Source organism: Bacillus sp. RCC_6_1, from assembly GCF_041360755.1.
Taxonomy (GTDB): Bacteria; Bacillota; Bacilli; order Bacillales; family Bacillaceae_G; genus Bacillus_A; species Bacillus_A cereus.
In genome coordinates this window covers 1108685-1166355 of the sequence record NZ_JBFUPV010000001.1, presented here as the reverse complement: position 1 = coordinate 1166355, position 57671 = coordinate 1108685, and the positions used below count along the sequence as shown (strand labels likewise).

Sequence of the window (57671 nt, the reverse complement as noted above, 5' to 3'; positions counted from 1 at the left end):
GTTCCTCTAGAATATGTGACTGCCGCTCATACAGTTTATTGTTTAAATGTTGTTGTAGTGCCCGGTAAAATCCTTCTGTCATCGTTTCTCCAGCACCGATACCGATATTGTTATGTTCAGGAATAAGGCGGTGAATGATTTCTGCTACATATGTTTCAATTCCTGTTAAACCAGCTTCTCGGCGTGCTTCATTATGAGTCAATCCACTACGAGTCATAAGAGGCAGAAGGGGAGCTGGGCCATCTGATAGTGGAGTAGCTACTTGAATATAGCATTGTGATAATGGTAATTGATATGAATCTTGTTCATCCCATACATGGAATATACCGGCTTCTTTAGAAGTTAATGAATCGAAAAAGCGGAATACATCAGTTGAAGTATGTTGGCCATACCGATGCTCAAGTTTTTCAGAAATATTTTCTATCGTATCAATTGTAAAACTTTCATCAGTTGCAAGAGGGTGTTTTATAAAAGGATGCCACGTTCCTTCAAGTGTTTCATAGTTTAATAAAAAGAATTGTGATTCTTTTTCACGATATGAATCATCCGCGACATGTTTAAACAATTCAAAAACGATTACATTTGCTAACATGGCAGATGTAATTGGTGAGAAGGAATCCGATGAATTTTCATTTTGTAAAGTCGTTTCATGTAGCCGATGCCATGCGGATTCCCAGCATTCATCACGATTTTCTGTTACGACAGGTCCAGCTATACCGAGTGTTGATAAACAAATAGCTGGTATGAAATTCTTTTTCGTTTCTCTACAAATAGTGTGAACTGTTTTTAAACCGTCAATGTCTCCGTTTTGAGAAACATATAAAATCCAATCAAAAGGTTCGAATACTTCACGCAAGGGACGGTCAATTGTAGTATCGATTTCTTGAAGGAGTACACTGTTATCAACTTCATATGCACGTTCTATTAGCTCATGTATTCTGTCATAGTTTGTTTCATCCCGATCTGTAACGAGGTAATGAAATGTAGGTAAACCAGATTCTAATAAAGAAGAAACTAAGGAAGTGAGCATATCCCCAGAACCAAGTACAAGGACATTTGCTCCGCGGTATGTTTCAAACTTTAAAGCACCTGAATGAGAATCAGCTTCTAAAAATTCAATTTGTGAAGCATATCTGTCGAGTAATGTACTGTTTAATTCATGAGGTGCATCTTGATTTGCATCGCGAACGAAACCATTTTCATATAAAATCTCTCCAATTTCAAATACACGGTTTTGATAGGGGAGAGGGAGGCCATCGGTTATTTCGGCTAAAGAATAATTCCCGTTAAACATTGGCATTAATTTTTCAATCCAATCATAAATTCCATCACCGTCCATACGAAATGAACTGGCGTTATTTCGAAAATAGACACCCCCGTTTGAATCGGGGAGGAAGAAAGTATCCTTATTTACTTTAAGTTTTGCATGAATTGGAAGGTTATTCATTTTAATCCTCCTTACGTTTAGGCATACATTATTACCTTATGTCATGAAATTTGTCCCGTATGAACACAATAAAAAAAGGCTGTAGAATGATTCATTCTACAGCCTTTAATAGATTTTTAATCTATCAACCTTCTAATAATAATGACTTTGGATCTTCAAGCATATCTTTAACAGCAACAAGGAAGCTAACTGCTTCTTTACCATCAACAATACGGTGATCGTAAGATAAAGCAATGTACATCATGGGGCGGTTTTCCATACGCTCGTTATCAATTGCAACTGGGCGTACTTGGATTTTATGCATTCCTAAAATACCAACTTGTGGGCTATTTAGGATCGGTGTTGACATTAGAGAACCGAACACACCACCGTTTGTAATTGTAAATGTACCACCTTGTAGTTCTTTTAATGAAAGTTTGTTGTCACGTGCTTTTTTACCTAATTCACGAATTTCACTTTCAATTTCAGCGAAATTTAATTGGTTGGCATCGCGTACAACTGGAACAACTAATCCATCTGGAGCTGCTACTGCAATACCGATATCATAGAATTTTTTAATGATAAGCTCGTCACCTTGAATTTCAGCATTTAATAATGGGAATTGTTTTAATGCTGCAACAACTGCTTTTGTGAAGAATGACATGAAGCCAAGACGTACATCATGTTTTTTCTCGAAAGCATCTTTGCGTTCTTTACGTAATTCCATGATCGCACTCATATCAACTTCGTTAAATGTTGTTAACATTGCAGATGTTTGTTGAACTTCTACAAGACGTTTTGCAATTGTTTGACGGCGGCGGGACATTTTCACGCGCTCAACTGGTTTTTCGAATTCCGTTTTTGCAACTGGAGCAGGAGCTGGACTCTTTGGAGCAGCTGGTGCTTCTTTTGGTGCTGCAGCATGAGCTTGTACATCATGTGGTCTCACGCGTCCAAGTGGGTCTGTGCTACGTACGTCGTTTAAGTCGATTCCTAATTCACGAGCCATTTTTCTAGCAGCTGGTGATGCGATAGGACGGTTTGTATTTGGTAACCCTTGTAGTGTTGCAGTTTGCTCAGCATTTGGTGCCGCAGCTTTCGGTGCTTCAGTCGTTTCTTGTTTTGGTTGCTCAGCCACTGGTGCAGGTGTACTTACTGCAACTGGTGCTCCATTAGCATCTAAAATTGCGATAGTTGCACCAACTTCAACTGTATCCCCAGGTTCGCCTAGTAACTTCGATACAATACCTGAATCTTCTGCAATGATTTCTACATTGACTTTATCAGTTTCAAGCTCAACAACGCTGCCACCTTTCTCAACTTTGTCGCCTACGTTGATAAGCCATTGTGAAATAGTTCCTTCAGTAATAGATTCTGCAAGCTCAGGTACTTTAATTTCGATCATTTTAAATGTCCTCCCCTTATTTGCCTAACGGTGTGTTTTTTCTTCTTTTGTCTTCGGTAATCTCCATTTGTTAGCCTGGCCTTGGGCAGAATATCTGCCCAAGGAACAAGCTAGAAAGCTTCATTGTTACTTTTTAGTTGCTGTAAACTTCAATTTCTTGTTTATCTTGACGGAAGTTATACTTCACATCTAAAGCATGTGCAACAATTAGTTCTTGCTCAGCTTTGTGAGCGAATGGATCGCCGCCAGATGGACTAGAGCGATCAGGACGTCCAATGTAGCCTGTTTTCACTTTATCTCCAGCAAGCTCGAACAGAATTGGAGCCATGTAATGCCATGCGCCCATATTACGAGGTTCTTCTTGAACCCAAATGATTTCTTCTAAGTTTTTAAAGCGTTTAATAATAGATTGAACTTTCTCAGCAGGGAATGGGTACAATTGCTCAATACGAACGACATGAACTTCGTCTAAGTTGTACTCATGTTTACCAGACTCGATTTCTGCTGCTAAGTCAATCGCCATTTTACCTGTGCTTAAAACAAGACGTTTTACTTTATTTGGTTTCATGCCAAGGTTTTCTTGTTCTAAAGCAGGTTGGAAACGTCCTTCGCTTAACTGACTAGCAGTTGAAAGCGTAAGTGGGTGACGTAATAAACTCTTCGGCGTCATCAATACTAATGGTCGAACAGCTTCTGTTCCTAAGATAGATGCTTGACGACGCAGGATATGGAAGTATTGAGCCGCGCTCGTTAAGTTTGCAACTGTCCAGTTATTCTCAGCAGCTAACTGTAAGAAACGCTCTGGACGTGCACTAGAGTGCTCTGGTCCTTGACCTTCATAACCGTGTGGTAATAGAAGAACTAAGCCAGATTTTTGACCCCATTTTGCTCTTCCAGCTGAAACATATTGATCAAATAATGCTTGCGCAGTATTTGAGAAGTCACCATATTGCGCTTCCCACATAACAAGAGTTTCTGGAGCGAATACGTTATAACCATATTCGTAACCAACAACAGCAGCCTCTGATAACGGACTGTTATGAACAGAGAATGAAGCATTAATGTTTGGTAAGCGATGTAATGGTGAATATGTTTCATTTGTATCAGTATCGTGTAATACGATATGACGGTGTGCGAATGTACCACGCTGTGAATCTTGACCAGTTAAACGAATTGGCGTACCTTCTTGTAAAATAGAAGCGAATGCTAATGATTCAGCAAGTGCCCATTCAATTTTGCCGTTCTCTTCAAGAGCATCTTTACGGCGCTCAAGAATTTTCTTCACTTTCGGATATACGTTAAAGCCTTCTGGCCAAGATAGTAGACCTTCATTAATTGCACGAAGTGAGTCAATCTCAACGCCAGTATCAATTGACTGAATACCTTTTGCAACAACATCTGGTACTTTAACGTGAATTGTTGCATCACTCGTATCAGCTGGTGGTACTTGTGCATAGTCGGATTTTAATTGCTCTTGTATAAACTGTGTAATTGTTTCAACCTCATCTGCATTTAGAACACCAGCAGCTTGTAATTGATCTGCATAAATTGCTCTTACAGTTGGATGGTTTTTAATTTTTTTGTACACTTGTGGTTGCGTAACTGCCGGGTCATCCATTTCGTTATGACCGTAGCGGCGGTAACCAATTAAATCGATTAAGAAGTCTTTTTTGAACAACATGCGATATTGAATCGCAAGGTTAGCAGCTGCAAGACAAGCTTCCGGATCATCAGCATTCACGTGAACAATCGGAATATCGAAACCTTTTGCAAGGTCACTTGAATATTTCGTAGAACGAGAATCATAGCTATCAGTCGTAAAACCAACTGCATTGTTTGCGATAACATGAATCGTTCCGCCTGTTTGGTACGCGTTCAATCTGCTTAAGTTGAGTGTCTCAGATACAATACCTTGACCAGGGAATGCAGCATCACCATGAACTAAAATTACGAATGATTTTGAAGTATCTTGATCTGGAAGACCAGATTTTTTACGATTCTCTTGAGCCGCACGTGCGAAACCTTCTACTACAGGATTCACGAACTCAAGATGACTCGGGTTATTTGCTAATGTAACGCGAGTACTAACTTCTTCGTTACTAACGACTTGTTCTCTACCTAAATGGTATTTCACGTCGCCAGTCCAGCCAGAATTAGCCACTGCGCCTTCTATTTTTGCATGTTTGAACTCAGCAAACATGTGGCTATATGGTTTTTCTAATACGTGAGCAAGTACGCTTAGGCGACCGCGGTGAGCCATACCAATCATGACATCCTCTACGCCGTTCTTAGCACCTTCTAGAACAATTTCATCTAAAACAGGTACAAGCATATCAACGCCCTCGATAGAGAAACGTTTTTGCCCAACGAATGTTTTATGCAAGAATTGCTCGAAACCTTCAACAGCTGTTAAACGTTTTAAAAGAGCAGTTCGTTTTTTATTTGATAGTGGTTGACGCAATGAATTTGATTCCACCATTTGATGCAACCACGCGCGTTCTTCACTATCTTGTATATGAGAAAATTCATAAGCTAAAGATTTTGTATAAACGTCTTTTAATCTATGAATTACATCAAGTGCAGTGTGAATACCTTCTGGTGCATCTGGCCATACTGTTTTCGCTGGAATCGCTTTCAAGTCAGCATCGCTCAGTTCGCTCATTGCTTTCTCAAGAAGAGATTGTCCATTTGCAGCATCTTCCATCGGGTTGATGTGAGCCAACGTGTGCCCGAAAGAACGAATCTGCTCAACAAGTTGAACGACTTTAAGAATTTTTTCAATATTACCTGTGTTTTGAGGAGAAAAATGTGTTGCTGTGTTGTCCCCTGTTACGACATCATCTTGAAACGAAGGAGCTCCAAAAATTTCAAAAAGCTCTTGTAATTCCGGATCAACAGAACCTGCTCCAGTTACGTAAAGATCATACTGCTCAATAACATAACCAAGGTTCGGACCGTGGAACTTGGCCCAAGGGTTTGTCGTTGTATTCTTCCTCGTCATTTGTTTAAACCTCCCAATGCATATAATCCTTTTCCATACAAAGGTGCATTTTGCTCTTTTTCAATAAGTAATGAATCAATAATCAATGTAAATGTTTTTCTTTACTCTTATGTTATTACAATAATTTACATAATACCAAACACTATTACTTATCTGTTTTGTAAAAAAACATTCACAATAACTTATCACCCAAGTTAATCTTTCATGTTATAAAGTAATTTTACAGAAAAATGGGGTGGATATATTTGGTATGCCTATACTAATAGCTATAATTGTTGCATTTAAATATAGGTATAATAGTTAGAATGTTTCGATAAAAACAGTTTGAATTATGTATATTGAAATAATAAGCGCTTTCATAGATATTATACAACAATATAACGGAATATAGTATAAAAAATAAAAAATTATGAATTTATCGTAAACTTTATTTAGATAGTGTTAAATATTAAAAGGAAAGTGAAGGATTTCTACAAAAAAAGTTGCTAAACATAAAAAATGCTCCATAAACAGTTAGTTTCTATAAATATGACGAAAAACACCGTAAAACAAATAACGCATTTCGTGAAATAAAGAAATAAATGAAATATTTTAAAAGGATAAAACAAATATGGAGATATTAAATTTTAAAAAAAGAAGTGAGGAGATATAGTAACATTTATTTACAGTGTTCCGTGTTTCGCTTCAAAATAGACGTGCTGAAATTTAAAAAAGTTTCTTCTATATTATTGAATATACTTATGGCACTTACAATGAGTACCGTCTTTATCTCATTTGTTGTTTTAGCAAAAAGATATTAAGATGGAGGAGAGAAAGGAAGATTAACATATGCAAATGATGTATGCTTTTGGCATTGGGCTTGTATTATTTTTAGCCGTATTCTTATTTATTCGTAAAGACGTTCAAGGTGGGACATTAACGAAGCGAGGATTTTATAAATTAATCGGCTGTTTAGTTGTTATGCTTATAGCAATTATTGTAATGATCGTATTAATTAATCAGTCACTATAGAATGTAAAAACGGAACCTTACTTTGGTAAGGTTTTTCTTTATTGTTAAACCTAAAAATTACCACTAAAGCCATTTACTATAAATAACTTGTATTATATAATCCAATGAAATGATAGATAAGGAGTGTAGTATATGAATAAAAAAACTATCTTCTATTTATTAACTTGTATACTACTTGTAGCTAGTACTACTTATATAATATGTAACAAAAGAGAACAAGTGCCACCTATATTAGTATGGAACGAACAAGAATACTATGTTACGAATGAACCTGCCAAAGTAGAAGAAGTTGGGCAAAAACTTGGCGAAGTAACAAAGAAAATTAAAACAAGTAAAAAACCTACTAAAAATAGAGAATCTAATACATTACAAGAGAAAACAGAAGTATTCACAATGATTGAGGAAGAAAAAAGTGATTACCCGCCTTTAATCATAAAGGAAGCTTATAGTGATGAATATAGGGTAGTGAGGCCGATGTTGAAGCAAGTATTATGATGAAAAGGGGATTCATATGCAGACAGTAACTTTGTATCCGTGGTCGTTAAGAAAAATATTTGTCTTTTTCCTCCTATCGGTGCCGCTTACATTTTGATGAATAGAGGAGCAATACAAAAGAGAGATTACATTTTATATTTATTATTTGCTACTATGAATATATCACTTTGGTTATCGCTTATGATTTTTGATCGGAGTATGTGGATGGTAGCAGGGCATTATATAATTGGAGCAATTGTTATTGTTTTTTCAAATATAAATAAGAGATAATCCAGCAATCTTAAAGTTGCTGGGTTTTATTTTGATATTTATAATTAAGAAACAAATTTTGAATAGAGAGTAGTGGGCGTTATGAGATGGAAAGCAGGAACGTTTGAAAAAATAGAAACGAATGACTCATCTATTGAGAAACTCATACATACATTTAAGGAACAAAACGTAAATGGCGGAGTGGTTATAAGCTGTTTTAAAGTACATAACGAAAATTTTTTTAAAGAAATACCATATTGGAAAGATGGACACGAGCACTTCTTTAGAAGAATCTTTAACTCTTTAGATATAATCAATAGCTTAGAAGAGTTAAAAATACATACGTCAGAAAAATATAAGTTGCATTTTAAAGAGCAATGGGCAGTCATGCTTGATGGTAGCATTGCCGCTCAAATTTTGTCGGGCGGAGCATATGAAGGATTTAAGGAACGACCAGTTATCGCAAAACAATTAGCCGTGAATGTATGTCAATATATGTTCCAAGATCGCTATGAAGATATTAAAGTGTTCAAAAGCTATTGCCCTTGGACAGATTGGTTTTACGATGTTGCATGGGATGCTACTTGGATGGTGTTAGATAGTAGGGAGCGTAAAATGTGGTTTATTTGTGCTACGGATACAGATTGATAGAAGAGGGACCTTGTAGGAATGCTGCGAGGTCCTTTATCTTTTGGGAATTAATAGAAAACGAATCATATAAATGCTATACTAAAAAATGTTTGTAATGTCAGTTTCATAATATTGTATGATGCTGACTTACTAGAAAAGATAAGAGGAGAATGAGCGTGCAAAAGATAAAGAGATTATTGCTATTAATGATGGTAGTAGGATTAACAGCAGGTGTTTTAGCAGGGTGTGCAAATCCGAAAGATACTACAGAAGAATTTTTAACAGCGATACAAAAAGGTGATGTAGAAAAAGCTCGTACATTTGTTGAGAGTGACAAGGAATTTAATAAACTAAATGAAAAAACAGATGATGCTGAGGCAAAAGCAATGCTGAGTGCAATTACGAAAAACTTTAAGTTTGAAAAGCTAGAAGAAGTATCGAAAAAGGATGACAAAGCAGAAGTGAAAGTGAAAATTACATCTGCTGATCTATCCGTTGCTGTAACAAAAGCAGTGGGAGAAGTTATGCCAATGGCCTTCGCTAGCGCATTTAGTGAAGACAAAGAACAATCTGAAAAAGCAATCGAAAAAACAATGACATCAACTATCGTCAAAAACTTAGCAGATAAAGATGCAGCAATGGCAACTCGCGAAGTTACATTGAACTTAAAGAAAGACAAAGATGGCGACTATAAAATCGTTGCTGACGATAACTTGAAAGAAGTATTGTTTGCCAATGCGAAGTCTTTGGAGAAGATGTTTGGTGGGAAGTAATTGAATTAGATAAAAAGAGACACCATATCACGTAGAAGGTTGATATGGTGTCTCTTTTTTATGAACCTGGAGAGGTTTGAACTCAAGAAATTAATTCTATAAATTTCATATTATGATTTTTTGGTTTATGACATACAGCTAGTTGTAACAGAGGAGGTACTGTATTCTATGTTTTCTTATGCGGATCCTGTAACGTAGAAAGGTAAAATTTCTGGACCAGATTTTAATTAGTGTTCCTTCAGCTTTAATGAGGAGGTGTACGAAGATGTTGTGACTATACCTGCTGGGTATTATTAATTGTGAAGTCAAATAAGAAAACAATTTATTAGAGGAAGATTAGTTAGTTTAAGTATCAGATTTAGGTGTTTAACAGGGGGTACTAATTAATTTCAGTTCTTTCATGAAAAATTATAGAAAAAGTATGGATAAACAAATTCTTGTTTTAAGTGAATTTTGTGAATGTGGGGGCTGCTTTAAATAAAGATGGTCAAACACTATGTAAATAATTAGGAATGTTAAAATATGCAAAATTGCATATTAAATATTTTAAATCTTATGCTAACCTTATAATGCGAAATATAACATTTGTTGGTAATTATTCATTTTTGAAAGATAAAAAATGAATAATTACAGTGAATTGTATACCACTGTCCTATAGTATAAACGATAATAACGAAAGCTATTTGAAGTCCTTTGAAGGAAATAAGTTATTTAAAAAAATTCCATATAGAAAATTTGTTAAAATTTCAGATGTAACAAATGTCATTTTATTTTTAATGTCTGATAAAAGCGATGCCATTAGAGGGCAAAATATTGTGGTTGACTATGGATATACAATTGTATAAATAAATCATCTTGGGAATTAAGGGTGTGGATAATGAGTTTACTAATTAAAGATTTAACAAAGAAATTTGACGAGCATGTTGCAGTGAATAATTTGAATATCGAGATACCAAAAGGTGAAATATTTGGATTCTTGGGCGGGAATGGAGCAGGTAAAACGACTACATTTCGAATGATACTTGGACTTTTATCGAAATCAAGTGGGACCATTTCATGGAATGGTAAACCTATAAATTATGGTGTTACAGATAAAATTGGGTATTTACCAGAAGAACGTGGTCTTTATGCGAAAATGACTGTCAAAGAACAAGTTAACTTTTTTGCAAAACTAAAGAACATGAAAAGTAAAGATGCAGAAAAAGAACTTCACTATTGGCTGGAGCGTTTTAATATTACTGAGCATCTGAACAAAAAGGTAGGAGAACTTTCTAAAGGCAATCAGCAAAAAATCCAGCTGATAACAGCGATTATACATAAGCCTGAACTCTTAATTTTAGATGAACCATTTAGTGGTTTAGACCCAGTAAATGTTGAAATGTTAAAAGACGCTGTTCTTGATATGCAAAAACAAGGGTCGTCAATTCTTTTTAGTTCACATCGTATGGAACATGTGGAAGAGTTATGCCAACACATTTGTATTATGCACAAAGGTGTACCTGTTGTTCAGGGTGACATTACCAAAATTAAAAGTGATTTTGGTAAAAAGAACGTTGTAATCGTTGGCGATCATAACTTTGACCATTTGAAAGAAATAAAAGGTGTAGAAAGTATGAAGAAACGTAAAAATGCAGTTACTCTTAAAATTTCATATGAAGAAGTTTCACATGTTTTATTTAAAGAGATAACAAAATTAGGGTATGTTAAAAAGTTTGCAGTAGAAGAGCCTACATTAAATGATATCTTTATTGCGAAAGTAGGTACACAAAATGAATAGTTTCTGGACAATTTTTTTACAAAACTATAAATCTAAAGTGAAATCAAAATCATATTTTGCTATTACAATAATAGTTTCTATGTTAATTATAGGATTGATGAATTTTGACAAGATTTATAACTTGTTTGCAGGTAACGAGGACGATCAAGTTGTTGTTGTTACAGAAAAAGAAGAATTATATTCAACCATTCATCAAGTGTTTAAAAATGTCGATAGTAAGATACAAGTTAAACGTAGCACGGATAAACAAAAAGCAGAATCAGGTGTTAAAAATGGTGATTATACATATGCAATCGTTGTAGAGGAATTGAATAATAAACAATTAAAGGCTACGTATATAACTGAGACGGATGTAAATCAGCAAGATGTTAGCAAGGTTCAAACGATTTTATCTCAAATACAATCTTCTAATTTCGCCCAGCAATTGAATCTATCTCAAGATGAATTAAAGGTGTTAACAACGCCAGTAGAAATTCATACCAAAACGGTTTCAGATAAGGTTAAAGATGGAGAACATACTGAGGGTGTAGGGATTTTAATTAATGTCTTTATCATGCTAAATTATCTAATGATATTAATGTATGCTGCACAATTAGCAACAGATGTTGCAACAGAGAAATCTTCTCGTGTTATGGAGTTAGTTGTTTCAAGTATTTCGCCTACCAAACATTTATATGCGAAGCTATTCTCAACATTATTGGCTGGTATTACGCAAATCATAATTTGGGGCTTGGTCGCAACTGTTGGATATAAAACAGCAATTAATGATTCGAAAAATGATATTTTAAATAGTATTGATTTAAATTCTGTTGCTCCAACTCTAGTGTTTTATGGGATTCTATTCTTCACATTAGGATTCTTATTATATGGCTCATTATCTTGTCTATTTGGCTCTATCATTACGCGTATAGAGGAATCTTCTCAAGCTGTTATGCCGCTGATGTTTATGTTACTTGCTGCTTTGTATATAGCAATTTATGGAATGTCAAACCCAAGCAGCATGGTTGTTACCATTACTAGTTATGTACCTTTTTTCACTCCTATTGTTATGCTTGTACGAATTGGATTCCTCAATATCCCAGTATGGGAGATTGCGCTTGCATTAGCAATTCTAATTGCAACAATATGTATGATGATTGGTTTAACGAGTCGTGTTTACCGCGGTGGCGTATTAATATATGGTAAAGGTGCATTTAGTAATATCAAAAAGGCAATCAAATTAGGGCAAAAATAGGATTCGTCTATTCATTTCTAAACTTAAATTTACAAAGATCTGCATAGTTAAACTGTGTAGATCTTTTTTGTTGAGAAATTTATATAAATAAATATAAAAATTGCTGTATTAGGCTATTTTTCAAAGAGAATTTTAAAAAGCTCCCAAAAGAGAGTAAAGAATCGAGTTCTAGCGAACAACGTAGAGCGATAATTAATATAATTTATGTCTTTCTCCAAAATGGAGAAAAGAAGTAGGGGAAAATTTAGTTTTAATAATAATCATTTATTTGCTACATAAAGAAAACCCCTTGACTATCAAGGGGTTTTTCATATGACCCCGGAGAGGCTCGAACTCACGACCTCCACCCTGTCAAGGTGGCGCTCTCCCTGCTGAGCTACGGGATCCCAACTATAAATGTTACCATCAGCAATGTATTTTCATTTCATTCGTGTAATCGGAGAATTTGTACAATTTGTTGAGTATTGTAACATTTGATGTATTCCTATAATAGCAACAAACTTTAATGGTGTAAAGGTTTAATTTTCTGAATATTCATATTCTAATTTTTGTATAAAAAAATAAGCCCCGAAGAGCTTATTTTAATAATAATATCAACGCAATTATCAATGATATTTTCAAAAATACAATCATAAATAATGGAGCTTGTTCATAAGCTATCGTCCTGTAACTGTCATTCCTGCTGTGTAAATTGTATCAATAGAACCGTCAGCGCCTTTTATTTCGACTTTATAACGATATGTTCCATCCTCATAAATATCATCGCCATATCCTGTGAAAGTTGCAATTTCATCATTGCTTCCAGCTGGGACCCATTGATTTTGCCAACGGAAGTTGGTTTCAAATTCTCCCCATCTATCGCCATATTTCTTTTCAAGGCTGACATTGTAATGAATTTCTTCAGCTCGGTCATTTGTAATTCTTGCAATTACGCTGTTACCAAAAGTAACTTGTGTAGAGTGTACCTGAACTGTAACACCGTTCACCGTTTCACCAGGACCACAAATGTAATGACAACCATCCCATTCGTCAGCATGTGCTTTTGGTGTTTCAATGTTCATAACCGTTAAACCGCCTAAAGCTAATGCGCCAGTTAATAATACTTTACCAAATGTTTTCACTTGAAATTCCCCCTAAGTATATTCTCAATTCGTTCGATAGATATCACATTAATCTAATGGAACGTTTTTTCCTTAAGTGTATTCGCTATGAATCTTTCATCTTGTAGTAATCTAATCACTACATAAAATTTCATAGTTTTGATTCCATATATGTATCATGATTTACATAGAACAAATCTGTTAATACGCTTTGGTTATTTACTTATTCCACTACTTCTTATTACCTTTTATTGGTAAAACATTGGTTTTATTATATAACATTATTATCTATTTACAAGAGAAAATAATACTGTATGCAAAAATGCATAATAAAAAACACTGCTTGTATTCTAGATTACAGATTAAATGGAGTGTTGGGTTTCAATTAATATTTGAGTGGAACTTAATGCTAATTTTTTATGCTTAACAGTATGCATATATCATCGTTTATTAAAGTTATAATTGATAAACCTTGTTCAGGGGACGCTCTTCCTGCTGAGCTACAGAATCTTCAAAAGGGAAAGTATAAGCGATTATGCTAGTAATGTATGAAGGAATAATGATGAGAAGCAAATTCAGTAGAAAGTAGTCTTTGGATGTAGTGGTTATATTATTTACGATACCAATCCAAAGGACCTTCAGCACTCAAATCAACAAGAAAAGGGAGTAAGAAATGTAAAGGTAAGCTTATAAGTTCTGGCATAGCGTTCACCGTTTTCTTTGATAGATATTGTCTCATAAAACAATACGGACAATCCTTTTCAAATGTCACGAGTATTGCCCATACATCTTTTATTGTCCACTTCGTTTTACAATACGTACAACGCGTCATGAGGTTCCTCCTCATTTTAAGTTTTCTTCTAGTATACTCCATTCCATTGTAAGAAAGTCATTTGTATTTGGTGTGGTAAAATGTAAGTTGTTTTATTTTTATGTGAATCTATTTAGTCATTTATGAACAATTACATATCATTTGATATTTTTGCAGAATGATAGATTTTCAGTTTCAATATGCCAATTGGCCAATATATCCTTTTTACAATTTACTGAAAATCATGTATAACAGAGATACATGATTATTTTATCTCGCTATTTGCGGGCAGTAAGATCCCTTACCTCGAAATTCAGCAAAAGTAAAGAAGTTAGGTTCGGGTCGGAATGCCCGTAAAAGTCCGATTCGTGAGGGTTGATGAAAGTTTCACTTTATAAATATTCAGAAGTAGAGGGAGAAAAGTTGTAATGGTAAGAAAAACGTTCAAGATGCGCGTGTCTAAAAATAGAACGATTTCGATTAATGGATCGATTCTTGATGTGGATGTTACACATGATGAATTTTTACAAGAGTTTGTTGAGTGGGTTGATTCTAAAGGTTGGTCGTTTATGGGAATAACAGATGAGATTACGCCCGAGGAAGCTAGTCAAAAGTTAATAGATTCGTTGATTGATGAGAAGGATAAGAAAGAGTAATTCCTTCTTATTTTTATTGTATATTTATGTTCTTTATCGTAAAAGTATGATATAGTAAAAAATAGTGAAAATTCTTCCAATATAATACAAATTACATATGATTGGTAGATTTATTATTTTGTTAAGGAGTAAATGGAAAAGGGAGAGTCATATGGTAAATTTTAAGAAAATTTTGGTTTTTATTACAGTTATTTGTTCGTTTTTTTTGACGCCCATAACATTGCGGGCTGAGACGAATATTGGAGTAAATCCAGAACAAGTTGCACCACCACCTGCGGAAGGACCGAATGTTTTTAGTCAGTTTGCAACGACAATTGATGCAAAAACAGGAGATGTTTTGTATGACAAAAACGCATATCACCGAGCATATCCTGCTAGTACGACGAAAGTGTTAACAGCGATTTTACTCATGGAGCATACAAAGCCAGAGGACCAATTTACATTTTCACAATTAGCATTAGATCAAGAGAAGAGTAATTATCAAATTGAGTTTCAACCTGGAGAGACAATTAATAGAAATACTGCGCTTATGATTTTAATGGTGCTGAGTGCGAATGATGTGTCGTATGCGATTGCGGAGCGGATTGGCGGGAGTGTTGAGAATTTCGCTAATATGATGAATGAGAAAGCGAAGCAATTAGGGGCGAAAGATAGCCACTTTGTAACACCGAATGGATTGCATGATCCGAACCATTATACGACGCCGTATGATATGGCTATGATTACGAAGGGTGTGCAAAAGTATCCTGAAATTTTACAAGCGATGAATACGAAAAGAACGACAGTTACGACGTCTAGGCAGACGGTGTCTATTTTTAATAAATCTAATTTTTTTGAAAATCCATATAGCATTGGCGGTAAGACAGGGTTTACGAATGAAGCACGTAATACACTTGTTTTATTAAATGAGAAAGATGGAAATCGTATTATAAGCGTAGTAATGGCTTCTCAAAGACCTGAAATTTATGAAGATTTGAAGCAGATGGCGGAATATTCTTTCGGTCAATTTACGAAGCAAATGGTGCTTGATAAACATAATTGGCATCAAAAAACAACATATTTAAATAAAGATGTTAATTCTGAGTTGGAACAAAGTGCGGAGCTTATGCTTAAGAAAGATGAAGGGAAAAATGTGAAAACTATTTTCCGGGCGGCTTCATTAGATAAAGAATCTTTATATCATAAAGGAATACATCGTGGTGAGGTAGTTGGTGCAGTTGATATTACGAAAAATAATCAAACAATTGCGACGGTAAATGTTCTTTCAACAGAAGATGTCACTTTTACGATGCCTAAAAAAGATACAACTATGCCTGAAGTAAAAGACTCAAATGTGAAAGTAATAAGTGTTGGGATAGGTGCGATTATATTATTTGGAGCAATTTTATATGTAGTGTTGCGCCGAAATACAAAAGGAATGAAATCAGAAGGTAAATAAATTACTAATAAAAAGACTGTGTAAAATTTTGGCACAGTCTTTTTTCTATATTTTAAATAACTAATAATTGTAAATTTTCTTATTGCAATAACTTAAAGTTCGTTATATCATTTACTTGTGTTCTTGTTAAAGAACAAAGTGGATATTGCATACTTGAAATAATATAAAACAACGGAGAGGGAGAGAGACGATGAAATTAATATGGAAGATAATTAGCAACGCGATCTCATTTGTTTTATTTGCATTGATGGTTTTTTTAGCTTTTGTAGTTATTTCTTCAAAAGCAAGCGGTGGTGATCCGACAGTGATGGGATATCAATTTAAGAGCGTTCTTTCAGGATCAATGGAGCCGACGTTTTTAACAGGATCAATCATTGCAATAGAACCAAACAAAGATGGTTCTAAATATCAAAAAGGTGATGTTATTACCTTTAAAGAGAAAGATCAAAAAATTATCACTCACCGTATTATCGGTGTGAAAGATACAAATGGAAAAGTAATGTATGAAACAAAAGGGGATAACAACAACGGACCAGATTTAGAGCCAGTACTTGCAGAAAATGTAGTTGGAAAGTATGCAGATATTACAGTTCCGTATGTTGGTTATTTACTGAATTATGCGAATTCAAAAGCGGGAGCAGCATTACTTCTTATTATTCCAGGAGTCTTTTTACTTGGGTATTCCGCGATTTCTATTTTTGGTGCTATTCGTAGCATTGACGGAGAAAAGAAAGATAAAAAAGTAGAACAATCCGTCTAGTTCGTTTGGTTATACTTTCCGTTTAGGAAGTTAACAAATATATATTAAGGGGATATGGACATGACTTTAAAGAAAAAATTAGGAATGGGTATTACATCAGCAGTATTAGGAGCAGCTTTAGTTGGTGGAGGAACATTTGCATTTTTCAGTGATAAAGAAGTGTCAAATAATACATTTGCGGCTGGAACACTGGATTTAGCATTAAATCCATCAACAGTTGTTAACGTATCGAATTTAAAACCTGGGGATACAATTGAAAAAGAATTTAAACTAGAAAATAAAGGCTCTTTAAATATTAAAAAGGTTCTACTGAAAACAGATTATAATGTAGAAGATGTAAAGAAAGACAATAAAGATGATTTTGGTAAACATATTAAAGTAACATTCTTAAAAAATGTAGATAAGCATGAGACAATTGTGAAACAAACTACTTTAGATAAATTAAAAGGTGACACACTTACAGCTGTAGATAATGATTTATCGGCTTGGTTCTGGGATGAAAAAGGTATTTCAGCAGGTAAATCTGATAAATTCAAAGTGAAATTTGAGTTCGTTGATAATGGAAAAGATCAAAATCAATTCCAAGGCGATAAGTTACAATTAAATTGGACGTTTGATGCACAACAAACAGCAGGTGAAGAAAGATAATAAGAAAAAGGGCTATCACATGGATAGCCCTTTTTCTATTTTTCTAGTATTTGTCTATCAATTTTAATAGTTCTTTACTATAATATAGATAATGTTCTGTATAAAGAACGTAATGTTCGATGGGAGAGATTAAGATGCTGAAAAGACCGCGTAATTTTAAAAAGATGCTTATATTGCCGTGTATGTGTTCTATTACGTTTTATTTAGGATCTCAAATTATGACGCATACAGAAGCGGCGTTCATTCATGAAACGAAAGTAGAAGCGACGCTTTCTACAGCAATTATATTTCCGAAAACAGTTAATACGTTAAAAGAGCAATCTGAGAAACATAAACAGTTTATTGAGCGTGAGTATGGAACGATGAAGGGAAAATCGAAAGCAACTTCTATTGAAGAAATAAAACAGGCGATTTCTGTATGGCAACAAGGGCGTGAGAAAATTGTTGCTGAGAAGGAAGCCCTGCAAAATGTATATACTGAAATAGAAGCTCCTTACAATCAAATACAAGAAGAATTAAAGGTAAATAAAGATGAGTCGATGCAGCAAGTGTCCATATATGTAAATGAAGGCTTCCGCAGTATCAAAGAGAAGCGTGACTATATTGAGAAAGAAATTAGCTTGAAAGCTATTGATGAGCAAATTCAGGCTCTTCAGCAACAATTAAACGTTGCAATTGAAGCGGAAGGACAAAAGAAAGCCGAAGAACAGAAGAAAGTAGAAGAACAGAAGAAAGCCGAAGAACAGAAGAAAGTAGAAGAACAGAAGAAAGCCGAAGAACAGAAGAAAGTAGAAGAACAGAAAAAGCTAGAAGAGCAAAAGAAAGTAGAAGAACAGAAAAAGCTAGAAGAGCAAAAGAAAGCGGAGTAACTGCTTTAGTGAAACAGCCGGAAAACAAGAATGTGGTGTAAGAGAGAGTGAACGAATAAGCAAGACTAGTAATATTTATACGAGTGTGAGGGAACGTTAGCCCTCACCTCTTTGTTTTTCTTTTTTCTTATAGTATTAAATGATTTGAGTGTGAAAAAAGTTATAAATTATCATTGTTTTTTTTCTGAAAAGTCTAAATGATATTGAGAAATAAAAATAACTGAAAATATTAATAAATATGTGTTGTGTTTATATAGGGTTGTTCGTTATAATGAACATAAGGTTTTTAAAAAAGAACACATATTAGCTAAGCTAATATAGTTTTCTTTACATCTCTTATTGAAAAATAAGTGATAAAAATATAAAAAAAAGCTAGGGGGAATTGATTGTGAGTCTGAAAAAGAAATTAGGTATGGGAGTTGCATCAGCAGCATTGGGGTTAGCTTTAATTGGTGGAGGAACATTTGCATTCTTTAGCGATAAAGAAGTATCAAACAATACATTTGCAGCTGGGACGTTAGACCTTACATTAAACCCTAAGACGCTTGTAGATATTAAAGATTTAAAACCAGGGGATTCTGTTAAGAAAGAGTTCTTATTACAAAACAGCGGTTCGTTAACTATTAAAGACGTTAAATTAGCAACAAAGTATACTGTTAAAGATGCAAAAGGTGATAATGCTGGTGAAGACTTTGGTAAGCACGTTAAAGTAAAATTCCTTTGGAACTGGGATAAACAAAGTGAGCCTGTATACGAAACAACTTTAGCAGACTTACAAAAAGTTGATCCAGATCTTTTAGCTAAAGATATCTTTGCTCCTGAGTGGGGAGAAAAGGGTGGATTAGCAGCTGGTACAGAGGATTATCTATGGGTACAATTTGAATTTGTAGATGATGGAAAAGACCAAAATATCTTCCAAGGTGATACATTGAATTTAGAATGGACATTCAATGCTAACCAAGAAGCTGGGGAAGAAAAATAATAAAAAAAGCGGGTATTCCCGCTTTTTTTTATAAAGAAAAAGAAGTGCTGGTTGTAAGCACTTCTTTCTATTATTATTTTTGATTTTGCTTCCACTTTGTAAATTCAAGAAATTCACGAAATTGTTCTTTGGAGACACCAGAGTTCATTGCATCTTTAACGAGTTGTGTCCATTCGGAGTCTAGGTTAGTTTCCTTTGTTGTTTCATCATGAAGTAAAGTATCAACTGGAATTTGTAGAACTGCTGCGATCTTTTCAAGAAACTGAATGGAAGGGTTTTTTTGTAAATTTCGTTCTATAGAACTAATGTAAGATTTAGCAACGCCAGCTTTTTCGGCAAGTTCAGTTAATGAAATCCCTTTTTGTAAACGAAGGCGTTTTATACGTTCTCCAATCATATTTGCGCACCTTTCTATCAATATGTAGTTGTCTTATGATGTCATTATTATAACATAAACTTCGTTAAAAAGAACAAACCTATTGAGCCTGACTGGATGGCTTCATACGTTGGAAAAATTGCTCGATGTCTTGCATGGCGATACCGGCATCTAGAGCTTCAAGTATTAAATCAATCCATTCTTGATCCAGTGCGTCTGTCTTATCTTTGTACAAATGTAATTCCTCCCTAATTATCGGTCATAATTGCTGCTACAGAATACATGATAATGAAATCCGATTTTGTGTTTTATATAGTGAATTATCAAATATTGTGTAGATGAAACAAAGATAAAATCCCCATTAAACTCCCTCTATGGAAATTATAAATTGTTCGATAAAAACTTTCAATATTTTCAGAAAACATTGTTGAATTGTGATATATTCGTATGCTAACTATGAAATTTTTACAAATATATTAAAAACATTACATAATATGACTAAATATTGAAAAAATATTGAATTTTTAATAAAATTCAATTTGTAATACATATTATTTATTAGGGGAGGAAATAAGGGATGAACAAGAAACCGTTCAAAGTTTTGTCATCAATCGCATTGACAGCTGTATTAGGCCTTTCATTCGGAGCTGGCACTCAATCTGCATATGCTGAAACGCCTGTGAATAAAACAGCTACGAGCCCAGTTGATGATCATTTAATTCCGGAAGAACGTTTAGCAGATGCATTAAAAAAACGTGGGGTAATTGATTCGAAGGCTTCAGAGACAGAAACAAAGAAAGCAGTCGAAAAGTATGTAGAGAACAAAAAGGGTGAAAATCCTGGGAAAGAAGCAGCGAATGGGGACCAACTTACGAAAGATGCATCCGACTTTTTAAAGAAAGTGAAAGATGCGAAAGCAGACACGAAAGAAAAATTAAATCAACCAGCAACAGGCACACCTGCAGCAACAGGCCCAGTTAAAGGCGGTCTAAATGGTAAAGTACCAACTTCTCCAGCGAAACAAAAAGACTATAACGGTGAAGTTCGTAAAGACAAAGTACTCGTTTTACTTGTAGAGTACGCTGACTTTAAACATAATAATATCGACAAAGAGCCTGGATATATGTATTCTAACGATTTTAATAAAGAACACTATGAAAAAATGTTATTCGGCAACGAGCCATTCACATTAGATGATGGAAGTAAAATTGAAACGTTTAAACAATATTACGAAGAGCAATCTGGTGGTAGTTATACTGTAGACGGAACAGTTACAAAATGGTTAACAGTTCCTGGTAAAGCTGCTGATTACGGTGCAGATGCTGCTAGCGGCGGCCATGATAATAAAGGACCAAAAGGGCCACGTGATTTAGTAAAAGATGCATTAAAAGCAGCTGTAGATAGTGGTATTGATTTATCAGAGTTCGACCAATTTGATCAATACGATGTAAATGGTGATGGGAATAAAAATCAACCAGACGGTTTAATCGATCACTTAATGATTATTCATGCGGGTGTTGGACAAGAAGCAGGCGGTGGTAAATTAGGCGATGATGCAATTTGGTCGCACCGTTGGACAGTTGGACCAAAGCCATTCCCAATTGAAGGTACACAAGCGAAAGTACCATATTGGGGTGGAAAGATGGCAGCATTCGACTACACAATTGAACCAGAAGATGGAGCAGTTGGTGTATTCGCACATGAATATGGTCACGATTTAGGTCTTCCAGATGAGTACGATACACAATATAGTGGTCAAGGTGAGCCGATTGAAGCTTGGTCTATTATGAGTGGCGGAAGCTGGGCTGGTAAAATCGCTGGAACGACGCCAACGAGTTTCTCACCACAAAATAAAGAGTTTTTCCAAAAAACAATCGGTGGTAACTGGGCAAATATCGTAGAAGTAGATTACGAGAAATTAAATAAAGGTATCGGTCTAGCGACATATTTGGATCAAAGTGTTACGAAATCAGCAAGACCAGGTATGATCCGTGTTAACTTACCAGATAAAGATGTTAAAACAATTGAGCCAGCATTTGGAAAACAGTATTACTACAGCACAAAAGGTGACGATCTTCATACGAAGATGGAAACACCGTTGTTCGATTTAACGAATGCAACGAATGCAAAATTTGATTTCAAGTCATTATATGAGATTGAAGCAGGTTATGATTTCCTTGAAGTACACGCTGTAACAGAAGATGGTAAACAAACGTTAATTGAAAGACTTGGTGAGAAAGCAAATAGTGGAAATGCAGATTCGACAAATGGAAAATGGATTGACAAATCATATGATTTAAGTCAATTCAAAGGCAAGAAAGTAAAATTAACATTTGATTACATTACTGATGGTGGTTTAGCATTAAATGGATTCGCTCTTGATAATGCTTCATTAACAGTAGATGGTAAAGTAGTATTCTCTGATGACGCAGAAGGTACACCACAATTAAAATTAGATGGTTTCGTTGTATCTAACGGAACAGAGAAGAAAAAACATAACTACTATGTTGAGTGGAGAAACTATGCTGGGGCAGATAACGCGTTGAAATTTGCTCGCGGTCCAGTATTTAACACTGGTATGGTTGTATGGTATGCAGATTCAGCTTATACAGATAACTGGGTTGGTGTACATCCAGGACACGGTTTCCTTGGTGTAGTTGATTCTCATCCAGAAGCAATTGTTGGTACTTTAAATGGTAAACCAACAGTTAAGAGTAGTACACGATTCCAAATCGCTGATGCAGCGTTTTCATTTGACAAAACGCCAGCTTGGAAAGTCGTATCTCCAACGCGTGGAACATTTACGTATGATGGCTTAGCAGGCGTACCGAAGTTTGATGATTCTAAAACGTATATTAATCAACAGATTCCAGATGCAGGACGTATTTTACCGAAGCTTGGTTTGAAATTTGAAGTAGTAGGACAAGCTGATGATAATTCTGCAGGTGCTGTTCGTTTATATCGTTAATACTGTAAAACTACCGAGAGATTTTCTTTCGGTAGTTTTTTTGTGAGCAATGAATTTTATATAGCTGAAAAAGTCATATATAATGTAACCTTAAGAATAGAAATTTGTTATATATGAAGTTTATATAAATAATGAAAGAATTGGATAAAAATAGTGGGAGAAGGTGAGTGAATGAGTATTTCCTCTATTGTAAGTAGGCAAAAGGAATATTTTTTAAAAGGGCATACGAGAAGCATCGAAATGAGAAAGAATAATTTGAAGAAGCTTTATGAAGGCATTCAGCGTTTTGAAGAAGAAATATTTCAGGCATTGAAATTAGATTTAAATAAGTCAGTTCACGAGTCGTTTACAACGGAAGTTGGATATGTATTAAAAGAAATTTCCTTTCAATTGAAACATATGTCATCGTGGAGTAAACCGAAACGAGTTCGAACAGCACTTACTCATTTTGGATCAAAAGGAAAAGTAGTGCCAGAACCGTATGGTGTGACGCTTATTATTGCACCGTGGAACTATCCTTTTCAATTAGCAATTGCACCACTTGTAGGAGCACTGGCAGCTGGAAATACAATCGTTTTAAAGCCGTCAGAGTTAACGCCAAGCGTTTCAAAAGTGCTTAAGAGAATGTTAGATGAATTATTCCCAGAAGAGCTTGTAGCGGTAGTAGAAGGTGGCGTTGAAGAGAGTACATCTTTGCTGAAGGAACCGTTTGATTATATTTTCTTTACTGGTAGTGTTGGCGTTGGAAAAGTTGTAATGGAAGCAGCAGCGAAACAGTTGACGCCGCTCACTTTAGAACTTGGCGGGAAAAGTCCTTGTATTGTACATAAAGATGCAAAGATAGAGATGACAGCAAGAAGAATTGTTTGGGGTAAGTTTTTAAATGCAGGGCAGACGTGTGTAGCGCCTGATTATATGTACGTGCATTCTTCCGTGAAAGAAAAGCTAATTGAGGCACTGCGACATGAAATTACAGAGCAGTATAGTAAAGAACCTTTACAAAATGAAAATTACGTGCGTATTGTAAGTGAGCGTCATTTTGAACGATTATGTGGATTCTTACAAGATGGTCAAGTCGTAATTGGTGGAAACTATGAGAAAGATACTTTACATATTGAACCGACAGTACTAGCGGATATTACATGGCAAGATGCTGTTATGGAAGATGAAATTTTTGGTCCGATTTTACCAATCATAGAGTACGACAATATAGAAAATGTAATTGGCACAATCCAGCAACATCCGAAGCCGTTAGCGTTATATGTATTTTCTGAAGATAAAGAAGTACAAAAGAAAGTGACGAGTAATATTTCATATGGTGGAGGCTGTATTAATGATGTTGTCTATCACCTTGCTACGCCATATTTACCTTTTGGGGGTGTTGGAAGTAGTGGATTAGGGGGTTATCATGGGAAAGAAAGTTTTCGGACTTTTTCACATTATAAAAGCATTTTAGCCCAATCTACAGCATTCGACATGAAAATTCGTTACTCTTCTACAAAAAGTGCTTTAAAATTCATACGAAAGTTGTTAAAATGATGATGGTGTTTATCAGTAGGCGTAGCCGTATGATAATAGCCCCTTCGCAATGGAAGGGGTTTTTCTGTTCGACGTTATGTATCAGGCGAAAATGAATCAAACATACTACATAAAGAATAGAAACGAACGCTTGCTAAATAACCATTTTTGTTTGGATCGAAACAAAAAATAGTCTATAGAACATAAATATTTATTCATGAATATAAAAATTTAAAATTTAAGGTAGATAGGACGGGAAAATGAAAAAGATTATTAAAGTTGAAGCAGTTGAAAAACATTTTGGAAATCAAGTGATTATCCCACCTCTTTCTTTAGATATTAAAGAGGGAGAGTTTTTAACAATTTTAGGGCCGAGTGGCTGCGGGAAAACGACGTTACTTCGTATGATCGCAGGATTTGAAACTCCAACTAAAGGGAATCTTTTATTAGATGATGAAAGAATTAACGATTTGCCGCCATATAAGCGTCATATGAACCTAGTGTTCCAACATTACGCACTATTCCCACATATGACAGTAGAGAAGAATATTTGTTTTGGTATGAAAATGCAGAAAGTATCAGCAGCAGAGCAGAAAGAGCGTGCTGAAGAGGCAATGCGTTTAACGCAGTTACTTGAGTTCCGTAATCGTAAACCTGCGAAGCTTTCTGGTGGACAACAGCAGCGTGTTGCAATTGCAAGAGCGATTGTAAATAATCCGCGTGTATTACTATTAGATGAGCCACTTGGAGCGCTTGACTTTAAGTTACGAAAAGACTTGCAACGTGAATTGAAAAACTTACAACGTAATTTAGGAATTACGTTCATATACGTAACGCACGATCAAGAAGAAGCAATGAGCATGAGCGATCGTATTGTAGTTATGAATAAAGGACATATCGAACAAATCGGAACACCGAAAGAAATTTACAATAAGCCGAAAACATTGTTCGTTGCGACATTCATCGGTGAAAATAATATTGTGAAAAACGGGGAAGGCTATGTAGCAATTCGCCCTGAAAATGTAAAAGTACGTTCGGTTGAAGAGTCAATTTTAAAAGAATACCATCTTGGACATATTGAAGATATCGAGTTTGTCGGAAATATGGAGAAGCTTTATGTACGTGATGAGAAAACATCAGAATTACTAATGGCATATCAAACTGCTGAAGAGGCAGCACAGTGGAGCATTGGAGATAATGTATATGTAGGCTGGGAGCAAGAGGACGAGGTGACCTTAAATTGAAAAAAGGGAAATTACTCGCACTACCTACAGTCGCGTGGCTGTTAATTTTCTTCCTAATCCCGCTCGTATTCGTATTAGGATTCGCCTTCATGCAGCGCGGAGCTTACGGGACAGTAGAAATGCAATTTACGCTGGAGAATATATCCCGTGTGTTTGATCCATTATACTTAGGAACGTTATGGGAAACTGTTAAAATTGCAGTTATTACAACAGTAATATGTTTATTAATTGGTTATCCGTTTGCGTATACAATTACAATTGTTGACCGCAAATACCGCTCTATTCTTTTATTATTGGCAACGATCCCGTTTTGGATTAACTTTCTTGTTCGTTCATACGCATGGATTGTTATTTTACGTTCACAAGGTCTTGTGAATACGTTGTTATTAAAGCTTGGCATTATTAGTGAACCGTTAAATTTATTATATAATACTCCTTCTGTAATACTCGGAATGGTCTATTCTTTATTACCATTTATGATTTTACCAGTGTATGCAGCAATTGAGCAGTTGGATAAGCGTAAGCTAGAAGCGGCTTATGATTTAGGAGCAACACCAATAAAGGCATTTTGGAATATAACAGTGCCGATGACGATGTCAGGAATTGCGACTGGTTCTATTTTAGTATTCGTTTCTTCTATCGGAATGTTTGTTGTATCAGACGTGATGGGCGGATCGAAAGTAGCATTAATTGGAAACGTTATTCAAAATCAATTCTTAGGTGCACGTGACTGGCCGTTTGGATCTGCGTTATCGATTATCGTTGTTCTATTCTCTGTTCTGTTAATTTACTTATATTATCGTGCAACGAAAGTATATAAATATAATGAGAACGGAGGGGAATAGGCAAAGATGAAGAAGTTTTTAGTTTCTTATTCTTGGTTAATTTTGTTATTCTTGTATTTTCCAATGATGGTTTTAATGGTCTATTCTTTCAACGACTCTCGCATTAATGCGGAGTGGGAAGGTTTTACATTCCATTGGTATACAGATTTATTTCAAAAACAAGATGTTATTGATGCATTTGTAAATAGTATTACGATTGCAGTTATAACAACGATTGTGACAACGGTACTTGGTGTATTCTTTGCAATCGCTTTACATCGTTATAAATATCGTTTTGAAGGGGCTATTAATGGCCTTGTATATTTACCAATTTTAATTCCTGATATTTTAATGGGATTATCTTTACTAATTCTTTTCAGCCAGTTAGGAATGGAACTTGGACAAACAACGATTATTATTGCACATATTACATTTAGTATTTCGTTTGTTGTTGTTATTTTAGCTGCGCGTCTTTCAAGTATGGGACGTGACTTAGAAGAAGCTGCAAATGATTTAGGAGCAACGCCTTGGCAAACGTTTCGTTATGTAACGTTCCCAGCAATTGCACCGGGAGTTATTTCGGCAGCATTATTAACATTCACATTATCAATTGATGATTTTGTAATTAGTTTCTTCGTATCAGGACCAGGATCAACAACATTGCCACTATACATTTACAGTATGGTTAAGCGCGGAGTATCACCAGAAATCAATGCTCTTTCTACAATTTTAATTGTTGCTATCGTAGGATTAATGGTTCTATCTGAAATCTTCCGGAATAAAGGTGCAGATGGTGAAGAAAACTCTGGAGGACACCTTCCTTTATAATACGAACGATATAGAAAGTACAAGGGGGTAATAAACCGATGAAATTAATGAAAAGAATAGCTGGCGCAGCAATTAGTTTTAGCCTTGTTGCTGGTGTGCTTGCTGGTTGTGGTGAAAAGAAAGAAGAATTAAATATTTATAGCTGGGCTGACAATTTTGATGAGCAAGTGCTAAAAGATTTTGAAAAGAAATATAATGTGAAAATTAACTATGACAAGTACGCAAGTAATGAAGAAATGCTTGCGAAATTACAAGCTGGTGGCGCAAAGTATGACTTAATCCAGCCGTCTGATTACATGGTTAAAACAATGGCGAAAATGGACTTATTAGCGCCGTTAGATAAAAAGAATATCCCGAATATCGAAAATATGGTTTCTAATTTCAAAACACCTGCGTTTGATCCAGAGAATAAATATTCTTTAGTGTACACTTGGGGTGTAACAGGGATTGCATACAATAAAAAGTATGTGAAAGAAGCACCTACAAGCTGGGCGGACTTATGGAATGAGAAATATAAAGGACATGTAACGTTACTGAACGATTCTCGTGAAGTATTAGGAGTGGGTCTTAAGAAGCACGGGTTCTCAAACAGTACGAAAGACGATGCACAATTAAAGACAGCAGCAGATGATTTAAAGAAGCTGCTTCCAAACTTATTAGCATTTGATACAGATAACATTAAACAAAAATTCATTACAGAAGATGCTTGGATCGGAACAGTTTGGTCTGGAGATGCAGCATTTATCGCAAAAGATAATAAAGATGTAGAATATGTTGTACCGAAAGAAGGCGGCACAATTTGGGCTGATACGTTAGCAATTCCAAAAGGTGCAAAACATAAAGAGCTTGCTGAGAAATTTATGAACTACTTACTAGATGAAAAAGTAAGTGTGAAAAACTACGAGTCAATTGGTTACAGTAATCCAAATGAAAAAGCTCATCCTCTTCATAGTAAAGAATACCGTGATAATCACATGATTTTCTTAACGAAAGAAGAGTTAGATCGTACAGAATGGCTTGTTGATGTAGACGATAAGTTAAAAGACTATGATCGTTACTGGACAGAGCTAAAAACAAAAGGTAAATAAGTAAGGAAATGCGGTTTCTAAAGTAGAAATCGCATTTTTTCATAGTAGGAGGAAATCGTTTGAAGAAGAAGTTACATCAGTATGAGGTAATGTGTATCGGTTTGTTATTTGCTGTATTTGGTATTGTTGCTTGGCGCGTACATGCAGGTGGCGTTACAGTGATGGATACATATGTCCGTGGATTAGTAAGAGGGCTACAAACGGAAAGTTCTCTTATATTTTTCTCGTACTTTACAAAATTGGGATCAGCAATTGGGATAGTCACTACGCTCGTTATAAGTTTGCTTGTTTTTTGGAAGAAGCGTTATTATGCTGCGATGATTGTATATCCAATGGGGATTTTAATAACACATCTTGTGAATAAAGGGATAAAAGAGATTGTAAAGAGAGAACGTCCGTCATTAAATGAAGCGCTAGATGCACTTGGATATAGTTTTCCTAGTGGACATGCAATGCTATCGATTATGACATTTGGATTTCTTACTTATATCATTGCTGCTAATTTGAAAAGCGTAGCTGGGAAATGTGTCACAACGATTTTGATGGGTATAGTAATTTTATCGATTGGATTAAGTAGAGTCATTTTAAATGTACATTACCCAACTGATATTTTAGCTGGTTACTGCGTAGGTGGTATTTTGTTAATTATCGCGATTTACTACCATCGTTTACTTACTGAGAGATTAGGGCTTAATAAAGAGAGATAGAAAAACGTCTGGAAAAACTATTATTATAGTTTTTCCAGACGTTTTTTGTTTATATCAAGATGTGATACAGTATAAGTGACAATTGAATTATTTAAAGTAGGTGAAAATGTGTGAAGACAAACGTACATAAAGTTGATAAGTGGGGGAAGTTAGGAGCCTTTTTGTATCAGTTTCGTTATACAGTAATTGTAGCGTTACTGTTGCTCGCAATCGCACTTGGGATTTTTGCTCCAAAGTTACCGGGAGTATTAGGTGGTGACGGTTTCCAAACGGAAGGCGACTATCAAAAAACAAAAGAAATTTTAGATCAAGATTTTAAGAAGTCTCAAGATACGCTACTGCTCGTTTTTGAGAAAAATAAAGATGCTTCGCATGAGGAATTTAAAAAGCGAATAGATGAAATTGTAAAGAATGTTCAAGAGAAAGAGAGCTATGAATCTTTCCATCACCCAATCCAAAATAAAGAAATGCTACAAGATGACATCGGTTATGCGACAATTTTATTTTCCGGGAAAACAAATAAAGAAAGAATGGAAAAGACATTACAATTTGCTGATGAGATTGAGAAAGAAAGTAATGTAGCATTAAAAGTAACACCTACAGGATTTCCGAAAATTAATCAAGAGATTAATGAAAGAACGCAAAATGATTTAAAAGTAGCAGAAATGATTGGATTACCAATTGCGTTTCTTGTATTACTATTTTCGTTTGGTAGTCTTTTGGCATCAATTTTACCGATTTTGAATGGGGCGCTTAGTGTTATTAGTACGATGGGGATATTGTATTTCATCGGTGTTGATAAAGAACTATCTATTTTCGTGTTAAACGTTGCGCCGATGATTGGACTTGCATTATCTATTGATTTTGCGCTATTATTTGTGAACCGTTTTCGAGAGGAAGTTGCTAAACGAACGGTAAAAGAAGCGATAGCAATTACATATCAAACGGCAGGACGTGCGATTGTATTTTCAGGATTATGCGTATTTGTTGGGTTATCCGGTTTGTTTTTCTTTAAGATAGATTATATTCAATCTGTCGCGATTAGCGGAATGATTGTTGTCATTATGAGCATTTTATTCTCACTCACACTTCTTCCAGCACTATTATCGTTAATAGGTAAAAGAATATTAAAAAAGAATCAAGTAGCACATACGCCGGCAAAAGCATGGCGTAAATTTGCACAATTTGTGATGAAACATCCAATTGCAATGATTATTGTTGTTACAACATTTATTGTTATTTGCTTATTACCATTACGTACAGCGAATTTGCAGTTCCCTGGTGTTGAAGCTTTACCTGAAAAGAGTGATACAAGGATTGCATATGAAAAGTATGAAGAAGCATTTAATGAAACTTTCAAAACACACGCTGATGTTACGTTAGTTGTAGAGACGAAAAAAGATATGAAAGAAAAAGAAAGTCTACAAAAGATAGAAGAAGTCGTTCAAAAGTTAAAAGATGATAAGAAAGTACATGAAGTAAGAAGTTTATACGACGGGTTAACTGGAATGAAAGCAGATCAAGTTGTTGGAATATTGCAGTCGCCAGAATCAGCGAAACTAACTCCTGTATTTGAAGCATACACGCAAGGGAATAAGACGACGATAGAAATCTTTTTGAAAACAAAACCACGTACAGAGACTGCAAAACAGTGGGTACGTGACTTTAAAAAGAACTATAAAGAAACGGATGTTACGTATTATCTAGGCGGAATGACGACGTTTCAACAAGAATTAGAAGATGAAATTAAAGATAAAGTTGTAATTGGTATGTCTGTTATATTTGGATCGACCTTTGTTATATTATTATTTGCATTCCGATCTATACTCATTCCAATTAAGGCAATTGTTATGAATATACTTAGTTTAAGTGCAACCATTGGAATTGTTGTTTGGTTATTTGAAGGTGGTCATTTCGGTTTAGAAGCGAGTCCGGTTCTGTTTGTCTTACCAATCTTCATTTTTGGCCTCGTATTTGGGCTTAGTATGGATTATGAAGTATTTCTTATTTCACGTATTCATGAGCTCTATGAAGAAACAGGAGATAACGATCAAGCAACGTTAGAAGGGCTCGTTTCAACAAGTAGAATCATTACATCAGCTGCTTTAATAATGATTGTTGTAACTGGTGCATTCGCCTTTACTGATATTTTACCAGTAAAGCAGATGGGTCTTGGCGTTGCATTAGCAATATTTCTTGATGCAACAATTATTCGTCTTATGCTCGTACCAAGCTTAATGAAGTTATTTGGAGACTGGAACTGGTGGTTACCATTTCGAAAAAAACGAGAAAAATCATCATAAAAAATGCTCATCATATTGATGAGCATTTTTTATGAATAGCAAAGCCTACATTTTGCAAATAGTATGTGATAAGAACATTACATAATAAGTAGGTGAAGGCAATGTTTCGTTATTTTAAGTTTAAGTTAAATGATACAGTACAGTTTGCCGAGAACGATGGGCATATGTATCGCATTGTCGGTTATCGGTTAGAAAAAGGATTTTATCCAAAAGATGAATGGACTCATATCATTTATGAACTACTTAGAGAATTTGACGGGTATACGATGGATGCAGAAGAGGAAGAACTTGTAAAGGTCGTTCAAGTAGAGGATGAGTATTACAAAATACAAGAAGTATCAGGTTATCGCTATCCAGTAAAAATGAAACAAAAACAACAAGTGATGAAAATAGAAAAGATGGACGATTTATTAGATGCTTACAATGATTATAAAAGGTTGGCGGATTTCTTTAAAGATTTATCGTATGAACAAAAAGCTGAAGAAGTATTATTAGAAATGAAAAGACTTAGAGCTTGAGGGGCAGTCTATTATAAGACTGTCCTCTATTTTTGACAGTGCATCAAAGTGTGTTTTCCGTTACAATGAGAGAATCAATAGAAATAAGGTGATAAACAGTATGGAAACAAAGAAAAAGGGCGAATGGTGTGAAATTATCGTTCCAGCTAAATGGAATGGTATAAGTATTGAATCGGTATTAAAAGTAGAATGGGAAATACCGAAAAAGCTATTACATCAGCTTCGTATGGAAAAAGGTGTTACGGTTAACGGGGAACAAAGAAGATGGAATGAGCTTTTAAAAGAGAACGATAAGTTACAAGTCCATATGTTTGCGGAGGAAGAGTACGGTGTAGATCCAGAATATGGTGAATTACATGTAGTATACGAAGATGATCACGTACTTATCGTAAATAAACCAGAGCAAATGGACACACACCCTGCTGAAAAAGGTGGAACCGGGACGCTTGCAAATCTTGTTGCTTTTCATTTTCAAATGCAAGGTTTAGAGACGAAGGTGCGTCATATTCATCGTTTAGATAAAGATACGACAGGTGGTGTCGTGTTTGCTAAGCATAGAATTGCTGGTGCAATTATGGATCGTCTATTAATGGAAAGAAAAATTAAAAGAACGTACGCAGCGCTCGTTGAAGGGAAAGTAAAGAAGAAACAAGGAAAGATTGATGCTGCTATCGGAAGGGACCGCCATCATGCTACAAGGCGTCGTATTTCTCCAAAAGGTGACCAAGCTATCACATATTATAAAGTAGAAAAGTATTTTAAGAAGCAAAACACGACTTTCGTAACGTTACAATTAGAAACGGGTAGAACACATCAAATTCGTGTTCATATGAGTCATAATGGTAATCCACTAGTTGGGGATGTATTATATGGTGGACAAACAAAATATATGTCCAGTCAAGCATTGCATGCGATGAAGATAAATTTCTTGCATCCAATTACGAAAGAAGCAATTGAAGTTGATGTGCCGTTTCCTACAAAGTTAAATAAAAAAATAAAAGAATTTCAAAAAGAAAATGCGTAAAGTATAAGTTTTAACTTGAAAAAAGTAGATTTTTGCAGGGATTTCTCTAAAAGAAGCGAAGCCGTTAAGAGAAAAGAGAGGTGAGAATCACTTGATCAAATATAAGTATGTACTTGGAATATTTTTCGCTTGTCTTTTACTTACTCTATTTCTCTATCCCTATTTACCAAATCGTATGGCAGTACATTGGAATGTAAATGGTGAGCCAAACGAGTTTATGAGTAAACAAGTTGTTGTAGCATTTATTCCTTGTTTTATTATTTTTTCATATGGATTTTTGTATATTATTTCACATAATATATTTAAGTTTAATGAAAGAGAGCATGGTATTATAGGCGGCTTTATAAAGAAAATTACGTTATTTATGTTGTTTATTCATATGCTTATCCTCTTTATTAATTTTAGGAAGGTGATATCCTTTCAAACAGGATTAACGATTGGGATTAGTATGTTTCTTTTTATGCTGAGTAAAGAATTTAAGAACATAAAAGGCAAAGAAAAGGAAAAAGAAAAAGACCCAATTAAATTACAAAAAATTCGTTTAGTGAGTAGACGGATTTTTCAAGTGATGGCATGGGGCATATTGTTTTCATTGTTTTTGAACTTAGAGTGGGGATTTTATGTATTGCTTAGTGTAATAAGCTGTGGATCTATGTTGTTTATGTTATATATTTTCTATTCATACATAATAGAAAGCTATGAAACTTAAAAAAGAGTCTTCTCATTATGAGAAGACTCTTTTAATCTATTTACTTCGTAATAAATTGTTGTGTCCAGTAGTTGCCGCTTTCTACATAACCAACACCGATGTGAGTGAAGCCGTTATTTAAGATGTTTGCACGGTGTCCAGCGCTGTTCATCCAAGCTTGTACTACTTCTTCAGGTGTACGTTGACCTTGAGCGATGTTTTCACCTGCAGATGTATAAGAAATACCAAATTTCTTCATCATGTCAAACGGAGACCCGTATGTAGGGCTGTTATGATCAAAGTAGTTGTTTTTTTGCATATCTTCAGATTTAATACGTGCTACTTTGCTTAATTCAGTATCGATTTTTAGTGCTGGTAAGCCTTGTTTTGCACGCTCAGCGTTTGTTAATTCAACAACACGTTGTTCGAACTCGCTTAAAGATTTTGCTTCTTCAGCAGGCTTTTGCTCAGCTGGTTTTTGTTCAGCAGGTTTTTGAGTATTGTTGTTTTCAGCAGGTTTTTGAGCTTCTGGTTTTTGAACTTCTTCAGCAGGCTTTTGCTCGGCAGGTTTTTGTTCAACTGGCTTTTGAGTTTCTGGCTTAGCTGTTGGTTGCTCAGTTACAACATTTTCAGTAGGTTGTTGACCAGGAATGAAGCAGTTTGGTTGGAAGTTTCCTTGTTGCCATTGTGCTAATGATTCAACTCCCATAGATTGTAAGAATGCTTGTAATTCTTGTTGGCTCATTTGTTTCATCATCACTTTTGAATGCTGAATATTTTGAACCTTTACGTTAGATGGTTGTACTGTTGCAGCTTGTGCATCTAGAGAAGATACTCCTAAAGTAAGAGCTGTTGCAGCAGCTACAGATAATAAAACACGTTTTTTCATGATGTGTGTCCCCCTATATAAAGTTTTAATTTGTTTTCACACGATTTGTTTTTGACAGCCTGTCTGACTGACAAATTCATCGTAGCATACAATTTGCGAGAAAAAAGATGGAAAAAAATTCATAGACTTTAAAATTACCTAATTTATCCTAAGAGAAGAAGGGAGCAAAAATAAGAGAAATATAGAGTATAAAAGGAATTTATAGTGTTTTTATACTTGGTTTTAAGAGGGGGTTTCTGGATAAAGTTACCTAAATAGAAAATGAAGAATCCTATTGTATCAATGGTTTGAACGATTTTTTGAGGAATATAATGGATTGATTTTTACAAAACTGTAATGTTTCTGTTGTTCTTTTTTATAGTAAAGTAACATATTTTTAATGTTGTAGCAGACAAAAAAGCGGCTATCTCTTTACATAGACGAAGGAGATAGCCGTTTTCCTATTATTACGTATGTTACGAGTTAGTTTCAATTGCTTCTAATAATAAATCCACAATGTGAATTCCTCTCATTTTATGAGAAAGCCCTTCTCGCTCAATGCCCAATTTCATTTGTAATAAACAACCTGGATTTGCAGTAACAATGGTTGCTGCTTCTGTTTCATGCACACGGTCCATTTTGTAATCTAGAAATTCCATTGATAACTCTGAATGAACAATATTGTAAATACCAGCAGAGCCACAGCAGCGGTCGGCATCTTTCATTTCTCGATATGTTGCACCTTGGATAGCCTCTAGTAACATACGAGGTTCAGAAGATGTGCGCATAACATTGCGTAAATGACAAGAGTCTTGATACGTAATAACTTGCGGCGTGAGTCGTAAGTCAGTTCGCTTATGGAAGTCTAGTTCTACTAGTATAGCAGTAATATCTTTAATTTTAGAAACAAACTGCTTAGCACGTTCAGCCCAATCCGGATCATCCTTTAAAAGATAATCATAGTCTACAAGATAAGCCCCGCAACCACCTGCATTCGTAATAATATAGTCGATGTTTAAATCTTCGAATGCTTTTATATTTCGCTTTGCTAATTCTTTTGCTCCACTCTTTTCACCAGCATGTCCATGCAATGCACCGCAGCAACTTTGTGTTTTCGGAATAACGATATCACAACCAGCTAATTGAAGAAGTTTCATCGTTGCGTTATTTGTTTCTAAAAACATCGTATCCATTAAGCAGCCTGTGAAGAATGCAACTTGTTTTTTCTTTGTACTTTCTGCAGGTAAAAATGAAGGACGATCTTTCATCGCTTTCATTTTAGGGACTTTTGGTAAAACGAGATCCATCGTTGCAAGGGTTTCAGGGAATAACTTCATAATCCCTGTTTTATGTGTTAGCGTTTGTAAACCAGAACGTTGATAAAATCCGATTAGTCCAGTTAATGTTCTCATTCGATTTTGATGGGGGAATAATCCTTCAAAAACGACTTTTCGAACAGCTTTCACTGGCACTGAGAATTTTTTATTTTGATTAATAATATCACGAGCTTCTTCTAATAAATGTCCATAATTTACACCAGATGGACAAACAGGCTCACAAGCACGGCAGCCAAGACAAACGTTTAATGTATTTTCAACATCTTCATCTGGCTCGATTAAACCATCAACGACTGCTTTCATTAATGCGATACGTCCGCGAGGTGAATGTGACTCTTTATATCCAGATTGAATGTAGGTAGGACAAGTAGGTAAACAAAAACCGCATCGCATACAGTTTAGTAATTCATCTTCACTTAATCGTTCTTTAAATTCTTTTTGAATATTTTCTTTATTTAATGTGGTCATCGCTCAACCACCACTCTTTTTCGAGTGTCTTTCGCGAACATTTTTCCAGGATTCATAATGTTATTTGGATCGAAAGCTTGCTTTATTCCTTGCATAGCTGCAATACCTTCTTTACCTAATTTCATTTCTAAATATGGAGCTTTCATTGCACCAACACCATGTTCACCAGTAATTGTGCCACCAAGTTCAATTGCTTTCGCAAATATTTCAGCAAAAGCTTGCTCAGCTCGGTGCATTTCTTCTGCATTACGAGCGTCTGTCATACAAGTTGGATGTAAGTTACCATCACCAGCGTGCCCAAACGTACAAATAGGAATATTATATTTTTTTGCAATGGTATTAATAGCTTCAACCATTGGAGCTATTTGTGAACGTGGTACAGTTGCATCTTCTAATATTGTAGTAGGTTTTAATCTTGCAAGCGCTGATAGGGCACTACGACGAGCGGTACGAAGCGCATCTGCTTCTGTTTCATCTTTTGCAACGCGAACATCAACCGCATTCATAGAGTGACAAACGTTAGCCATTTTTTCAATATCTCGATTGACTACTTCGGGCGGACCGTCTTGTTCGATTAATAAAATTGCTTTTACATCTGTAGGTAAACCGATTTGTGCAAACTCTTCTACTACTTCAATTGTCGGTTGGTCTAAAAACTCCAGTGTTGCTGGAATGATTTTATTTGCAATAATAGAAGAAACAGCACGTGCAGCTTCATTAATATCTTCATATAGTGCAAGCATTGTTTTCTTTGTTTCAGGCATAGGAACAAGTTTTAATATAGCTTCTGTTACCACGCCAAGTGTTCCTTCAGAACCGATAAATAAACGAGTTAAATCGTAACCAGCTACATCTTTTGCTAATTTACCACCAGTGCGAATAATATCGCCATTTGGTAAGACAAGTTCAAGCCCCATTACATAATCACGTGTTACGCCATATTTCAAACCGCGTAATCCACCTGAGTTTTCATTAATATTACCGCCGATTGTAGAAATTTTCATCGAGCTTGGATCTGGTGGATAAAATAAACCTTTTTCTTCTACCGCTTTAATAATATCAAGTGTAATGACACCAGCTTGTACAGTAATTGTTAAGTTTTCTTCATCAATTTCTAAAATATTGTTCATATGGCGGAAAATAAGGACGATACCGCCTTCAAGTGGACATGTTCCTGCGCAAAGGTTTGTTCCAGACCCGCGCACATACACAGGGATTTTGTGAGTGTTACATACTTTTAACACTTCAGCTACTTCATTTGTATTACGAGGAGCAATGACTGCATCAGGCATTGCTTGGAAGTTTGGAGTGGCATCATAACTATAAGTTAAACGCCCCATATTGGATGTATCTACATTATCTTCGCCAACAATAGATACGAATGAATGAATAATTTGTTTTTCTAACATTGGAAATCCCCCTCAAACTGTTAACATGTTTAGTTATAATAAACAACGTGGTAACAGTGCTTTCATTATAATGATAAAAAAGTCGAGGGATTCTTTCTATGTATAATCATCTAAAGATTAATCTGTTTTATCGTTATTTTTTGTATGATTATCTAATAGGAGGAGTGCGAAGTATAAAACGTTTAAGTCTTTGAATTGTTTTGGATCAAGTCCTGTATGTTCTTCAATCTTTTTTAGCCTATAATGTAAGGTGTTAATGTGTATATGTAATTGTTTAGCTGTCTGTTTATAAGATTGGTTATAATCGATAAATAAGCGTAAAGTGTGCATAAGCTCAGGAGATGATAGTAAGCTTTCGATGGTACGCTCTAGAAATTGTTCACGCGTTTCGGCAGAAATATCTTGTAAACACATTTCTAAACGTAAATCTTCATTAAATACAATTTTTTTCGTTTCCAATGATACAGAAAGAGCACGTAATGCTTGTTCGTAACATATGTTCATATTGTTTGGGGTAACTGTTTGCCCAATCCCGATATATAAAGGAATAGAAAATAAAGCTTCGCAGTCTTGTTTTAACCGTTTTAAAAACTGATAAGTTTGTTCTTTGGAGCTCATCGCTGTAAATAAAATAAAACGATCATTTCCCCAGCGAACAAATAGATGCTCTTTTGTTAAAATATTTCGTACATGTTGCCATATTTTACGCTGGAGCATTGTGTCATTTTTGCCAATAGAAAACAAAACAAGTTGTTTTTTCTTATATAAATCAATGCCAAGTGTTTTGGCACGATCAAGAAAACTCGGGGACCACTCTGTATTTTGAAGCCAATCAAAGACAAAAGCTTCATAAGAACGGTGCTCAAGTTCTAATTGCTCTAAAAAGTAGTTTTCATGAATTAATAATTCGGTCATCTTACGCAATATTTCTCCGTAGCGTGAAATATTTTCAGGTTCTCCGGTAATCCCAATGACACCAATTACTTCATCATGAAATAATAGAGGAAGATTCATCCCAGCCTTTACACCTTGCAATCGCCTTTCATCTTCTTTTGTAATGATGACGGTTTTCTTTTGTTTAGCGCAGCGGAGTGCACCTTCATGAAATTGGCCAATTCTTTCTGTATCTGTACTTGCGATAATAACGCCTTCTATATTAATGATAATTATATTTTCTGTAATTAGTCTGCGTACTTCTCGTACAATTTTATTCGCTAAATCAGGAAATAGCATAATTGACACACCTCAAATTCTATTTGTTGTACATTATATATGTAAATTGAGTAAGAAAGGGGAATTTCACACTTTCCACACATTTATTTGTTATTTTACAATTATAACGAAATCATCTGAAGATGGAGGGAATCTTTTGAGAAAGTATGTTTTTCTTCTCTGTTTTTTATTTCTATTAGTAGGGTGTCAAGGAAGTTCATATACACCAATTGCTAAAGATAAAAATGTTATTATAACTACGAATATAAAAGAAGGCAGTATTAGTTTTATTAATAAAAAGGATAAAAAGTTAATTACGACATGGGAACTAAATGAGCCAATGGCCGGAATCACACTGCTTCCAAATGGCGATGAAATACTTGTATACGGTAAGCAATTAGAATATATGTATGTATATTCACTAGCGGAAGGAAGGCAAGTGGAAAAATATAAAACTGGAAAGGGCATTGTAAATGTGGTCGTATCAGCAGATAAAAAACAATTATTTGCTGCTGATCAAAATGTTCAAAAGGTAAGGTTCTTTACGATAAATGGGAAAGAGACAGGAAATGTTTCAACAGGAAAAGGGCCTATAACGATGGTAGAGTATCAGAATCGGTTATCTGTACTAAACTTTTATGATACGAAACTAACGACAATTGATACGAAGAAAAAAGAAGTTGTTCAATCCTTTATGATTCCGCCAGCATCAACAGGAGCGACGATTAGTCCTGATGGGAAAGAAATATGGATTGGCGGGCATGGTGATGGAAATCAAGTGAATGAGAAAGTGTTAGTGTATTCTTTACAGAGTGGAGAAATGGTGCGTTCTTTACACGCTCCATTTATGCCTGTGAACATAACGAAAGATAATAAGTACGTATATGCATTAAGCCACGGTTCGAATATGCTTAGAAAATTTGATACTAGTACGTATAAAGAGGTAGCTTCCGTTGAAATAGGCTCAAATCCATTTGCATTTTTGAAAAGCGGAGCAGAAGGATATGTAGCAAGTTATGATAGTGATGAAGTGTGCGTCATGGATATGAAGAGTATGAAAATAAAACAAACAATTAAAGTCGGAAAAGGACCGTTTCAACTCATAGAGAGGGAAGGGAAGGACAATGAATAAATATAGAGTGCTAGTTGTAGATGATGAAAGTGATATGAGGCAGCTTGTTGGAATGTATTTGGATAACTTTGGATATGAGTGGGGAGAAGCTGAAAACGGAAAAGAGGCTCTTAAAAAACTAGAAACGGATCATTATGATTTCGTTGTATTAGATATAATGATGCCAGAAATGGATGGACTTTCAGTTTGTAAAGAAATTAGAAAAATGTCAGATGTGCCGATTATATTTTTAACCGCAAAAGGTGAAGAGTGGAATAGGGTGAATGGCTTACGTATGGGAGCAGATGATTATATTGTAAAACCGTTTAGTCCTGGTGAATTGGTTGCCCGTATGGAAGCTGTACTAAGAAGATATACAAAGCAAGAACAGCAAGAAGAGATTCAATTTGGACCAATTCTTATCAATGAAAAAAGCAGACGAATTGAGGCGAATGGTGAGTCGATTTCTCTTACTGTAAAAGAGTTTGATTTACTATATTTTCTTTGTCAGCATACAGGACAAGTATTTAGCCGGGAGCAATTACTTGAAAAGGTATGGGGATATGATTATGCCGGAAGTACAAGAACAGTAGATACGCACGTGAAAACGATGCGCTTGAAGCTTGGAGAAAGTGGAAACTACATTCAAACTGTTTGGGGTGTAGGCTATAAATTTGAGGTGTAACATATGTTTACGATGGTACAAAAACTTTGGCTTACAGTAGTATGTGCAGTATGTGTAACAGTGTCCTTTCTTTATTTCGTATCTTTATACTCGTATGAAAAGTTATACGTTGATAATTTAAAAACTTCGTTAGTAATGGAAGGGAAAAGTCTTGCTGCTCAATATGATAAGCGTGAAGGAATATCAACTTTTGAAGAGAAAGTAAGATCGTTTGATCAAATATCTAGTTCAGACGTTATTTTCGTATCTAATCCGCGTGATTTAAGCGCATGTTTGCCTTTTGATGTGCATCATCATTCTCTTATAAGTGAAGGAGATAGGCAAACGCTATTAGATGGGAAAACTGTGACAAAAATAGGATATGAAGAACATTTTGACCGTAATATTATGGGGGTTGTCATTCCTGTATTGGAAAATAAAAAATTAGTCGGAATTGTCTATTCGTATATTCCTTTAAAAAGTATAAAAGATTTAATCTATGATATGGGTCTTATTTTAGCACCGCTAGCAATTGCTATGATTTTAATTACGATATGGGTTGGAAGAAAAATTATAATTGCAATTACGAAGCCACTTTCGCAAATGGAGCGGGTTGCAAATCATTTGGCTACGGGAGATTTTTCGGAGCGGATTACAGTTTCTTCAGAGGATGAAATTGGACGATTAGGAAAAGCATTTAATAAAATGGCAAATTCATTAGAAACAGAAGATGTAAAGCGTAAGGAATTTTTAGCAAATGTTTCGCATGAACTTAGAACACCACTTAGTTATATAAAAGGGTATAGCGAGGCTATTTTAGATGGTGTTGCAAAGGGAGCTCAGCAGGAAAAAGTAACTCAGCTAATTCATAAAGAAGCAGGTCGTATGCAGCGTCTCGTTCATGACTTGTTAGACTTAGCACAATTAGAAGGTGAGCACTTTCCGTTAAAGAAGCAACCTATCGTTTTTTCACAGCTGATTGAAGACGTATTAGATACGTATGAGATTAAGTTTATAGAAAAGGAAATTCATATTTCAACCAATTTAAATCCAGAGGTCATTGTCATGATTGATGAGGATCGTATGCAACAAGTGCTTCATAATGTGTTAGATAATGCGATACGGTATACAAATCAAAAAGGAAATATCGTTATAACTTTAGAGCAAATCGATGATTACTGTGAATTAAAAATAAAAGATACAGGAATTGGCATTGATATAGAGCATTTGGAGAATCTTGGGGAACGCTTTTACCGAGTTGATAAAGCGAGAAGTCGTCAACATGGTGGAACAGGTTTAGGCCTTGCTATTGTGAAACAAATTGTTCATATACATGGTGGACAGTGGAAAATTGAAAGTGAAAAAGATAAGGGAACAACGGTTATTATTAAACTGAATGTACAGGATGAGGGGGGCATGTTCTAATTTTTAGGGCATGTTCTTTATATTGAAGAAAATATTTATCCCGCTATTCTCCGGTCAGTAAGACCCTCACCTCAAAATTCAGCGGAAGCAAAGAAGTTAGGTGGAGGCACTGCTGCCCGTAAAAGCCCGATTGGTGAGGGCTAATAATCAGTGGGGGATGAACAAAACCCTCACTGATTAAAGTTTCACTTTATACGTAAAAATATAAATTAATATGTAATAAATATCGAAAATTTGACTATTTTATGAACAAAACATTTGTACTTCTTATCAATTCGGTCTAAAATAGTTATGATGCAAAGTTCTTATAAATCGTTTCAATTGTTGTTTGGAAGATACTGAGGTGATTTAACTGGAGTACAAATCTATTAAACCGAAAAAAATTTACGAAGAAGTATCTGAAGCTATTTTAACAATGATTAAAAATGGTACGTTAAAACCTGGTGACAAACTACTTCCTGTGCATCAATTAGCTGAGCAGTTTCAAGTTGGCAGATCTGCTGTTCGTGAAGCGCTAAGTGCGCTAAGAGCGATGGGCTTAATTGAGATGAAACAAGGAGAAGGTACATATGTGAAGAACTTCGATTCTTCTTCATTAACGAAATCATTAAACAATAGATTATTAATGAAGAAAGAAGATATTTTGAATTTATTAGAAGTACGAAAGGTGCTTGAAGTGGGGGCAGTTCGAGTAGCGGCGGCAAAACGTACGGAAGATAATTTACAAAATATGAAACATTGGTTAGATGAAATGGCAAAGAGCATTGGAGATGAAAAGGCTGGCGAAAAAGCCGATTTTCAATTTCATATGGGAATTGCAGAGTCTTCGCATAATAGCATTTTGCTTGAACTCATGAATCATGTTTCAGAGATGATTGCTGAAACGATTGGTGAATCAAGACGCATTATTTTATATGGTGAACAAACGACATCAGAACGACTTATAGAAGAGCATCAAGTTATATATGATGCGGTGTTAAAACAAGATGTAGAATTAGCGCAGCAAGCAATGCTAGATCACTTAACAAATGTAGAAAATATTGTCACAGGTAAAAACGATATAAATTCGTAATTTAATCTTTTAAAAATTTAATTTTCTGATAAAATAGAGAAAGATTAAGTAAGCGTTTTCTTTAGAAGAGGGAGAGGATAGGCTATGGTTGAGCCTATTTCTTCTCTGCTAAGTCATCTGATGACCATATGTTTGTTGGTGAAGTTGTAAAAAGGGGGAGTAATAGTTATGAAAGTTACTTTATTTGTTACTTGTTTAGTCGATATGTTTGAAACAAATGTCGGCAAAGCAACGGTTGAAGTGTTGGAGCGCTTAGGTTGTGAAATTGAATTTCCAGAAGCGCAAGTTTGTTGTGGTCAGCCTGCTTATAATAGCGGCCATGTAGAAGCAGCAAAAGAAGCAATGAAACATATGATTGAAACTTTCGAAGATGCAGAATATATTGTTACGCCATCTGGTTCTTGTGCGACAATGTTTCATGAGTATCCACATGTTTTCAAAGATGATCCAAAGTGGGCTAAACGTGCACAAAAAGTTGCTGATAAAACTTATGAATTTACACAGTTTATTGTGGATGTTTTAAAGGTTACTGATGTTGGTGCAAGTTTACCAGGGGTCGCTACTATTCATAAATCATGTCATATGACACGTATGCTTGGAATAAAAGAAGCACCAGGAATTTTATTATCAAATGTAAAAGGATTAACTGTGAGAGATTTGCCAAACGTGCAAAATTGTTGCGGGTTTGGGGGAACGTTTTCAGTTAAGATGACTCCAATTTCTGAGCAAATGGTAGACGAAAAAGTAGATAGTGTAATGGAAACAGGTGCAGATTATTTAATTGGTGCAGATTGTGGGTGTTTGTTAAACATTGGCGGACGTATTGAGCGTTTAGGAAAAGAAGTAAAAGTAATGCATATTGCTGAGGTACTGAATAGTCGCTCATGAAGGGGGAACATAAGCTATGTCTATGAAAATCAGTGAGAAAAAATTTAATGATCGCGTTGGTGATGGAATTCAAGATTCGTTTATGCGCGGAGCAGTATCTTCTGCACAAACGCGTTTATATACGAATCGCTTAAAAGCCGCAGATGAACTAGGAAACTGGGAAGAGTGGCGTGAACTAGGTGAACAAATTCGTCAACATACGTTAGAAAATCTTGATTATTACTTAATGCAGTTAAGTGAAAATGTATCAAAAAGAGGCGGACACGTGTACTTTGCGAAAACGAAAGAGGAAGCAGCAAAGTATATTCAAGACGTTGCAAAAAAGAAGCAGGCAAAAAAGGTAGTAAAATCAAAGTCGATGGTAACAGAAGAAATCAGTATGAACCATGCGCTTGAAGAGATTGGCTGTGAAGTGTTAGAGAGTGACTTAGGAGAGTATATCTTGCAAGTAGATAACGATCCACCTTCACATATTATTGCACCTGCACTTCATAAAAATAGAACGCAAATTCGCGACGTATTTAAAGAAAAGCTAGGCTATGAAAATTCTGATGACCCGTATGAAATGACAAAGTTTGTTCGTAAACAACTTCGTGAGAAATTTATGGATGCAGAAATTGGTGTAACTGGTTGTAACTTTGCTGTTGCAAATACTGGCTCTCTTTGTTTAGTAACGAATGAAGGTAATGCAGATCTTGTTATGTCAATTCCTAAAACACAAATAGCGGTAATGGGTATGGAACGTATGGTTCCGACAATGGAAGAATTAGATGTTTTAGTTGGTTTACTATGTCGTAGTGCAGTAGGTCAAAAATTAACAAGTTATGTAACAGTAGCGGGGCCAATTCAAGAAGAGGAAGTTGATGGACCTGAAGAATTTCATTTAGTTGTTGTTGATAATGGTCGCTCTCAAATTCTTGGATCTGAATTCCGTTCAGTATTACAATGTATTCGTTGCGCTGCTTGTGTTAATGTATGTCCTGTATATCGTCACGTTGGTGGACATTCATATGGATCGATTTACTCAGGACCAATCGGTGCGGTATTAACACCGCTTCTAGGTGGATATGATGATTACAAAGAGCTTCCTTATGCATCTAGTTTATGCGGAGCATGTACAGAAGCTTGTCCAGTAAAAATTCCATTGCATGATTTATTATTAAAACATCGTCAAGTCATCGTTGAGCAAGAAGGTCGTGCACCACTTGCAGAAAAACTGGCTATGAAAATGTTTAGTATGGGTGCTTCTTCAGCTGCTTTATATAAAATGGGTTCAAAAATGGCACCAGCGGCAATGAGTCCATTTACATCTGGTAATCGTGTATCAAAAGGTGTTGGACCACTTAAAAACTGGACGGATATTCGTGAATTTCCAGCTCCAAGTAAAGAACGATTCCGTGATTGGTATAAAGATCATAAGAAAGGCGGGGATAAATAATGACAGGATTAATTCAAAACCGTGATGCCTTTCTAGATAACATTGCAAAAGAACTTGGGCGCGCGCGTAAAACAGAAGGTGTAGAGCGTCCAGTATGGAAAAGTAATGTGAATATAGAAACGTTAAAAGATTATTCACAAGAAGAATTACTAGAAGTGTTTAAAGAGCAATGTACAAACATTCATACAACTGTAGTAGAAACGACAAACGACCGTTTAGGTGAAGACCTTCAAAAAGTAATCATGGAAAACGGCGGGGGACCTATTTTATTATCAGCAGATGCGCGTTTTGATGCATATGGTTTAACATCTTTATTTAAAGAAGAACTTCCAAAACGAGATGTTGAAGTAAATGTATGGGATCCAGAGAGAAAAGACGAAAATATGCGTTTAGCTGAAAAAGCGAATATTGGTATTGCATTTAGTGATTATACATTAGCTGAATCTGGTACAATTGTTGTACAAAGTCATAAAGGTCAAGGGCGTTCTTTACACTTTTTACCGACTGTATATTTTGCTATTATTCCACGTGAAACACTTGTGCCTCGTATTACACAAGCAGTTCAGGATATGAACTCACGCGTAGAAAATGGGGAGACAGCGGCATCTTGTATTAACTTTATTACAGGGCCAAGTAACTCGGCTGACATCGAGATGAATCTTGTTGTCGGAGTACATGGACCATTAAAAGCAGTTTATTTCATCGTATAAAAGAGGGGAAAGCAGGCCTGGAAATGGCCTGCTTTTTAGTAGAATAAAGGATAATATGAAGTAGAAGTTCTCTCCTTTTTTTGCTATGTTTTTTGGGAAAGGAGAGGAAGGGATGTTCACTTATTTATATGCACTGTTAGCAGGGATGGTGTTTGGTTCTTTTTTTATGCTAGTTGCGATGAGGGTTCCATTAGGTGCTTCTATTATTACCCCGCGTTCACATTGTGATTATTGCAAATATGTGCTAAGGACAAAAGAACTAATCCCCATCATTTCATTTTATATACAAAGAGGCTGTTGTACGAATTGTAAGAGGAAAATTCCAATTATGTATGTAGCATTTGAATGTATAACAGGAGGTATATTTCTTCTTACAGTGTATATGATTGGAATAGAACGAGAGCTTATTATTATTTTATCCCTTTTTTCGCTACTTCTTATTATTTCAGTTACAGATTACTTATATATGTTAATTCCTGATTGTATTTTAATTTCGTTTGCCTTTTTACTCATTCTCGAAAGTGTTTTTGTACAATTAGTTACTTGGACAGATAGTATAGCTGGTAGTGGTGTTATATTTATTTTGTTATATTGCATGCAAAAGATATATCCAGAAGGGCTTGGCGGAGGAGATATAAAACTACTTTCGTTACTTGGATTTATAGTAGGAGTGAAAGGAGTTTTTATCGTTTTATTTTTAGCATCTTGTTTTAGTCTTTGTTTTTTCGGGATTGGTATCGGATTAAAACGTATAGAAGTACGAAAGCCAATTCCATTTGGTCCTTTTATTAGTCTCGGGGCAATATGTTATGTATTGGCCGCATATTCAAATTAGAGAGGGAATCGAAAATGAACGTATATATGGATGATCAAAGAAGTTGCCCGTTCGGGTATGTGCCCGCAACTACAGTAGAATGTGCTTTGCAAATGGTTCGGGATTATGATGTGAATATTCTTTCTCTTGATTTTAATATGGGATGGGGAGCGAAAAATGGACTAGATTTTGTAGAAGCTTTTTGTACAGAGGGGTTATATGTAAATGAAATTCACTTTCATACGAATGATGTCATCGGTATGCACAAGATGAAACAGAGAATGGATAAGGGAAAGGAAGAAGGAGAAATTACTCCTCACCTTGTTATTAAATACGTGGGAAGCTAAAAACTCCAAAGTAAAACTTTGGAGTTTTTAATGTTTCATATGGGCTTGTAAAGGAATAATCTCTTCTTGTTGAGCTGTTGCGATTTCAGTTTCTTCCTGTTGAACTTCAGGCGTTTTCTTTGTTAAGTAGTGGTATACCATACCGACAAATAATGATCCGCCAATAATGTTACCAATTGTAACAGGAATTAAGTTATGAATAGCACCTGAAAAAGAAATTGTCTCAGGATGCGGTGAAACTAAAGATAAAGCAAAGAGTGATAAGTTTGCAATACTATGTTCGTAACCAGATAAGAAGAATGTGAAAACAAGTAGCATCATGACCATTATTTTTGCTGTGTCACCTTTAACCTGAGAAGGTAAGAAGCAAGCAAGACATACGAGCCAGTTACATAAAATGGCTTTAAAGAATAACTGCATCGTAGGTGTATTCATCTTTCCTTCAACGACTTTACTCATTAAGTGACCGTGATCAATTGCTTCAAAAATTCCAGTTGCGTAAAATAGTAAGGCAAAGAATAATGCGCCGGCTAAGTTACCTGCATAACAAGCAACCCAGTTACGAAGTGTATCAGAAATCGTTGTTTCTTTTCTTAAAGTTGCGACAGTAAAGTACATTGTGTTCCCAGTAAACAATTCAGCACCGCCATATATAATAAGTACGAGAGCAATCCCGAAAAACATAGAAGCGGCTAAATAAGTTGCTGGTGAATCTGCAATGTGAAAAAAGTTACCTAATTTAAAACATAGTACAATAATAAAACCGATATAAATACCAGCAAGTGCAGCACGAATGAAATATTGCATTGGGTTTGTATCTAGTATTTTCTTTTTGCTTTTAGCCAGTTTGACAACATAATCTAGTCCTTGTTCTAGCATGAGTAATACGCTCCTTTAGTAAATCTTCTATAAATACTCCTTATATGAATAAAGTACATGGAATTGTTCTTACTTTCAATAAGTTTGTGCAATGTTTCACAAAAAGGACATACATACATTAAGAAAACGTTTACAAAAGGTAGTATAATGGAATTTTTTCTGGACATTGCGAGGAAGAAAGGAAAAAGAAAAAGCGCTGTAATTACAGCGCTTTTTCGTCTAAATTCTTTTCCACTTTTACTTCTACTTCTTTTGAGAAGAACCAACCACCAACTGCGATTCCGACTAATACAATCCAGAATGTAAGCTTCCACGGAGTGGATTCTGGGAATGAATGTGGAATTACATTTAATGCAGGATGTGCTAATGTATAAACTGCTAGCTTCACACCAACCCAACCTACAATTAAGAATGCTGCAGTTTCAAGCCCTGGTTTACGTTTTAAGATTTGTACGAAAGCAGTTGCTGCAAATCGCATAATGATTAATCCGATAAGTCCACCTACAAAGATAACAACGAATTGCCCAGTATCAAGACTACCAATTGTACCTAGTCCTGTTTTTGGTAAAGTCATTGCTAGTGCAACAGCAGCTAAAATTGAATCAACTGCGAAGGCGATATCAGCAACCTCAACTTTAAATACAGTCCACCAAAAGTTCTCTTGTTTTTTCTTTGCTTCTTTTTCTTCTGTTTCTTCATCTGTATTCTTTTTAACATATGTTTTAAATAAGTGATTACCAGCGATAAACATAAGGTAGATGGCACCGATTGCTTGCACTTGCCATACATCGACTAAGAACGAAATCATAAATAACGATCCAAATCGGAAAACGAATGCCCCCGCTAATCCGTAAAATAGTGCTTTCTTTCGTTTTTCTTCTGGTAAATGTTTTACCATAATTGCAAGAACAAGAGCGTTATCAGCCGCTAAAATCCCTTCAAGTGCAATTAGGATGAGTAATACCCAACCATACTCCAATAATAATGATACATCCATGTACATTCTCCTCTCATCTCTATAACTTCTAAATAAGTGAAGAATTTCCCCACTATTTAGTTTCCCCATACTCCTGCCTATTAACTTTGGAAGAATCTGGAAATGAATGCAAAAAAGACCTCTGCCGTTAATAGGCAAAGGTCTTGCTAGACATATGTAATAAAAATGCCAACAAAGCCGGAAGAACTAAGTTCTACGTAATGACGACTTTGTTTCCAAGATATATTCTTGGACGCTACTCCCCTTTGGAGATATGTTATTGTATTCTCATTATATGGATAATTTATACGGTTGTCAACCTGTTAAAATATCTTCATTCGGATACTTTATTTTTCGGTTCTTTTTACGAGCAAATGAAAATGCCAATGTTAAAGGACCCATTTTCCCAAAAAACATCATAAAAATAATAATCGCTTTTCCAATTATAGTTAAGTGGGGTGTTAAGTTCATACTGAGGCCAACAGTCCCAAATGCTGAAAATACTTCGAAAGCACTCATCAATAGAGGAACTCGTTCAGTAATACTCAAAATTAAAATAGCAAAAAAGATAAATGAAATAGAAATAATAGTAATGGTTAATGATTTGACAATGAGAGTATCTTTAATGGATTTTTTAAATACGACAATATCTTCTTGTTCTTGTAAAAATTTAAATACACCAAAAAATATGATTAAAAATGTTGTTAACTTAATCCCCCCACCCGTTGAAGCACTACCAGCACCAATAAACATAAGTAGCATCATTAATAGCAGGGAAGGTTTTGACAATGTAGAAATATCAACTGTATTAAACCCGGCAGTTCGCGTTGAAATTGCTTGGAAATAAGAGGCCATTCCTTCTTCAAATGGGGTAAAACCTCTCATAGAAAGAGAGTTATGGAACTCGAATATAAAAATAAAAAGGGTAGCAATAATGTTGATGATTAGAGTAGAAGAGAGCATAAGTTTTGAATGTAGTGTAAGGTTTTTAAAGTTTTTCTTTCTTTTTATGTCTACGATCACTGTAAAACCAATTCCACCTAAAATGATGAGAGAGGAAATGACGAAATTGACAATAATACTATGAGAATGGGACATTAAATTATCGCTCCACACAGAAAAACCAGCATTGTTAAAGGCTGAGATTGAATGGAAAAAACTATAATAGATCCCTTTGGTAACCCCGTATTTTGGTACCCACTCAAAAGAAAGAATTAAAGTAGCGATACATTCGACTGTAAAAGAGAATAAAAATAATGCTTTGGCAAGACGGATAACGCCGCCTATATTTGTTTGATTTAATGCTTGTTGTAATAAAATACGGTTTTGAAGACCGATTTTTCTGCCGAGCATAATCGCAATTAAGACAGCAAAGCTCATAATACCAAGTCCGCCAACTTGTATAAGCGTTAAAATGACACATTGTCCAAACAAAGTAAATACTTTTCCAGTGTCCACAACACCAAGCCCTGTAACCGTACAGGCAGAAACTGTTGTAAATAAAGCATCGAGCCATGAAATAGACGTTGTTGTAGCAATTGGAAGCTTTAATAAGCATGTACCTATAATTGATAACATGATAAAAGACAAAGTAAGAACGCGGGGAGGACTCATACGAATGTTAATCCGTTTCATGTTATATATCGTTCCTTTCTGTTTGCTCTTACTAGTATGTGAAAAAGTCCGATTATGTATGTGAAAAATAGAAAGAGGCAGAGAATATCTGCCTCTAAGCCATATGTTATATTATTATCCGCGTAATTGTTGTTGAGCTAAAGAAACAAGACGTTTTGTTACTTCACCGCCAACTGATCCGTTAGAACGAGATGCTGTATTAGACCCTAAGCTTACGCCGAATTCTTGTGCAATTTCATATTTAAATTGATCAAGTGCTTGTTCAGCACCTGGAACTAGTAATTTGTTTGTTTTTGCCATGATGATACACATCCTTATGAGTAATCCAGTCCAGATAAGTACTTATCTGAATTGGTACTGTTATTTTATGTGGAACCGGCGTGCTCATACGCGGAAGTAATCGGTGTGATTAGAAGTTATTGGATAGAAAAAAGAGTAGCAAATTTGCTACTCTTTTTTTAGTATTGTCGCTGTACCTTCCACGACAATATCATCCGATTGATTATATATATTTGTTTGCAACGTAATGATTTTTTTATCGTCACGCTTCTTAATAACCTCTGCCACAACGCGAAGTGTATCACCGATTTTGACAGGGGCACGGAATGAAACATTTTGGGATAAATAAATTGTATTTTTGCCTGGGAGTTTCGTTCCAAGGATGGTAGAAATAAAACTCGAAACGAGCATACCATGGGCAATACGTTCTTTAAACATTGTCGTTTTCGCAAAAGAATCTAAAATGTGAATAGGATTCACATCTCCAGTCAATTTTGCAAAATTGATAACATCTTCATCTGTAATTGTTTTTGTAAGGGATGCTTGATCACCGACTTGAATCTCATCATAGCGAAGCTCCGGAACAGTTTGTGCTTCTTGAAATGGATTCATTTTGTCCTCCTTCTTTTCCATATCGAAAAATGTTAGCCATCTTGATGTAGTAGGAGGAAGAAAGAGTTTTGTTTGTGCTGCGGTTAGCTCCCACATTTTTCTTACTTGATGGAAGTAAATAGATTTTTTGAGTTTTCCTCGAACTTTTTTGCGAGTTCCAACTGTTTTGACTTGAACTCTTCCAAAAAACCCTCTAACTGTTTTTGAGCCTCTTCACGTTGTAATTGTTGTTGTTCAATAAATTGTTTTGTTGTTTCTTCAAATTGACCGCTTGTTTGTGTAAGAATTGACAAAGATGTTTTTGTAGGAGAAACAGTAAGTTGATGCATATGAGCAGAAAGTTCCTTCCATTTGTCCTGCCACTCGTTAATTTGATCATTTAAGGAGTTTCCAGTTAATTGTTTCACGTAATCTGTATATTGGTTGTTGAACTGAGCAGTGAGTTGTTGTAGTTCTTTTTCTAGTTCATCTACTCCTGATGTTAATTTATGCAAAGCGTCTTGTTGTTGTTTTAATGTTTCTAAAGTAAGCTGCTCTAATTGTTTCCCAGCTGAAGAGAAAAGGGAAAGTGATTGAGACCAGTTTTTCCAAAATGCATCGACTAATTCGTATGGTTTAGTTTCCATTGTTTGACCCCCAAATGTTTTTTTGCATATTGTGAACGCAGATTACTCTGCTGTACCACCAGGTGAAGATGAAGAATCCTTTTCATCCTTTTCTGGAGAAGTAGAAAATGGAAAGAATGCATTGGTGTATAACGTGAAAAACGTTCGCAACATATTTTGATAATGTTCAAAAGAAGTCGCACATGTTGTTAAATATTGCTCTCCATATTCAGTTAAAGAATAAATTCTTTTTGCCGGCCCTCCATCGCTTGTATCCCAAGTAGAAGAAATAAGGTTTTCTTTTTCTAATTTGCGTAGTGTTCTATAAACATTACCTTGGTCAACAGAAGAAAAGCCGATATCCATTAGCATTTGAATAAGTTTGTAACCATGAAGACTCCAGTCTTTTAGACAGAGAAGTAAGAAGGGAACTAAGAAGTTTTTTGGCATGGAGTTTGGTTGCTTCGCTTGGTTGCTCTCCAAACTTTCGCGTTGTTCTGGTTCATTTTGTAGCATGATTGTGCATCACCTCATGAATCAGTTAGATGGAATTTTTTGCTTATAAGTGCAATTTACACCTATCTGTTTTTAAAGTCAACACATTTGTTAGAAAATAGAAAAAAATAAAATATAGACTTGAAGTTTTATTCAGAATATTAGAAAATAGTGAATAGGTTGAATTGTTTCAAAAACGAAAAAGGGAGTGTAGGTAAAGTGATTGATCAAAAATTCGATCCACTACAAGCATGGAAAAATGCTTATGAACAAACCGAAACATTTTGGGGAAAAGCGCTCAATGAAACAATTAAAACAGAAGAATATTCTGCTTGGATGGGCAGCGTTCTAGATTTGAATTTGTTTTATCAAAAAGCATTAAATGATACGACAAAAAACTATTTAGAACAAGTAAATGTGCCGACGAAAGAGGATATCGCAAGAGTAGCTACGCTAGTTATTAACTTAGAAAATAAAGTAGATAACATTGAGGAGTTTCTAGAGGAGAAAGTCGATTCTTTAGGACAAGCTCCTACATTAAAGCGTGATGTGACGAAAGTGAAACAAGATATTCGTACGCTTGAAACAAAAGTAGATCAAATTTTAGAATTGCTAGAAAAGCAAAATGCAGTACTAGCTAAACTACAAGTACCTGTAAAAGAAGAGGTAAAGCCTGCGAATAAGCCAGAAAATAAAAAATGATAAAAGCGCTTGTTTATAACAGATAAAAGAGAGAGGGAGAATCTCTTTTCACGTATAAACAGCGAAACATAATTATATATGGACTCTATAGTATGAGTACCAAAATGATTCATAACAATCGTTCACAAATTCATTTAAGGGGGAAAAGAAATGGTTCAATTAAATGGAAAAGTAGCAATCGTAACAGGTGGAGCAAAAGGAATTGGAAAAGCAATTACAGTAGCATTAGCACAAGAGGGAGCAAAAGTAGTTATTAACTATAATAGCAGTAAAGAAGCAGCTGAAAATTTAGTGAATGAATTAGGAAAAGACGGACATGATGTTTATGCAGTGCAAGCGGATGTTTCTAAAGTAGAAGATGCAAACCGACTTGTAGAAGAAGCTGTGAATCATTTTGGTAAAGTTGATATTCTTGTTAATAATGCTGGTATTACAAGAGATCGTACATTCAAAAAGTTAAATCGTGAAGATTGGGAGCGCGTAATTGACGTGAATTTAAGTAGCGTATTTAATACGACAAGCGCTGTTCTTCCATACATAACAGAAGCGGAAGAAGGAAGAATTATTAGCATTTCTTCTATTATTGGTCAAGCAGGTGGATTTGGCCAAACAAACTACTCAGCAGCAAAAGCAGGTATGTTAGGATTTACAAAATCATTAGCGTTAGAACTTGCAAAAACAAATGTCACTGTAAACGCTATTTGCCCAGGATTTATTGATACTGAAATGGTAGCAGAAGTACCAGAAGAAGTACGTCAAAAAATCGTTGCAAAAATCCCGAAAAAACGTTTTGGTCAAGCCGATGAAATTGCAAAAGGTGTAGTATACCTATGCCGTGACGGTGCGTATATCACAGGTCAACAATTAAACATTAACGGCGGATTATATATGTAATGAAGTAAGAAAAAAGTGCATATCCATAGCAGGAATGCACTTCTTTTTTTAAGAAGGAAATCGACCAAAAAGGAGATAAAAAAATGACTACATTCGCAACAGAATGGGAAAAGCAATTAGAGCTATACCCAGAAGAGTACCGAAAAGCATACCGCCGAGTGAAAAGGGCGAGTGAAATTTTATTACGTGAACCAGAGCCGCAAGTAGGGTTAACGCCGAAAGAGGTTATTTGGACGAAGAATAAGACGAAGCTTTATCGCTACATTCCAAAACAAGAAAAAACACAAAGAGTTCCAATTCTGTTAATATATGCTCTTATTAATAAACCATATATTATGGATTTAACTCCTGGAAATAGTTTAGTGGAATATCTAGTGGATCGTGGTTTTGATGTGTATATGCTTGATTGGGGCACATTTGGTTTAGAAGATAGTCATTTGAAATTTGATGATTTTGTGTTTGATTATATTGCAAAAGCAGTAAAAAAAGTAATGCGAACTGCAAAATCGGACGAGATTTCTTTACTTGGTTATTGCATGGGTGGAACGCTAACTTCTATTTATGCAGCACTTCATCCGCACATGCCAATTCGTAATTTAATTTTCATGACAAGTCCTTTTGATTTCTCTGAAACAGGATTGTATGGCCCTTTATTAGATGAGAAATACTTCAATTTAGATAAAGCGGTTGATACATTTGGAAATATTCCGCCAGAAATGATTGATTTCGGAAACAAAATGTTAAAGCCAATTACGAACTTTGTTGGTCCATATGTTGCTTTAGTAGATCGTTCAGAGAATGAGCGCTTCGTCGAAAGCTGGAGATTGGTTCAAAAGTGGGTTGGTGATGGTATTCCGTTCCCAGGTGAATCATACAGACAGTGGATTCGTGATTTTTATCAAAATAATAAGTTGGTTAAGGGTGAACTCGTTATTCGCGGACAAAAGGTAGACCTTGCAAATATTAAGGCGAATGTCTTAAATATTTCCGGGAAACGTGATCATATCGCTTTGCCATGTCAAGTAGAAGCATTACTAGACCATATTTCTAGCACAGATAAACAATATGTATGTTTACCAACAGGGCATATGTCTATCGTTTACGGTGGAACAGCTGTAAAACAAACATATCCGACGATTGGAAATTGGCTTGAAGAGCGTTCTAATTAAAAATAAAAAAATCCAACTAGCTTATGTTAGTTGGATTTTTTTATGAAAAATAACAAAACATAGAAAGGGGAAATTTATATTTTAGGAGTATAATTATGAAACTTATGATGGGTAAGTTGTTTTGGAATACAGGAGTTTCTGTACCTTGTTATCCACTGTTAGAAAATGATATGATATGTGATGTGCTCGTAGTTGGAAGCGGCGAAGCCGGTGCTCATATAGCGCATTCGTTAGCGAAAATTGGCATGAGTGTTACACTTATTGAAAAAAGAGCAATTGCGTGTGGTAGCACAGCTGCTAATACAGGTTTACTACAATTTCTTCATGATAAATCGTTAACCTCTCTTATCCATACATTTGGTAAAGAAAAAGGGGTACGAGCATATAAGCTTTGTTATGAAGCGCTAAGAACAATGGAAGAGGTTATACCGACTCTTGATATTAATCCCCATTTTATTCCGCGAAATAGTTTATATTATGCAAGTAAAAGTGAGGATGTCTCATTTTTACAAGAGGAATATAATACGTTACAGAATTATGGATTTCCAGTTGAATATTTTACAGAAGCTGATATTAAGAAACGTTATTCTTTTGCAAAACAAGCAGCGTTATATACGCAAGGTGATGCTGAGGTGAATCCGTATTTACTAGCGTATAGTTTTTTGCATAAAGCAAACCAAATGGGAGCTAATATATATGAACATACAGAGGCAATACATATAAAAAAACGCAAAAATGATTTAATTTGTTACACGAAAACAGGAAATCAAATTGTAGCAAAGAATATTATTATGGCGACAGGTTATGAGGCGCTTTTTGGAAAGAAAGAAAAAAATACAACAGTAGACACCTCTTATGCAATTGTAACAAATGAAATAGATCAATTTGAAGGCTGGCATGAGCGATCGTTAATTTGGGAAACGGCACGGCCCTACTTATATTTTCGAACGTATCGAAACCGCATTATTGTAGGCGGATTAGATGAAGCGCTACAAATTCAAACAATTGGTGATACGAAATTATTGCATAAGCGTGATATCCTTATTAATATTGTAAAAGAGATGTTCCCGCAGTATAAAAATATACAGGCAGACTACTATTGGGCAGCCGCATTTGGTGGTACTCATGATGGTCTCCCCATTTTAAAAGAAGACGAAAAGATACATAATTTGTTTTATGCATTGCCGTATGGAGGTAATGGAACTGTATATGGAATGGTCTTTGCCAAATTATTTGAGCAGTTATTTACAAATAAAGAAAGTAAAGATTTTTCTTTATTTAATCGATAGAAAAAAGGTAGCGAAGTGATGGAATGAGAGATATAAAAAAGTTTTTACAAAAATTACGTCCTGTACAACTCATCGTTTTGTTTTATTTATTAGCGGTAGTTGTATCGGTGATATTGCTTAGTTTACCGTTTGTTACGAAGCCTGGTGTGAAATGGACATTTATAGATGCGCTTTTTACATCGGTTAGTGCGGTAAGTGTTACGGGACTGTCTGTTATTACGATTTCAGATACGTTTACTACAGCAGGAATTATTGTTTTAGCTCTTATTTTACAATTAGGCGGCTTAGGAATTATGGCGCTTGGGACATTTGTTTGGATCATTACGGGGAAAAAGATTGGTTTGCAAAGAAGAAGATTAATTATGGCAGACCATAATCAAGGAAATTTATCGGGTCTCGTAGAATTGATGCGTTCTATTTTAATTGTAATTATTTCAATAGAACTTATTGGAGCAATCTTATTGGGGACAAGATTTTTACTTTACTTTCCGACTTGGCAAGAAGCTTATTTTCACGGTTTCTTTGCAGCTGTTAGTGCGACTACGAACGGCGGATTTGATTTAACAGGACAATCATTAATTCCGTATAAAAAAGATTATATTGTTCAAATGATTCATATGTTACTAATTATTTTAGGAGCGATTGGTTTCCCTGTGCTAATGGAAGTGAAACAATTCCTTAGTAAAAGGAGACAACAATTATTCCGTTTTTCATTATTTACAAAATTGACGACAACAACATTTTTTGCACTCGTTGTTGTTGGTACAATTATGATTTTTTTACTGGAGAGAAATCATTTTTTAGTAGGAAAGTCATGGCATGAAACTGTATTTTATACATTATTCCAATCTGTGACGACGCGAAGTGGTGGACTTGCAACAATGGATATACGTGAATTATCACAACCGACGCTTTTATTTATGAGTATATTAATGTTTATAGGGGCATCTCCAAGTTCGGTTGGGGGCGGAATACGTACAACTACATTTGCTGTTAGTATATTGTCACTATACACCTTTGCA

56 protein-coding genes, 1 tRNA gene, 2 pseudogenes and 1 riboswitch (2 of these 60 running past the window's edge) are annotated in these 57671 nt (G+C 35.3%); of the genes and pseudogenes, 40 read left to right on the top strand and 19 right to left on the bottom strand.

Annotation, left to right across the window (positions count from 1 at the left end; translation table 11 throughout):
* The 3 genes from AB6801_RS05900 to odhA form a co-directional block, all read right to left on the bottom strand.
* Window positions 1-1447, bottom strand: partial view of a putative thiazole-containing bacteriocin maturation protein gene (locus AB6801_RS05900; protein ID WP_001061563.1) — the 5' portion only. The gene continues 473 nt to the left of window position 1, outside the view; only the first 1447 of its 1920 coding nucleotides appear in the window; its start codon is at window positions 1445-1447; the stop codon falls past the left edge of the window.
* Window positions 1448-1571: 124 nt separating this feature from the next.
* Window positions 1572-2831: a 2-oxoglutarate dehydrogenase complex dihydrolipoyllysine-residue succinyltransferase gene (gene odhB, locus AB6801_RS05895; protein WP_000569926.1), complete on the bottom strand. Its 1260-nt coding sequence runs from the start codon at window positions 2829-2831 to the stop codon at window positions 1572-1574.
* A 133-nt stretch (window positions 2832-2964) separates the two neighbouring features.
* Window positions 2965-5832, bottom strand: coding sequence for a 2-oxoglutarate dehydrogenase E1 component (odhA, locus tag AB6801_RS05890; protein ID WP_044795471.1), 2868 nt, complete (start codon window positions 5830-5832; stop codon window positions 2965-2967).
* Window positions 5833-6557: 725 nt separating this feature from the next.
* Here odhA and AB6801_RS05885 point away from each other — a divergent pair.
* The 9 genes and pseudogenes from AB6801_RS05885 to AB6801_RS05845 all read left to right on the top strand — a co-directional run.
* Window positions 6558-6632, top strand: a pseudogene (locus AB6801_RS05885) (permease); the annotation flags it as partial.
* A 28-nt stretch (window positions 6633-6660) separates the two neighbouring features.
* Window positions 6661-6843, top strand: coding sequence for a DUF3976 domain-containing protein (locus AB6801_RS05880; protein ID WP_001178294.1), 183 nt, complete (start codon window positions 6661-6663; stop codon window positions 6841-6843).
* A gap of 132 nt (window positions 6844-6975) precedes the next feature.
* Entirely contained in the window at window positions 6976-7338 is a 363-nt protein-coding gene (locus tag AB6801_RS05875; RefSeq protein ID WP_044584234.1) for a hypothetical protein, read from the top strand.
* Between the two features lie 16 nt (window positions 7339-7354).
* A pseudogene (locus AB6801_RS05870) lies at window positions 7355-7608 on the top strand (hypothetical protein).
* 81 nt (window positions 7609-7689) lie between these two features.
* Complete coding sequence (locus AB6801_RS05865; protein WP_001267321.1) at window positions 7690-8235, top strand: hypothetical protein; 546 nt, start codon at window positions 7690-7692, stop codon at window positions 8233-8235.
* Window positions 8236-8393: 158 nt separating this feature from the next.
* Window positions 8394-8990: a DUF4878 domain-containing protein gene (locus AB6801_RS05860; RefSeq protein ID WP_001169496.1), complete on the top strand. Its 597-nt coding sequence runs from the start codon at window positions 8394-8396 to the stop codon at window positions 8988-8990.
* Window positions 8991-9622: 632 nt separating this feature from the next.
* The gene (locus tag AB6801_RS05855; protein ID WP_224765010.1) at window positions 9623-9835 is read left to right on the top strand and encodes an SDR family oxidoreductase; all 213 of its coding nucleotides are present in this window, start codon (window positions 9623-9625) and stop codon (window positions 9833-9835) included.
* A 32-nt stretch (window positions 9836-9867) separates the two neighbouring features.
* On the top strand, window positions 9868-10767 hold the full coding sequence (locus tag AB6801_RS05850; RefSeq protein ID WP_000054724.1) for an ABC transporter ATP-binding protein: 900 nt from the start codon (window positions 9868-9870) through the stop codon (window positions 10765-10767).
* Complete coding sequence (locus tag AB6801_RS05845; RefSeq protein ID WP_001084160.1) at window positions 10760-12001, top strand: ABC transporter permease; 1242 nt, start codon at window positions 10760-10762, stop codon at window positions 11999-12001. Before AB6801_RS05850 ends, AB6801_RS05845 begins: the two co-directional genes overlap by 8 nt.
* Before the next feature lie 313 nt (window positions 12002-12314).
* On the opposite strand, the gene AB6801_RS05840 is transcribed toward AB6801_RS05845, so the two are convergent.
* From AB6801_RS05840 to AB6801_RS05830, 3 genes are all read right to left on the bottom strand, one after another.
* Window positions 12315-12387, bottom strand: a tRNA-Val gene (locus AB6801_RS05840).
* A 270-nt stretch (window positions 12388-12657) separates the two neighbouring features.
* Complete coding sequence (locus AB6801_RS05835; protein WP_000846655.1) at window positions 12658-13122, bottom strand: hypothetical protein; 465 nt, start codon at window positions 13120-13122, stop codon at window positions 12658-12660.
* 589 nt (window positions 13123-13711) lie between these two features.
* On the bottom strand, window positions 13712-13933 hold the full coding sequence (locus AB6801_RS05830; protein ID WP_000196288.1) for a hypothetical protein: 222 nt from the start codon (window positions 13931-13933) through the stop codon (window positions 13712-13714).
* 407 nt (window positions 13934-14340) lie between these two features.
* Here AB6801_RS05830 and AB6801_RS05825 point away from each other — a divergent pair, with 407 nt between their 5' ends.
* The 6 genes from AB6801_RS05825 (at window position 14341) to calY (ending at window position 19265) form a co-directional block, all read left to right on the top strand.
* Window positions 14341-14568 carry a hypothetical protein gene (locus tag AB6801_RS05825; protein ID WP_000251856.1) on the top strand — a complete coding sequence of 76 codons (228 nt, stop codon included), beginning with the start codon at window positions 14341-14343 and terminating at the stop codon, window positions 14566-14568.
* A 151-nt stretch (window positions 14569-14719) separates the two neighbouring features.
* Window positions 14720-16006 (top strand): D-alanyl-D-alanine carboxypeptidase family protein, encoded by a 1287-nt coding sequence (locus AB6801_RS05820; RefSeq protein ID WP_000247031.1) that lies wholly within the window; start codon window positions 14720-14722, stop codon window positions 16004-16006.
* A gap of 190 nt (window positions 16007-16196) precedes the next feature.
* Complete coding sequence (gene sipW, locus AB6801_RS05815) at window positions 16197-16766, top strand: signal peptidase I SipW (RefSeq protein WP_000767792.1); 570 nt, start codon at window positions 16197-16199, stop codon at window positions 16764-16766.
* A gap of 60 nt (window positions 16767-16826) precedes the next feature.
* On the top strand, window positions 16827-17414 hold the full coding sequence (locus AB6801_RS05810) for a CalY family protein (protein ID WP_000172854.1): 588 nt from the start codon (window positions 16827-16829) through the stop codon (window positions 17412-17414).
* Window positions 17415-17533: 119 nt separating this feature from the next.
* Entirely contained in the window at window positions 17534-18283 is a 750-nt protein-coding gene (locus tag AB6801_RS05805) for a DUF4047 domain-containing protein (protein WP_370941036.1), read from the top strand.
* Window positions 18284-18671: 388 nt separating this feature from the next.
* A complete protein-coding gene (calY, locus tag AB6801_RS05800; protein ID WP_000053713.1) occupies window positions 18672-19265 on the top strand; it encodes a biofilm matrix protein CalY in 594 nt (197 codons plus the stop codon).
* Between the two features lie 73 nt (window positions 19266-19338).
* Here the strand turns inward: calY and AB6801_RS05795 are convergent, their stop codons facing one another.
* Together AB6801_RS05795 and AB6801_RS05790 are read right to left on the bottom strand one after the other, a co-directional pair.
* The gene (locus AB6801_RS05795) at window positions 19339-19662 is read right to left on the bottom strand and encodes a helix-turn-helix domain-containing protein (RefSeq protein WP_000578885.1); all 324 of its coding nucleotides are present in this window, start codon (window positions 19660-19662) and stop codon (window positions 19339-19341) included.
* A 79-nt stretch (window positions 19663-19741) separates the two neighbouring features.
* Window positions 19742-19876, bottom strand: coding sequence for an anti-repressor SinI family protein (locus tag AB6801_RS05790; RefSeq protein WP_000276219.1), 135 nt, complete (start codon window positions 19874-19876; stop codon window positions 19742-19744).
* Window positions 19877-20218: 342 nt separating this feature from the next.
* On the opposite strand from AB6801_RS05790, the gene inhA1 reads away from it, so the two are divergent.
* The 11 genes from inhA1 (at window position 20219) to AB6801_RS05735 (ending at window position 33372) form a co-directional block, all read left to right on the top strand.
* Window positions 20219-22609, top strand: a complete 2391-nt coding sequence (gene inhA1, locus AB6801_RS05785; protein WP_001035943.1) for a M6 family metalloprotease immune inhibitor InhA1 — start codon at window positions 20219-20221, stop codon at window positions 22607-22609.
* Window positions 22610-22780: 171 nt separating this feature from the next.
* Window positions 22781-24148: an aldehyde dehydrogenase gene (locus AB6801_RS05780; RefSeq protein ID WP_000028382.1), complete on the top strand. Its 1368-nt coding sequence runs from the start codon at window positions 22781-22783 to the stop codon at window positions 24146-24148.
* 239 nt (window positions 24149-24387) lie between these two features.
* Complete coding sequence (gene potA / locus AB6801_RS05775; RefSeq protein ID WP_000720336.1) at window positions 24388-25371, top strand: spermidine/putrescine ABC transporter ATP-binding protein PotA; 984 nt, start codon at window positions 24388-24390, stop codon at window positions 25369-25371.
* Entirely contained in the window at window positions 25368-26216 is an 849-nt protein-coding gene (gene potB, locus AB6801_RS05770) for a spermidine/putrescine ABC transporter permease PotB (protein ID WP_000715500.1), read from the top strand. The genes potA and potB overlap by 4 nt, the downstream gene beginning before the upstream one ends.
* A 6-nt stretch (window positions 26217-26222) precedes the next feature.
* Window positions 26223-27023 carry a spermidine/putrescine ABC transporter permease PotC gene (gene potC, locus AB6801_RS05765; protein ID WP_000714192.1) on the top strand — a complete coding sequence of 267 codons (801 nt, stop codon included), beginning with the start codon at window positions 26223-26225 and terminating at the stop codon, window positions 27021-27023.
* 38 nt (window positions 27024-27061) lie between these two features.
* Window positions 27062-28111, top strand: a complete 1050-nt coding sequence (gene potD, locus AB6801_RS05760) for a spermidine/putrescine ABC transporter substrate-binding protein PotD (protein ID WP_000772485.1) — start codon at window positions 27062-27064, stop codon at window positions 28109-28111.
* Window positions 28112-28170: 59 nt separating this feature from the next.
* Complete coding sequence (locus tag AB6801_RS05755; protein ID WP_000727790.1) at window positions 28171-28818, top strand: phosphatase PAP2 family protein; 648 nt, start codon at window positions 28171-28173, stop codon at window positions 28816-28818.
* Window positions 28819-28928: 110 nt separating this feature from the next.
* The gene (locus AB6801_RS05750) at window positions 28929-31121 is read left to right on the top strand and encodes an MMPL family transporter (RefSeq protein ID WP_097862893.1); all 2193 of its coding nucleotides are present in this window, start codon (window positions 28929-28931) and stop codon (window positions 31119-31121) included.
* A 101-nt stretch (window positions 31122-31222) separates the two neighbouring features.
* On the top strand, window positions 31223-31639 hold the full coding sequence (locus tag AB6801_RS05745; RefSeq protein WP_000490301.1) for a hypothetical protein: 417 nt from the start codon (window positions 31223-31225) through the stop codon (window positions 31637-31639).
* A gap of 100 nt (window positions 31640-31739) precedes the next feature.
* Complete coding sequence (locus AB6801_RS05740) at window positions 31740-32663, top strand: RluA family pseudouridine synthase (protein ID WP_000448320.1); 924 nt, start codon at window positions 31740-31742, stop codon at window positions 32661-32663.
* 91 nt (window positions 32664-32754) lie between these two features.
* Window positions 32755-33372, top strand: coding sequence for a DUF1648 domain-containing protein (locus AB6801_RS05735; RefSeq protein WP_097998890.1), 618 nt, complete (start codon window positions 32755-32757; stop codon window positions 33370-33372).
* Between the two features lie 40 nt (window positions 33373-33412).
* Here the strand turns inward: AB6801_RS05735 and AB6801_RS05730 are convergent, their stop codons facing one another.
* The 4 genes from AB6801_RS05730 to AB6801_RS05715 form a co-directional block, all read right to left on the bottom strand.
* Window positions 33413-34240 (bottom strand): CAP domain-containing protein, encoded by an 828-nt coding sequence (locus AB6801_RS05730; RefSeq protein ID WP_000747596.1) that lies wholly within the window; start codon window positions 34238-34240, stop codon window positions 33413-33415.
* Between the two features lie 455 nt (window positions 34241-34695).
* Window positions 34696-36024 carry a (Fe-S)-binding protein gene (locus AB6801_RS05725; protein ID WP_000209649.1) on the bottom strand — a complete coding sequence of 443 codons (1329 nt, stop codon included), beginning with the start codon at window positions 36022-36024 and terminating at the stop codon, window positions 34696-34698.
* Window positions 36021-37433, bottom strand: coding sequence for a glycolate oxidase subunit GlcD (glcD, locus tag AB6801_RS05720; RefSeq protein WP_000890754.1), 1413 nt, complete (start codon window positions 37431-37433; stop codon window positions 36021-36023). Before glcD ends, AB6801_RS05725 begins: the two co-directional genes overlap by 4 nt.
* 117 nt (window positions 37434-37550) lie before the next feature.
* Window positions 37551-38675, bottom strand: a complete 1125-nt coding sequence (locus tag AB6801_RS05715; protein ID WP_141524868.1) for a CdaR family transcriptional regulator — start codon at window positions 38673-38675, stop codon at window positions 37551-37553.
* A gap of 127 nt (window positions 38676-38802) precedes the next feature.
* Between AB6801_RS05715 and AB6801_RS05710 the strand changes: the two genes are divergently transcribed.
* The 9 genes from AB6801_RS05710 (at window position 38803) to AB6801_RS05670 (ending at window position 47114) form a co-directional block, all read left to right on the top strand.
* Window positions 38803-39777 carry a YncE family protein gene (locus tag AB6801_RS05710; RefSeq protein ID WP_097998892.1) on the top strand — a complete coding sequence of 325 codons (975 nt, stop codon included), beginning with the start codon at window positions 38803-38805 and terminating at the stop codon, window positions 39775-39777.
* The gene (locus AB6801_RS05705; protein WP_097998893.1) at window positions 39770-40441 is read left to right on the top strand and encodes a response regulator transcription factor; all 672 of its coding nucleotides are present in this window, start codon (window positions 39770-39772) and stop codon (window positions 40439-40441) included. The genes AB6801_RS05710 and AB6801_RS05705 overlap by 8 nt, the downstream gene beginning before the upstream one ends.
* Window positions 40442-40444: 3 nt before the next feature.
* Window positions 40445-41845 (top strand): sensor histidine kinase, encoded by a 1401-nt coding sequence (locus AB6801_RS05700; protein ID WP_000494818.1) that lies wholly within the window; start codon window positions 40445-40447, stop codon window positions 41843-41845.
* 382 nt (window positions 41846-42227) lie between these two features.
* Window positions 42228-42917 (top strand): FadR/GntR family transcriptional regulator, encoded by a 690-nt coding sequence (locus tag AB6801_RS05695; protein ID WP_254905699.1) that lies wholly within the window; start codon window positions 42228-42230, stop codon window positions 42915-42917.
* A 168-nt stretch (window positions 42918-43085) separates the two neighbouring features.
* Entirely contained in the window at window positions 43086-43805 is a 720-nt protein-coding gene (locus AB6801_RS05690) for a (Fe-S)-binding protein (RefSeq protein WP_000869150.1), read from the top strand.
* A gap of 16 nt (window positions 43806-43821) precedes the next feature.
* The gene (locus tag AB6801_RS05685; protein WP_000061930.1) at window positions 43822-45243 is read left to right on the top strand and encodes a LutB/LldF family L-lactate oxidation iron-sulfur protein; all 1422 of its coding nucleotides are present in this window, start codon (window positions 43822-43824) and stop codon (window positions 45241-45243) included.
* Window positions 45243-45953 (top strand): LutC/YkgG family protein, encoded by a 711-nt coding sequence (locus AB6801_RS05680; protein WP_000147183.1) that lies wholly within the window; start codon window positions 45243-45245, stop codon window positions 45951-45953. Before AB6801_RS05685 ends, AB6801_RS05680 begins: the two co-directional genes overlap by 1 nt.
* Before the next feature lie 112 nt (window positions 45954-46065).
* Window positions 46066-46788: a prepilin peptidase gene (locus AB6801_RS05675; protein ID WP_000495716.1), complete on the top strand. Its 723-nt coding sequence runs from the start codon at window positions 46066-46068 to the stop codon at window positions 46786-46788.
* 14 nt (window positions 46789-46802) lie between these two features.
* Window positions 46803-47114 (top strand): cyclic-phosphate processing receiver domain-containing protein, encoded by a 312-nt coding sequence (locus tag AB6801_RS05670; RefSeq protein WP_001103760.1) that lies wholly within the window; start codon window positions 46803-46805, stop codon window positions 47112-47114.
* 27 nt (window positions 47115-47141) lie between these two features.
* On the opposite strand, the gene AB6801_RS05665 is transcribed toward AB6801_RS05670, so the two are convergent.
* The 7 genes from AB6801_RS05665 to phaQ all read right to left on the bottom strand — a co-directional run bounded on the left by AB6801_RS05665 (window position 47142) and on the right by phaQ (window position 52616).
* A complete protein-coding gene (locus tag AB6801_RS05665; RefSeq protein WP_097998894.1) occupies window positions 47142-47993 on the bottom strand; it encodes a formate/nitrite transporter family protein in 852 nt (283 codons plus the stop codon).
* A 202-nt stretch (window positions 47994-48195) separates the two neighbouring features.
* Window positions 48196-48990, bottom strand: coding sequence for a TerC family protein (locus AB6801_RS05660; RefSeq protein ID WP_000383326.1), 795 nt, complete (start codon window positions 48988-48990; stop codon window positions 48196-48198).
* Between the two features lie 82 nt (window positions 48991-49072).
* Window positions 49073-49246, bottom strand: a riboswitch (yybP-ykoY riboswitch).
* A gap of 38 nt (window positions 49247-49284) precedes the next feature.
* Window positions 49285-50604: a TrkH family potassium uptake protein gene (locus AB6801_RS05655; RefSeq protein WP_000822339.1), complete on the bottom strand. Its 1320-nt coding sequence runs from the start codon at window positions 50602-50604 to the stop codon at window positions 49285-49287.
* A gap of 114 nt (window positions 50605-50718) precedes the next feature.
* Window positions 50719-50904, bottom strand: coding sequence for an alpha/beta-type small acid-soluble spore protein (locus AB6801_RS05650; protein ID WP_001140707.1), 186 nt, complete (start codon window positions 50902-50904; stop codon window positions 50719-50721).
* A gap of 147 nt (window positions 50905-51051) precedes the next feature.
* The gene (locus AB6801_RS05645; protein WP_001067916.1) at window positions 51052-51495 is read right to left on the bottom strand and encodes a MaoC family dehydratase; all 444 of its coding nucleotides are present in this window, start codon (window positions 51493-51495) and stop codon (window positions 51052-51054) included.
* Window positions 51496-51596: 101 nt separating this feature from the next.
* Window positions 51597-52121, bottom strand: coding sequence for a polyhydroxyalkanoic acid inclusion protein PhaP (phaP, locus tag AB6801_RS05640; RefSeq protein WP_000448594.1), 525 nt, complete (start codon window positions 52119-52121; stop codon window positions 51597-51599).
* 42 nt (window positions 52122-52163) lie between these two features.
* Window positions 52164-52616, bottom strand: coding sequence for a poly-beta-hydroxybutyrate-responsive repressor (phaQ, locus tag AB6801_RS05635; protein WP_000939955.1), 453 nt, complete (start codon window positions 52614-52616; stop codon window positions 52164-52166).
* Between the two features lie 198 nt (window positions 52617-52814).
* Between phaQ and phaR the strand changes: the two genes are divergently transcribed.
* From phaR to AB6801_RS05610, 5 genes are all read left to right on the top strand, one after another.
* Window positions 52815-53297, top strand: a complete 483-nt coding sequence (phaR, locus tag AB6801_RS05630; protein WP_000566942.1) for a polyhydroxyalkanoic acid synthase subunit PhaR — start codon at window positions 52815-52817, stop codon at window positions 53295-53297.
* Window positions 53298-53447: 150 nt separating this feature from the next.
* Window positions 53448-54191: an acetoacetyl-CoA reductase gene (locus AB6801_RS05625; protein WP_000250407.1), complete on the top strand. Its 744-nt coding sequence runs from the start codon at window positions 53448-53450 to the stop codon at window positions 54189-54191.
* An 83-nt stretch (window positions 54192-54274) separates the two neighbouring features.
* Window positions 54275-55360, top strand: a complete 1086-nt coding sequence (gene phaC / locus AB6801_RS05620; RefSeq protein ID WP_000206336.1) for a class III poly(R)-hydroxyalkanoic acid synthase subunit PhaC — start codon at window positions 54275-54277, stop codon at window positions 55358-55360.
* Between the two features lie 95 nt (window positions 55361-55455).
* Window positions 55456-56649, top strand: a complete 1194-nt coding sequence (locus AB6801_RS05615) for an NAD(P)/FAD-dependent oxidoreductase (protein ID WP_000772518.1) — start codon at window positions 55456-55458, stop codon at window positions 56647-56649.
* A gap of 23 nt (window positions 56650-56672) precedes the next feature.
* Window positions 56673-57671 carry the 5' portion of a TrkH family potassium uptake protein gene (locus AB6801_RS05610; protein ID WP_001204707.1) on the top strand. The gene runs 351 nt beyond the window's last position, so only the first 999 of its 1350 coding nucleotides appear in the window; its start codon is at window positions 56673-56675; its stop codon lies beyond the right edge, outside the window.

What these genes read in the sequence shown, in the direction of transcription:
- odhB (WP_000569926.1), bottom strand. Translation starts at nt 2,831, where the DNA reads ATGATCGAAATTAAAGTACCTGAGCTTGCAGAATCTATTACTGAAGGA.
- odhA (WP_044795471.1), bottom strand. Translation starts at nt 5,832, where the DNA reads ATGACGAGGAAGAATACAACGACAAACCCTTGGGCCAAGTTCCACGGT.
- AB6801_RS05880 (WP_001178294.1), top strand. Translation starts at nt 6,661, where the DNA reads ATGCAAATGATGTATGCTTTTGGCATTGGGCTTGTATTATTTTTAGCC.
- AB6801_RS05875 (WP_044584234.1), top strand. Translation starts at nt 6,976, where the DNA reads ATGAATAAAAAAACTATCTTCTATTTATTAACTTGTATACTACTTGTA.
- AB6801_RS05865 (WP_001267321.1), top strand. Translation starts at nt 7,690, where the DNA reads ATGAGATGGAAAGCAGGAACGTTTGAAAAAATAGAAACGAATGACTCA.
- AB6801_RS05850 (WP_000054724.1), top strand. Translation starts at nt 9,868, where the DNA reads ATGAGTTTACTAATTAAAGATTTAACAAAGAAATTTGACGAGCATGTT.
- AB6801_RS05845 (WP_001084160.1), top strand. Translation starts at nt 10,760, where the DNA reads ATGAATAGTTTCTGGACAATTTTTTTACAAAACTATAAATCTAAAGTG.
- AB6801_RS05830 (WP_000196288.1), bottom strand. Translation starts at nt 13,933, where the DNA reads ATGACGCGTTGTACGTATTGTAAAACGAAGTGGACAATAAAAGATGTA.
- AB6801_RS05825 (WP_000251856.1), top strand. Translation starts at nt 14,341, where the DNA reads ATGGTAAGAAAAACGTTCAAGATGCGCGTGTCTAAAAATAGAACGATT.
- AB6801_RS05820 (WP_000247031.1), top strand. Translation starts at nt 14,720, where the DNA reads ATGGTAAATTTTAAGAAAATTTTGGTTTTTATTACAGTTATTTGTTCG.
- sipW (WP_000767792.1), top strand. Translation starts at nt 16,197, where the DNA reads ATGAAATTAATATGGAAGATAATTAGCAACGCGATCTCATTTGTTTTA.
- AB6801_RS05810 (WP_000172854.1), top strand. Translation starts at nt 16,827, where the DNA reads ATGACTTTAAAGAAAAAATTAGGAATGGGTATTACATCAGCAGTATTA.
- AB6801_RS05805 (WP_370941036.1), top strand. Translation starts at nt 17,534, where the DNA reads ATGGGAGAGATTAAGATGCTGAAAAGACCGCGTAATTTTAAAAAGATG.
- AB6801_RS05795 (WP_000578885.1), bottom strand. Translation starts at nt 19,662, where the DNA reads ATGATTGGAGAACGTATAAAACGCCTTCGTTTACAAAAAGGGATTTCA.
- inhA1 (WP_001035943.1), top strand. Translation starts at nt 20,219, where the DNA reads ATGAACAAGAAACCGTTCAAAGTTTTGTCATCAATCGCATTGACAGCT.
- AB6801_RS05780 (WP_000028382.1), top strand. Translation starts at nt 22,781, where the DNA reads ATGAGTATTTCCTCTATTGTAAGTAGGCAAAAGGAATATTTTTTAAAA.
- potA (WP_000720336.1), top strand. Translation starts at nt 24,388, where the DNA reads ATGAAAAAGATTATTAAAGTTGAAGCAGTTGAAAAACATTTTGGAAAT.
- potC (WP_000714192.1), top strand. Translation starts at nt 26,223, where the DNA reads ATGAAGAAGTTTTTAGTTTCTTATTCTTGGTTAATTTTGTTATTCTTG.
- potD (WP_000772485.1), top strand. Translation starts at nt 27,062, where the DNA reads ATGAAATTAATGAAAAGAATAGCTGGCGCAGCAATTAGTTTTAGCCTT.
- AB6801_RS05745 (WP_000490301.1), top strand. Translation starts at nt 31,223, where the DNA reads ATGTTTCGTTATTTTAAGTTTAAGTTAAATGATACAGTACAGTTTGCC.
- AB6801_RS05740 (WP_000448320.1), top strand. Translation starts at nt 31,740, where the DNA reads ATGGAAACAAAGAAAAAGGGCGAATGGTGTGAAATTATCGTTCCAGCT.
- AB6801_RS05730 (WP_000747596.1), bottom strand. Translation starts at nt 34,240, where the DNA reads ATGAAAAAACGTGTTTTATTATCTGTAGCTGCTGCAACAGCTCTTACT.
- AB6801_RS05725 (WP_000209649.1), bottom strand. Translation starts at nt 36,024, where the DNA reads ATGACCACATTAAATAAAGAAAATATTCAAAAAGAATTTAAAGAACGA.
- glcD (WP_000890754.1), bottom strand. Translation starts at nt 37,433, where the DNA reads ATGTTAGAAAAACAAATTATTCATTCATTCGTATCTATTGTTGGCGAA.
- AB6801_RS05705 (WP_097998893.1), top strand. Translation starts at nt 39,770, where the DNA reads ATGAATAAATATAGAGTGCTAGTTGTAGATGATGAAAGTGATATGAGG.
- AB6801_RS05700 (WP_000494818.1), top strand. Translation starts at nt 40,445, where the DNA reads ATGTTTACGATGGTACAAAAACTTTGGCTTACAGTAGTATGTGCAGTA.
- AB6801_RS05690 (WP_000869150.1), top strand. Translation starts at nt 43,086, where the DNA reads ATGAAAGTTACTTTATTTGTTACTTGTTTAGTCGATATGTTTGAAACA.
- AB6801_RS05685 (WP_000061930.1), top strand. Translation starts at nt 43,822, where the DNA reads ATGTCTATGAAAATCAGTGAGAAAAAATTTAATGATCGCGTTGGTGAT.
- AB6801_RS05680 (WP_000147183.1), top strand. Translation starts at nt 45,243, where the DNA reads ATGACAGGATTAATTCAAAACCGTGATGCCTTTCTAGATAACATTGCA.
- AB6801_RS05675 (WP_000495716.1), top strand. Translation starts at nt 46,066, where the DNA reads ATGTTCACTTATTTATATGCACTGTTAGCAGGGATGGTGTTTGGTTCT.
- AB6801_RS05670 (WP_001103760.1), top strand. Translation starts at nt 46,803, where the DNA reads ATGAACGTATATATGGATGATCAAAGAAGTTGCCCGTTCGGGTATGTG.
- AB6801_RS05665 (WP_097998894.1), bottom strand. Translation starts at nt 47,993, where the DNA reads ATGCTAGAACAAGGACTAGATTATGTTGTCAAACTGGCTAAAAGCAAA.
- AB6801_RS05660 (WP_000383326.1), bottom strand. Translation starts at nt 48,990, where the DNA reads ATGGATGTATCATTATTATTGGAGTATGGTTGGGTATTACTCATCCTA.
- AB6801_RS05655 (WP_000822339.1), bottom strand. Translation starts at nt 50,604, where the DNA reads ATGAAACGGATTAACATTCGTATGAGTCCTCCCCGCGTTCTTACTTTG.
- AB6801_RS05650 (WP_001140707.1), bottom strand. Translation starts at nt 50,904, where the DNA reads ATGGCAAAAACAAACAAATTACTAGTTCCAGGTGCTGAACAAGCACTT.
- AB6801_RS05645 (WP_001067916.1), bottom strand. Translation starts at nt 51,495, where the DNA reads ATGAATCCATTTCAAGAAGCACAAACTGTTCCGGAGCTTCGCTATGAT.
- phaP (WP_000448594.1), bottom strand. Translation starts at nt 52,121, where the DNA reads ATGGAAACTAAACCATACGAATTAGTCGATGCATTTTGGAAAAACTGG.
- phaQ (WP_000939955.1), bottom strand. Translation starts at nt 52,616, where the DNA reads ATGCTACAAAATGAACCAGAACAACGCGAAAGTTTGGAGAGCAACCAA.
- AB6801_RS05625 (WP_000250407.1), top strand. Translation starts at nt 53,448, where the DNA reads ATGGTTCAATTAAATGGAAAAGTAGCAATCGTAACAGGTGGAGCAAAA.
- phaC (WP_000206336.1), top strand. Translation starts at nt 54,275, where the DNA reads ATGACTACATTCGCAACAGAATGGGAAAAGCAATTAGAGCTATACCCA.
- AB6801_RS05615 (WP_000772518.1), top strand. Translation starts at nt 55,456, where the DNA reads ATGAAACTTATGATGGGTAAGTTGTTTTGGAATACAGGAGTTTCTGTA.